The 44,704-nt window shown below is 34.5% G+C and carries 35 protein-coding genes and 1 other annotated feature; of the genes, 33 read left to right on the top strand and 2 right to left on the bottom strand.

Features of this window, described 5'->3' with window-relative positions; genetic code table 11:
* Positions 1-202 precede the first annotated feature (202 nt).
* The 17 genes from dnaE (at position 203) to J6L95_RS07375 (ending at position 24,074) form a co-directional block, all read left to right on the top strand.
* Positions 203-3,256: a DNA polymerase III subunit alpha gene (gene dnaE, locus J6L95_RS07460; RefSeq protein ID WP_287458641.1), complete on the top strand. Its 3,054-nt coding sequence runs from the start codon at positions 203-205 to the stop codon at positions 3,254-3,256.
* Complete coding sequence (gene polA / locus J6L95_RS07455; RefSeq protein ID WP_287458639.1) at positions 3,256-5,862, top strand: DNA polymerase I; 2,607 nt, start codon at positions 3,256-3,258, stop codon at positions 5,860-5,862. Before dnaE ends, polA begins: the two co-directional genes overlap by 1 nt.
* Positions 5,863-5,870: 8 nt before the next feature.
* Positions 5,871-6,683 carry a DNA-formamidopyrimidine glycosylase gene (gene mutM, locus J6L95_RS07450; RefSeq protein ID WP_287458637.1) on the top strand — a complete coding sequence of 271 codons (813 nt, stop codon included), beginning with the start codon at positions 5,871-5,873 and terminating at the stop codon, positions 6,681-6,683.
* A complete protein-coding gene (locus tag J6L95_RS07445; RefSeq protein ID WP_287458635.1) occupies positions 6,640-7,632 on the top strand; it encodes a Gfo/Idh/MocA family protein in 993 nt (330 codons plus the stop codon). The genes mutM and J6L95_RS07445 overlap by 44 nt, the downstream gene beginning before the upstream one ends.
* Entirely contained in the window at positions 7,625-8,206 is a 582-nt protein-coding gene (coaE, locus tag J6L95_RS07440) for a dephospho-CoA kinase (RefSeq protein WP_287458634.1), read from the top strand. Before J6L95_RS07445 ends, coaE begins: the two co-directional genes overlap by 8 nt.
* The gene (locus J6L95_RS07435; RefSeq protein WP_287458632.1) at positions 8,196-9,434 is read left to right on the top strand and encodes a DnaD domain protein; all 1,239 of its coding nucleotides are present in this window, start codon (positions 8,196-8,198) and stop codon (positions 9,432-9,434) included. Before coaE ends, J6L95_RS07435 begins: the two co-directional genes overlap by 11 nt.
* 3 nt (positions 9,435-9,437) lie before the next feature.
* Complete coding sequence (locus tag J6L95_RS07430) at positions 9,438-10,355, top strand: ATP-binding protein (RefSeq protein ID WP_287458630.1); 918 nt, start codon at positions 9,438-9,440, stop codon at positions 10,353-10,355.
* A 178-nt stretch (positions 10,356-10,533) separates the two neighbouring features.
* Entirely contained in the window at positions 10,534-11,493 is a 960-nt protein-coding gene (gene pfkA, locus J6L95_RS07425) for a 6-phosphofructokinase (protein ID WP_029070084.1), read from the top strand.
* A gap of 150 nt (positions 11,494-11,643) precedes the next feature.
* Positions 11,644-13,071 carry a pyruvate kinase gene (gene pyk / locus J6L95_RS07420; protein WP_287458629.1) on the top strand — a complete coding sequence of 476 codons (1,428 nt, stop codon included), beginning with the start codon at positions 11,644-11,646 and terminating at the stop codon, positions 13,069-13,071.
* A gap of 127 nt (positions 13,072-13,198) precedes the next feature.
* Entirely contained in the window at positions 13,199-13,741 is a 543-nt protein-coding gene (locus J6L95_RS07415) for a putative ABC transporter permease (RefSeq protein WP_051550647.1), read from the top strand.
* A gap of 52 nt (positions 13,742-13,793) precedes the next feature.
* Positions 13,794-13,990, top strand: a binding site (T-box leader).
* A 38-nt stretch (positions 13,991-14,028) separates the two neighbouring features.
* Positions 14,029-15,789 (top strand): threonine--tRNA ligase, encoded by a 1,761-nt coding sequence (gene thrS / locus J6L95_RS07405; RefSeq protein WP_029070082.1) that lies wholly within the window; start codon positions 14,029-14,031, stop codon positions 15,787-15,789.
* Positions 15,790-15,874: 85 nt separating this feature from the next.
* Positions 15,875-16,801 carry an alpha/beta fold hydrolase gene (locus J6L95_RS07400; protein ID WP_287458627.1) on the top strand — a complete coding sequence of 309 codons (927 nt, stop codon included), beginning with the start codon at positions 15,875-15,877 and terminating at the stop codon, positions 16,799-16,801.
* A gap of 55 nt (positions 16,802-16,856) precedes the next feature.
* Positions 16,857-17,981, top strand: a complete 1,125-nt coding sequence (gene proB / locus J6L95_RS07395; protein ID WP_287458626.1) for a glutamate 5-kinase — start codon at positions 16,857-16,859, stop codon at positions 17,979-17,981.
* Positions 17,982-18,063: 82 nt separating this feature from the next.
* Positions 18,064-18,510, top strand: coding sequence for a MarR family winged helix-turn-helix transcriptional regulator (locus J6L95_RS07390; protein ID WP_287458625.1), 447 nt, complete (start codon positions 18,064-18,066; stop codon positions 18,508-18,510).
* On the top strand, positions 18,511-20,796 hold the full coding sequence (locus J6L95_RS07385) for an ABC transporter ATP-binding protein (protein ID WP_287458624.1): 2,286 nt from the start codon (positions 18,511-18,513) through the stop codon (positions 20,794-20,796).
* Positions 20,789-22,600 carry an ABC transporter ATP-binding protein gene (locus J6L95_RS07380; RefSeq protein ID WP_287458623.1) on the top strand — a complete coding sequence of 604 codons (1,812 nt, stop codon included), beginning with the start codon at positions 20,789-20,791 and terminating at the stop codon, positions 22,598-22,600. The genes J6L95_RS07385 and J6L95_RS07380 overlap by 8 nt, the downstream gene beginning before the upstream one ends.
* Before the next feature lie 82 nt (positions 22,601-22,682).
* Positions 22,683-24,074: a PTS sugar transporter subunit IIB gene (locus J6L95_RS07375; protein ID WP_287458622.1), complete on the top strand. Its 1,392-nt coding sequence runs from the start codon at positions 22,683-22,685 to the stop codon at positions 24,072-24,074.
* Positions 24,075-24,082: 8 nt separating this feature from the next.
* Here J6L95_RS07375 and J6L95_RS07370 read toward each other — a convergent pair whose 3' ends face one another.
* Positions 24,083-25,051: a uroporphyrinogen decarboxylase/cobalamine-independent methonine synthase family protein gene (locus tag J6L95_RS07370; protein ID WP_287458621.1), complete on the bottom strand. Its 969-nt coding sequence runs from the start codon at positions 25,049-25,051 to the stop codon at positions 24,083-24,085.
* Positions 25,052-25,215: 164 nt separating this feature from the next.
* Here J6L95_RS07370 and J6L95_RS07365 point away from each other — a divergent pair, with 164 nt between their 5' ends.
* The 9 genes from J6L95_RS07365 to J6L95_RS07330 all read left to right on the top strand — a co-directional run bounded on the left by J6L95_RS07365 (position 25,216) and on the right by J6L95_RS07330 (position 32,414).
* Positions 25,216-26,430 carry an amidohydrolase family protein gene (locus J6L95_RS07365; protein ID WP_287458620.1) on the top strand — a complete coding sequence of 405 codons (1,215 nt, stop codon included), beginning with the start codon at positions 25,216-25,218 and terminating at the stop codon, positions 26,428-26,430.
* Positions 26,431-26,512: 82 nt separating this feature from the next.
* The gene (locus J6L95_RS07360) at positions 26,513-26,836 is read left to right on the top strand and encodes an ArsR/SmtB family transcription factor (RefSeq protein WP_029070073.1); all 324 of its coding nucleotides are present in this window, start codon (positions 26,513-26,515) and stop codon (positions 26,834-26,836) included.
* Positions 26,837-26,838: 2 nt separating this feature from the next.
* The gene (locus tag J6L95_RS07355) at positions 26,839-28,710 is read left to right on the top strand and encodes a heavy metal translocating P-type ATPase (RefSeq protein WP_502711013.1); all 1,872 of its coding nucleotides are present in this window, start codon (positions 26,839-26,841) and stop codon (positions 28,708-28,710) included.
* Positions 28,711-28,782: 72 nt separating this feature from the next.
* On the top strand, positions 28,783-29,658 hold the full coding sequence (locus J6L95_RS07350; RefSeq protein WP_287458619.1) for an Ig-like domain-containing protein: 876 nt from the start codon (positions 28,783-28,785) through the stop codon (positions 29,656-29,658).
* A gap of 153 nt (positions 29,659-29,811) precedes the next feature.
* Positions 29,812-30,018 carry a hypothetical protein gene (locus tag J6L95_RS07345; RefSeq protein ID WP_287458618.1) on the top strand — a complete coding sequence of 69 codons (207 nt, stop codon included), beginning with the start codon at positions 29,812-29,814 and terminating at the stop codon, positions 30,016-30,018.
* A gap of 541 nt (positions 30,019-30,559) precedes the next feature.
* Positions 30,560-30,835: an integrase core domain-containing protein gene (locus tag J6L95_RS10890; RefSeq protein WP_353806805.1), complete on the top strand. Its 276-nt coding sequence runs from the start codon at positions 30,560-30,562 to the stop codon at positions 30,833-30,835.
* Positions 30,836-31,055: 220 nt separating this feature from the next.
* A complete protein-coding gene (locus J6L95_RS07340; protein WP_287458617.1) occupies positions 31,056-31,868 on the top strand; it encodes a hypothetical protein in 813 nt (270 codons plus the stop codon).
* Between the two features lie 42 nt (positions 31,869-31,910).
* A complete protein-coding gene (locus J6L95_RS07335) occupies positions 31,911-32,078 on the top strand; it encodes a nucleotidyltransferase domain-containing protein (protein WP_287458616.1) in 168 nt (55 codons plus the stop codon).
* 9 nt (positions 32,079-32,087) lie between these two features.
* Positions 32,088-32,414 (top strand): hypothetical protein, encoded by a 327-nt coding sequence (locus J6L95_RS07330; protein ID WP_287458615.1) that lies wholly within the window; start codon positions 32,088-32,090, stop codon positions 32,412-32,414.
* 41 nt (positions 32,415-32,455) lie between these two features.
* Here J6L95_RS07330 and J6L95_RS07325 read toward each other — a convergent pair whose 3' ends face one another.
* On the bottom strand, positions 32,456-33,334 hold the full coding sequence (locus J6L95_RS07325) for a LysR family transcriptional regulator (protein ID WP_287458614.1): 879 nt from the start codon (positions 33,332-33,334) through the stop codon (positions 32,456-32,458).
* Positions 33,335-33,444: 110 nt separating this feature from the next.
* Here J6L95_RS07325 and J6L95_RS07320 point away from each other — a divergent pair, with 110 nt between their 5' ends.
* The 7 genes from J6L95_RS07320 (at position 33,445) to J6L95_RS07290 (ending at position 42,937) form a co-directional block, all read left to right on the top strand.
* Complete coding sequence (locus J6L95_RS07320; protein ID WP_287458613.1) at positions 33,445-34,713, top strand: adenylosuccinate synthase; 1,269 nt, start codon at positions 33,445-33,447, stop codon at positions 34,711-34,713.
* Positions 34,714-34,862: 149 nt separating this feature from the next.
* Entirely contained in the window at positions 34,863-36,407 is a 1,545-nt protein-coding gene (gene guaA, locus J6L95_RS07315; RefSeq protein WP_287458612.1) for a glutamine-hydrolyzing GMP synthase, read from the top strand.
* A 182-nt stretch (positions 36,408-36,589) separates the two neighbouring features.
* Entirely contained in the window at positions 36,590-37,309 is a 720-nt protein-coding gene (locus J6L95_RS07310) for a DUF554 domain-containing protein (protein ID WP_287458611.1), read from the top strand.
* 493 nt (positions 37,310-37,802) lie between these two features.
* Positions 37,803-38,819, top strand: a complete 1,017-nt coding sequence (locus tag J6L95_RS07305) for a helix-turn-helix transcriptional regulator (RefSeq protein WP_287458610.1) — start codon at positions 37,803-37,805, stop codon at positions 38,817-38,819.
* Positions 38,806-39,360, top strand: coding sequence for an FHA domain-containing protein (locus tag J6L95_RS07300; RefSeq protein WP_287458609.1), 555 nt, complete (start codon positions 38,806-38,808; stop codon positions 39,358-39,360). The genes J6L95_RS07305 and J6L95_RS07300 overlap by 14 nt, the downstream gene beginning before the upstream one ends.
* A gap of 15 nt (positions 39,361-39,375) precedes the next feature.
* Entirely contained in the window at positions 39,376-41,244 is a 1,869-nt protein-coding gene (locus J6L95_RS07295; RefSeq protein WP_287458608.1) for a protein kinase domain-containing protein, read from the top strand.
* Positions 41,216-42,937, top strand: coding sequence for a protein kinase domain-containing protein (locus J6L95_RS07290; RefSeq protein ID WP_287458607.1), 1,722 nt, complete (start codon positions 41,216-41,218; stop codon positions 42,935-42,937). The genes J6L95_RS07295 and J6L95_RS07290 overlap by 29 nt, the downstream gene beginning before the upstream one ends.
* Positions 42,938-44,704 lie beyond the last annotated feature (1,767 nt).

Here is a 44,704-nt window from a genome sequence, read left to right as displayed (position 1 = left end):
ATAAATAGGTTTTGACACGAGCCTTATGCTATCGCTAATGGATGCAATGGTATCTTTGGTAGTGAAAGTCTTATAGAAACTCATTAGTCTCATATGCTTTCGAGTATATTTGGAAGTGAATGTATATAAGAACCCAACGTGTTTTAGCCGTTGGAGTGTCAGTCTTTGATATAATAATTGCAATGTAAAGGTGGTGAAGATCATGTTTGGACATCTACAAATAAAAAGTGCCTACAGCTTTCAAAGAAGTACAATTCTAATAAAAGATCTTGTCAAGATGGCTAAAGAGAAACATATCGATGCTTTAGCTTTATGTGATAAAGATAATATGTATGGCGCCTATGAATTCTATGAAGAGTGTACAAAGGCCAATATCAAGCCTATATTTGGTCTAGAAGCAACTGTTCTTATCAATGGAGAACATTATCCTATGACACTACTTGCTATTGATGATCAGGGATACTTTGATCTTATTTCCTTAACAAGCAAGATCAATCTTTCTAAAGAAAGAGCCATTGTTTTAGATGATCTGATCCCCTATGTAGCCCATCTTCTTATTATTTCTGCCTCCGATGAAGGCATAGTAGAACGACTTGTCTTAAAAGATATGGAAAAGGAAGCTGAAAAATATTTAAGAAGATTTAAAGAGATGTTTAAGGATCATTATTACATCATGATTCAAAATCATCATATCGCCTTACAAAAAAATAGAAATGAACGTCTGATCGCTTTAGCGAAATATCTTAATATTAAGTTATTATGGGGAAATGACGTATGTTACTTAAGAAAGCAGGATGCCCTTGCGGTCGATCTTATGAGCGCTAGTCAGGAGGGACGCACACTTCCTGTGCAATATGAAGTGGTAAGTGATGAACGATATCTTAAAAGTGAAGAAGAAATCAAAGCATGCATTCCAGAATCATTGATGGAGGAAACAGCACGTGTTGTACAGATGTGCAAGGCAACTATTCCTCAAGGAATCAAGAATCTTCCTGCTTATCCTACACCTGCCAATGTGAGTGCTGAAACTTATTTAAGAGAGCTATGTAAAGTAGGACTGAAGAAAAGATTTAAAGGGCAGAGGGTAACGAAGCCTTATATTGAACGATTAAGCTATGAGCTTGATGTTATTCATTCTATGGGCTTTGATGATTACTTCCTCATTGTCTGGGATTACGTACAATTTTCAAAGAAACATCATATTCTTGTAGGTCCAGGGAGAGGTTCAGCAGCCGGAAGTCTTGTGGCTTATGTGCTAGGAATCACGAATGTAGATCCATTAGCCTACGATCTACTATTTGAACGATTCCTTAATCCAGAACGTGTTTCCATGCCAGATATCGATATCGATTTCCAGGATGATCGACGTGACGAAGTTGTACGTTATGTCATAGAAAAATATGGACAAAATCATGTCTGTCAGATTGTCACATTTTCAACCTATGGTCCACGTGTCGCAATCAAGGATATCGGGAAAGTCATGAATGTTCCGCTTCCTCGATTAGAGATGATTGCGAAGATGGTCCCAACAGGACCAAAGAACAAGAAGACGATTACGGAAGTCTATCAGACTTCTGCTTCTTTTCAAAGTCTTATCAATGAAAATAAAGCCCTGCGTAAACTTATTGGGGCAATGAGTGTTGTAGAACATCTGCCACGTAATATTTCCATGCATGCAGCAGGGGTTGTTCTTTCAAGAAGACCATTAAGTCAAAGTGTACCGCTTGTGATTGGTCCTTCAGATATGGTGATGTCACAGTATTCCAAGGATTACATTGAAAAAGCAGGACTATTAAAAATGGACTTTCTTGGCTTAAAGAACTTAACAATGATTGATTATATACTTAAAGATCTACATAAAGAAGGCTATGATCTTTCACTGCAGGATATTCCTCTCAATGATCAAAAGACATATGAAATGCTGTCGCGTGGGGATACGTTTGGTGTCTTCCAGCTAGAATCAGCGGGAATGCGCAATCTATTAAGACGCATGAAACCTAGAGAGCTAAACGATATCATTGCGGCTATAGCCTTGTATCGTCCAGGACCGATGGATAATATTCCTTTGTATCTTAAAAATAGAGCAAATCAAAAGGAGATTGTCTATTTAACTGAAGAATTGAAGAGTATTCTTTCATCAACATATGGCATTATTATCTATCAGGAACAGATTATGCAGATTGCGAGAATCATCGCTGGCTTTTCTTTAGGAAAGGCAGATATGCTTAGAAAGGCGATTTCTAAGAAGAATATTAAGGCTATGCAGATGATGAAAGAGGAATTTATTGAAGGGGCGATAAACAATCGTCATTCTAAAGAGAAAGCTGTGGAAATCTATAACTTAATTGAAAAGTTTGCGAACTATGGTTTCAATAAGTCCCACAGTGTAGCTTATGCGATCATTGCGTATCAATTAGCTTATCTCAAAGCAAATGCGCCACGTATTTTCTTTGCATCCATCTTATCTAATGTGGGGGCATCTTCTTCAACGAAATTGCATTGTATTCAGGAAGCAAAGAAGTATGGCGTAAAGATTCTTTCTCCTTCGATCAATAAGTCAACGGATCGTTTTACAGTAGAGAAAGAAGGCATTCGCTATTCTTTGACAGCCATTAAGAATGTTGGCTATGCTGGCTATCGCAGTATCAGTGAAGAAAGAGAAAAAGGTCCATTTATTGATCTTTATGATTTCTTATCAAGAATGGAAAAGACACGTATGAATAAGAGCATGATGGATGCGCTTATTGAAGCGGGGGCCTTTGATGAATTTGAAAAGAATCGCGCGTATATAAAAGGCAATCTGGATAAGATGGTAGAATATGTTCACTTGAAAAACACTATTGGTGTAGATGAAGAACCTATTCTCGATTATATTAAAGAAGATCGCTATCGAAAGCTTGAAGAAGAAAAAGAAGTATTAGGATTATACTTAACAACACATCCTTTGACTTATGTAAAAGAGAAGCTCTCTATTCCTATTGTTTCATTATGTGATGTAAGTCAATATGTAGGAAAGAGCATCAATGTCATTATGAGCATCAGCAGAGTCAAAAGTGTCGTCGATAAAAGAGGAAGAGAAATGGCTTTTATCGAAGGACAAGATGATACAAGTCAGCAGGATTGTGTTTGTTTTTCTCAATCATATGAACGCTATAAAGATTCACTTAAGCGTGGTAAGATAGTAGCTATGGAAGTAAGAGTACAAATGAGAGAGACACTCTCACTTGTGGTAAATAAAGTAAAGGAAATAAAATAATGAATGAACTAATATTGATTGATGGAAATTCCCTATTGTTTAAAGCATTTTATGCGACTGGATATATGGGAAATTATATGATTAACAAGGATGGCATTCCTCTTAATGGTGTCTTTGGATTTGCAAGAATGATGGATAAAATTCTTGAACAGAATGCAAAGTATGTCATCGTTGCTTTTGATTACGGAAAACATACCTTCAGAAATGATCTGATGGAAGAATACAAGGCACAAAGAAAAGCAACACCGGATGAATTGATCCCTCAGTTTGCGATTGTAAGAGAATACCTTGATGCACACAATGTATCATATTGTGAAAAAGAAGGCTTTGAAGGTGATGATATCATCGGTACATTGGCTAAATTTGGGGAAGAAAACAATCTTAAGGTCTCTATCTATACAGGAGATAAAGATGCTTTCCAGCTATGTAGCGATAAGACGACAATCTATCGTACAGTCAAAGGAGTAACAGAATTAGATATCTATACGCCTGAGGTCTTAAGAGAAAAATGGGATATCACTCCTGACCAGGTAAGAGATTTATTAGGATTAATGGGAGATACAGCTGATAATATTCCAGGAATCAAGGGTGTAGGAGAAAAGACAGCGTTAAAGCTTATTCATCAGTTTGGATCAATTGAAGATATCGTAGAACATGCGGAAGAAATCAAAGGAAAACTAGGAGAAAAAGTAAGAAATGGCAAAGATGATGCCTTGATTTCAAAGAAAGTGGCAACCATCTTAAAAGATGTCCCATTGGACATCGACCTTGACTTTGCCAAGTATGAAGGGTTTGCTTTTGATAAATTAAAAGAGTTCTATACAAAATACCAGATGAACTCTCTTCTTAAATCATTGACACTTTCTCAAAAGCCAAAAAGAAGCGCTTTAAAATATGAGATTGTTTCTAAGATGCCAGAAATCAAGAAAGATAGTGCACTTTATGTATCCATCTTTGATGAAAACTATCATAAATCCATCATTTTAGGATTTGGTCTTTACAATGATGAACAATCTTACTTCATCTCTTTTGAAGATGCCTTAAATGACAAGGCGTTCATTGATTATCTTCAAGATGAAAAAAAGAAAAAGTATGGCTTTGCGATCAAAGGATGCATGGCTGGAGCTAAATGGAATGGTATTGATATCAAAGGATTTGATTTCGATCTTTCCCTAGCAACATATGTGCTTTCTCCTTCTATCAAGGAAAACATGAAGAATGTCTGTGATTTCTATGAATACGATGACATCATGTATGATGAAGAAGTCTATGGTAAAGGGGCAAAACATCATATCCCAGAAGATGATCTGCTTGCGAAAGACTGTGTCTCAAAAGCAAGAGCAATCTATGAATTAAGAGAAGAAGCTATCAAGAAACTTAAAGAAGAAGAACAGTATCATCTTTATGAAGATATTGAAATGCCAGTTACACATATTCTTACTGATATGGAAATGACCGGTGCTAAAGTTGATGTAGATGTTCTTAAGAAGATGGATCATGATTTCGATGAAGATATCAGACATCTAGAAGAAGAAATCCATACATTGGCAGGAGAAAGCTTTAATGTCGCTTCACCAAAACAGTTAGGAACGATCTTATTTGAAAAGCTAGGATTAAAGAATGGCAAGAAGACAAAGACCGGCTATTCTACATCACAGGATATTCTTGAAAAGATTATCGATCAGCATCCTATCGTACCATTGGTATTAAGATACAGAATGCTGACAAAACTGTCTTCTACTTATCTAAAAGGTTTGCAGGATCAGATCTTCCCTGATGGCAAGATTCATACAATGTACAAGCAGACATTGACACAGACTGGACGACTTTCATCAGTGGATCCAAACTTACAGAATATTCCTGTTCGAACAGAAGAAGGAAAGATGATTAGAAAGGCTTTCGTTTCTGATCATGGCTATCTTATGTCACTTGACTATTCACAGATTGAACTTCGTATTCTTGCGCATTTAGCGCATGTAGAACGCTTGATTGAAGCCTTTAAGCAAGGAAAAGACATTCATGCGCATACAGCAGCCTTAGTCTTTGGGGTAGCTGATGAAGAAGTCACAAGCAATATGAGAAGACAGGCTAAAGCGGTCAACTTCGGTATTATCTATGGTATGACTGAATTCAGATTAGCTAAAGATATCGGTATGTCATTATCTGATGCAAGAGCATTTATTGCGAAGTATTATGAGACATATCCTGAAATCAAGGACTATATGGAAAATATCGTGAAGAACTGTGAACAGGATGGATATGTTTCTACTGTATTAAATAGAAAACGTTATATTCCAACTATTCATGATAAAAACTACATGGTAAGAGAACAGGCGAAACGTTTTGCGATGAATGCGCCAATTCAAGGATCTGGTGCTGATATCATGAAACTTGCGATGATCAAGGTAGATCAGGAAATCAAGAAGCATCATTTTAAATCTAAGATTATTCTTCAGGTACACGATGAATTGATCTTTGATGTCTATAAAGAAGAAGTTGAAGAATTTACAAAAGTAGTAAGAGAAGCAATGGAAACATGCTTTACACTTGATGTCCCATTAAAGGTAGATGGCAATTACGCTGATAACTGGTGTGATCTTAAGTAGGTGATAAAATGCCTGAAGGACCAGAAGTAGAAACAGTCAGACGTACATTGAAGCATTTTATCTTAGATGCAAAAATCACATCGGTGGATGTTTTCTATGATAAGATAATAGAAGATGATACAACACTCTTTAAAGGAGTCTTAAAAGATCAGCATATTAGAGACATCGATCGTTTTGGCAAATATCTGATTTTCATTCTGGATGATTACGCCTTTATATCCCATCTTAGAATGGAAGGAAAGTTTAATATAAAACCACAGGGATCTCCATTAGATAAACATGATCACGTCGTGTTTTATTTAAATGATGGCCGTGAATTAAGATACAATGATACAAGAAAATTTGGTCGTATGAAACTATGCGATAAATTACATTATCTTTCTTATCCGCCATTTAATAAGCTAGGAGTAGATCCTCATGATGCACATGTAGAAGATGTCTATGACAAGCTTCATAGAAGTGCATTGCCAATTAAGACGCTTTTACTAGATCAGCATATTTTTGTAGGAATAGGCAATATCTACGCGAATGAAATATGCTTTAGAATGGGCATGGATCCTCGTACAAGAGGAAAGCGTCTTTCTAAGAAAAGAGTGGCACAGCTTATCTCTATTGGTGATGAAGTATTAAGTGAAGCCATCAGACAAGGCGGCACGACAATTCATTCATTTGATGCCAATGGCATCCATGGCTTATTTCAAGTACAGCTAGATGTACATATGCAAAAAACATGTAAGAAATGTCATGGGGAAATAAAGAAAATAATGTTAGGAGGACGTGGCACATATTATTGTCCCGTCTGCCAGAAAAGGAGATATTGATATGTTACAGTGGGGTGTATTAGGTTTAGGACGCATTGCTCATAGATTTGTGGAAAGTCTTTCTCATTTTGAAGAAGCACAGTTTTATGCTGGAGCGAGTCATAGTGAAGAAAAAAGAAAGGATTTCATGAAATATAATCCTTGTAAGCTATATGATTCTTATGATGAACTCCTTCAAGATCCAGAAGTAGATGTGGTCTATATCGCATTGCCTCACGGCTCTCATTATCATTGGAGCATGAAAGCTCTTGAACACAATAAATGTGTTCTTTGTGAAAAGCCAGCGATGCTTAGTTCCAAGGAGATGGAAGAAGTAGCGAAGTATGCCAAGGATCATCATCTGTTCTTCATGGAAGCCATGAAGACAAGATTTATGCCTTTGACCCATATTCTACATAAAGAAATAGAAAAAGGTATCATTGGTGATATTGTACATATTTCTAATCACTTTAATTCAAAGGTGAACTATCATCCTGATCATTATCTCTTTGATCAAAGTCAAGGTGGGGCACTTTATGATACTGGAACATACTGTGTCGCAAGTATTTTAGATTATATTCACTCACCAATTTCTTCTATTTCATCAAAGGTGAGAAAAGAACATGGTGTTGATGTTCATGATGAAGTAGAAATCACATTTGAAAATGGGACAACGGCTTCTTTCTCTTGCAGTATTGATGCACCAGAAAGAAGAGATATGATCATCAAGGGGACAAGAGGGACTATTACCATGTCACCGTTCTATCGTCCAATGGAAGCTGTCATTGATACCGATGATGGGGAATCAATGACCTGCATTGCGAAAGCACCGGATGATTTTTATCCTGAAATCAAGGCCGTCCATCAAGCTATTGCCTATATTGAAATTGAATCTCCTTATATGACACATCAGGATTCTATTGATGTCATTAAGGTGATAGAAAGCATCAGGGATACATTTGATGACTAAAGTAATTGGATTGACTGGTGGGATTGCGACAGGGAAGAGCACTGTTTCTTCTTATCTTAAGAAGAAAGGCTATTTTATTGTCGATGCTGATATGATTGCTCATGATGCATTGATGAAAGGAAAGAAGCCTTATGAATTAGTATGTGCTCATTTTCCTTCGGTTGTAGAAGAAGGAGAAATCAACAGGAGAGCATTAGGAAAGATTGTTTTTCATGATCAAAAAGAAAAAGACATTTTAGAATCCTATGTTCTTCCGTATGTTAGAGAAGAGATAGAAAAGGAAATTGAAAAACATGAAGAAGTCATCTTGGATGTACCACTGCTTTTTGAAAAGCAGTATGATATCTTATGTGATTTCATTATTGTTGTGTCATGTTCCTATGAAATACAGCTTAAAAGACTCATGAAAAGAAATCATTTTTCTAAAGAAGAAGCGCATGCGCGCATCATGAGTCAGATGTCCTTGGCTGAAAAGGAAAAAAGGGCAGATTATATCATCCATAATGATGGGAATCTTGAAGAACTCTACAAGCAGGTGGATGATGTCATAAGGGAGGTTAAACATGCTTTTTAAGACAGATCTTTATATATGTGAAAGAACATATCCTATTGATGAACGTCAAAGAGATATTCTTTCCTATCTGTATTTGCCTCTCATTGGACAAAGAGCATACAGTGTTTATCATTTTTTATATGAAGAATCTAAAAGAATGACTCACTTTCATCATTACTGTGGGTTATCGCGTCTTACATCGTATTTGAATATTTCATTAGATCAATTAGAAAATGCCTGCAAGATGCTAGAAGGAATTGGATTGCTTCGTACTTTTAGACAATCGGAAGAAAAGACAATCTATCTTTATGTTGTTCAGCATCCATTGTCATTAAATAAGTTTCTTCACAATCAGGTGCTAGTGCAGGCATTAAGACATACGCTTGGTGAAGAACAATTGAATATTACTATTCATTATTTTAAATCATCACATGAAAACAGAAATGACTATGAAGATATCTCTTCACGTTTTACTGATGTCTACAGTGTAGATCTTTCTAATGCTAGAGCTTTAAGCTTTAAAGATGTAGATGAAGAAAGCTATGAAGAATTCCATGTTGAGTATGATTTATCATTATTCTATGAATCACTTAGAGATTATGGTATTCCCCATAAGAAGATTGCAGCTCATGAAGATCTTATTAAACAGTTGGCCATTATCTATAGTCTTGATGCATTGACATTAGCATCAGTAGTAAGAGAGTCTTATCACAATCAGGAAATTGATACACGTCTATTAAGAGAGAAGGCTAAGAATGTCTACAAGATGAATAGCTTCTCTACACTTAAGGAAATCTATCGTACACAGCCTGATCAGTTTAAGATGAATTCTCATTCTCATTCAGCTTTAGATCAGCATCTTCTTTACCTTGAAACAATCAGTCCTTATGAGTTATTGAAACGTAAGCAAGGTGGCGGTAAACCAGTTCTCCATGATCTTTCTATCGCTGAAACACTAATGGTAGAGCTAGGTCTTAATCCTGGGGTCGTGAATGTGTTAATTGAACTTGTCATGGGAATCAATAACAATAAGCTACCTCGTTCCTACTGCGAAACAATTGGTGCCTCATGGGCACGTCGTCGTATTCATACAGTAAAACAGGCTTATGAACAGGCAATGCGTATTAGAAAAGGGAAACAGGAAGAAGAGGAAGAAAAGAAAGAAGAAATCACAAATGAAGAAGTGATAAGTGATCCTTTAGATAATGATGATCTCGTTGCAATGCTGCAGAAAGTGAAAGGTATTTAATATATGATTCAAGTATCAAAGACATTAAAACTTCAGTCTGATATTCAAAAAAGAAAAGAAGAATCGCTTTATGAGCTATTGAAAGATCCTACGATCAAGGATTTTGCAAATAAGTATCATCTTTCAATGGAGAAGCTTGGTGACTATTGGGCAGAACTGATCGACTACAAGGAAGACCGTGATCAGTGTGAATCATGTACTTCTCTTGAGTCATGTCCTAAAGTCTCAAAGGGACTTTGCCGTGTTTTGACTTATGAAAATGGTGTATTTGATATGCCCCTTAAATATTGTAAATACGGCAAGATGAAAGAACAGGAATCCCATATTCTTTCTCATTTCCTTTACAATAATGTCTCCTCTTCTTTAGCCTTGACTGATTTATCTAATAATCAATATGCATTAAGAGCAACAGAGTTATCCAATAACAATAAAGCTGCATTGAAATCTATTCTTGCCTATGTGATGGCCCCAAGTGAAAAGGGACTCTATCTTTATGGAGAAAGTGGAACTGGCAAGACCGTGCTGATGGCAGGACTTATGAATAAACTGGCAAGAACAGGAAAGGATGTTGGCATCTGTCATTTTCCGACATTCCTTCTGGATATGAAGACACACTTTGGAAACTACAGCGATGATTCATTCTTGAGTCATATTCTAAATATTCCCTATCTTCTTCTCGATGGACTTGGAGAAGAGAATGTGACTTCATGGTCACGTGATGAAGTTCTGCTAACTATTCTTTCTTATCGTGATATTAATCATCTTCCAACATTTGTGACAAGCATGTATACCATCGATGAATTAAAAGATGTTTATTTATTAAGAAAAAATGATAAGACAGAAAAGATTCGTGCCCAAAAGATTGCCCTTAAGATCAAGTCTCTTTGTACACAGCTTTCTTTAGAATCTCACAAGAAATAATATGTTTTTTATAAGATGAAATAGGAGAAATGAAAAAACACTGATTTTTTCGTTTCTTTTCTTTTTTTGATAAAGTTCATTAAAATCATTATGAAACATTCAATATTAATTATTGTTTAGTGAGTAAGAAATGTGCTAAAATGTCCATAGAAAAAACTAATGAGAGGTGAAGAAAGAAATGGTAAAGAGTATTGGCGTTTTAACATCTGGCGGAGATGCTCCTGGAATGAACGCTGCTGTTAGAGCGGTTGCAAGAACTTGTTTAAATAAAGGTATCGATGTTTATGGTGTCATGTTAGGCTTCAAAGGTCTTCATGAAGGTCAGTTCTATAAGTTCAATAGACATTCAACTCGTAATATCATCAATGTTGGTGGTACTATGCTTAAATCTGCAAGATTCCCTGAATTCGCAGATCCAAAGATCAGAGAAGAAGCTATCGAACAGATGAAGAAAATCGGATTGGAAGCATTGGTAGTCATCGGTGGAGATGGAAGTTACCATGGTGCTTTAGAGTTAACAAAGATGGGTGTTAACTGTATCGGTATTCCTGGAACAATTGATAATGATATTCCAGATACTGATTACACAATCGGATTTGATACTGCATTAAACACTATCGTTGATGCATTAGATAAATTAAGAGATACTTCTGGATCTCATCAGAGATGTACTATTCTTGAAGTAATGGGTAGAACTTGTGGTGACTTAGCTGTAAACGCTGGTTTAGCTGCAGGTGCTGAAATTATCGTAACTAATCATACTGGATTTGATGAACAGAAAATTATTGAACAGTTAAGATTATCTAAAGCTTCAGATAAGAAACATGCGATCGTAGTTATCACTGAACATATTACTGATGTTCATGAATTAGCTAAACATGTAGAAGAAGCTACTGGATTCGAAACTCGTGCTAACGTCTTAGGACATATGCAGCGTGGTGGTAGACCATCTGCACGTGATAGAGTTTTAGCTTCACGTATGGGTATTAAGGCCGTTGAACTTCTTGAAGAAGGAAAAGGTGGTCTTTGCGTTGTTCAGCATGGTGAAGAAATTGAATCTGAACCAATTTTAACATTGTTTGAACATAAGAGACAGGTTCCTCAGGGAATGTATGATGACGTTTTAAAATTACGTTAATATGAACAGGAGGTAAAAAGATTGAATTGAAAACGTTCACATCTTTATTACCTCTTGTTTTTTTTGTTCTTGTTTGTTAAGATACATGTCGAGAGATGAAAAGTCTCGAGAAATACGTAAATTTTCACGAAGTAAAAGAGGAGATTAAAAATGGCAAGAGATAAAATGAAAAAGACTAAAATTGTTTGTACAATTGGTCCAGCTTCAGACAGTGAAGAAATGCTTAAAAAATTAATCAAAGCAGGTATGAACGTAATGCGTTGTAACTTCTCACACGGCGATTATGATGAACATACAGCTAAGATGAACAAGTTAAGAAACGTAAACAAAGAATTAGGAACTAATGTAGCAATCATGCTTGATACAAAAGGTCCTGAAATCAGAACAGGTGCTTTCGAAGGTGGATTTACTGAATTCAAAAAAGGTCAGGTTTCAGTAATCACTCCAGAAGAAATCGTAGGTACTGCTGATCGTTTCACAGTTTCTTACAAAGAATTATACAAAGATGTTAAACCTGGTGGATTTATCTTAGTAAACGATGGTCAGGTTGCATTATTAGTTGACCATGTAGAAGGTAACGAAATCTATACAGTTGCTGCTAACGATGGTAGAGTTAAGAACACTCGTGGTATCAACGTACCAGGTGCTATCTTAGCATTCGATTTCTTATCAGAAAAAGATAAATCAGATATCAAGTTCGGTTGTGAACAGAACGTTGATTACATCGCAGCTTCTTTCGTAAGAAGACCTCAGGATGTATTAGATATCAAGAAATTATTATGTGAATGTGGTAAACCAGATATCAAGATTTTCTCTAAGATTGAATCTGTAGAAGCAGTTGAAAACTTAGCTGAAATCGTAGAAGTATCTGATGGTATCATGGTTGCTCGTGGAGACTTAGGTGTTGAAGTTCCAGCTGAAGACGTTCCAGGTATCCAGAAGAAGTTAATCAAAATGTGTAATGCTGCTGGTAAACCAGTTATCACTGCAACTCAGATGTTAGAATCTATGCAGGAAAACCCAAGACCAACAAGAGCAGAAGTATCTGACGTTGCTAACGCAATCTATGATGGTACAGATGCAATCATGTTATCTGGTGAATCTGCACAGGGTAAATATCCTGAAGAAGCAGTTATGACTATGAACAAGATCGCTTTAAAAGCTGAATCTCAGTTAGATTATGGTCATTTATTAAGACGTGCAATCAGAACTTCTGATGACAATACTTCAGAAGCAATCTGTATGTCAGTAGCTCAGATCGCTACAAACTTCAACGTATCAGCTATCATCGCATTCACTGAAACAGGTGGAACTGCAAATCGTATGTCAAGATACAAACCAGAATGCCCAATCATTGCCGCTACTCCTTATGAAAAAACAGTTCGAAAATTAGCAATTTCTTGGGGCGTTAAACCTGTATTAGTAAATGAAATGAAATCTAAAGAAGGTTTAGTAAACTTAGCTAACGTTGTAGCAAAAGAAAACGGAATCGCTGCTGGTGAAAAAGTATTAGTAACTGGTGGTACTCCAGGTGTTGTCGGACAGACTAACTACTTAGAATTAATCACAGTAAAATAATAGACGCTGATTTCTTGAAAGGATACTCGAAAGGGTATCCTTTTCTTTTTAGTTTTATTATGAAAAAACCTCTATATTTTATAAGTATTGTATGGTATATTAAATAAAAGTGGGAAGAGGGGGTTTAATGAATACAGTACTTCAATCATTAAGAGAATTGTTTATTGATAAAACAATTAAAAATGTAAAATATAACTTATTCCTATTCACATTCGGCAGTATTGGCGGATGGGTTATTGAAACAATATTCCGTTCACTATACAGTGGCTATCTGGTTATACCTGGTTTTTTAAATGGTCCTTGGTGCCCAATTTATGGGCTAGGGATCACATTAGCCATTCATCTTTGTGAAGGAAAGAATGTTGCTGATTCATTTATCCGTCTATTTGCTGGCGCAACCATTCTTGAATGGGTGACTTCCGTATTCTTTGAAAGATTTACCCATCGCTTGTTATGGGATTATTCCATTATGCCATTAAGTACGGGAAGCCGTATTAATATTATATTTTCAATATTATGGGGTCTTATGGGATTATTTCTTCTATATGTCATAGAACCTCAGCTAAAGAAATTCTTTGAATGCTATCCAGCTTTCTTGACTATTTCAGAGTGTCTGGTCGTATTCTTCTTTATTGATTGTATTATCAAGTTTTTACTTGTTTTTGCTTAACATCTTCAATTTCATATTGACAAAATAAAAGAGTATTGTACAATGAAGCTTGTTAAAAGCAAAGATATAGGATATGTCCTTATGAAACGCTATTGTAGAGAGAAGACGGCTGGTGAAAGTCTTTATGGTCTTTATAGGGGTACTCCCTATGAGCTGCGCTCGAAAGAGATTGCCGTTTCTCGCGTTAAGAGTCTAGAGGTTATCGTAGGATAACGAATAAAGGTGGTACCACGAGTCTTCGTCCTTTGGGATGAAGGCTCTTTTTATTAGAAGAAGGAGAGAAAACAATGAGAGATTTCTTAAATGAAAAAGAACTTAACACATTGAATCATTCATGTGCTCACGTTTTAGCACAGGCAGTGAAACATTTATGGCCTCATGCTAAATTCTGGGTTGGGCCAGTTGTAGAAGAAGGATTCTACTATGATATCGATCTAGGAGATGATACTATCACCGATGAAGATCTTCCTAAGATTGAAAAAGAAATGAAAAAGATTGCTAAAGATGGAAAGAGAATTGTTCGTCATGAAATCTCTAAGGAAGAAGCCCTTGAAGAATTCAAGGATGATGAATATAAAGTAGATCTTATCAACAACTTTGAAGATGGTACAATCATCTCTACATATTCACAAGGAGACTTCACTGACTTATGTCGTGGTCCTCATGTAGATACCGTAAAACAGTGCCGTAACTTCAAATTAATCAAGCATTCAGGTGCTTATTGGAAAGGAGATAAGAACAACAAGGTTCTTCAGAGAATCTATGGTGTATGTTTCCCTACTAAAGAAGAACTTGAAGAACATCTTCAGTATCTTGAAGATGCAAAAGCAAGAGATCACAGAAAATTAGGTAGAGAATTAGGAATCTACATGATTCATGATCTAGTAGGTAGAGGATTACCTATGTGGATGCCAAATGGATTTACTGTAAGAAGATTATTATCTGATTACATCATGAATAAAGAATTAGCATTAGGTTATGAACATGTAATGACACCTTCACTTGGTAACGTTAAGCTTTATAAGACATCAGGACATTGGGATCATTATAAAGATGATATGTTCCCAGCAATGAAGATGGATGATGAAGCTTATGTCTTAAGACCAATGAACTGTCCACATCATATGGTAATGTACAAACAGTCATTACATTCATATAGAGATCTTCCAGTACGTATCGCTGAAATCGCTAATGATTTCCGTTTCGAAGCTTCTGGCGCATTGACTGGTCTTGAAAGAGCAAGAGCCTTTACACAGAACGATTCACATATCTTCTGTCGTCCAGATCAGATTGCACAGGAATTCAAGAGCGTTGCAGAATTGATCTTGGATGTCTACAAAGACTTTGGTTTTGAAGATTATGAATTCAGACTAAGCTTAAGAGATCCAGACGATACAGAAAAATATTTTGGTAATGATGAATTATGGGAAAAATCTGAATCTCAGTTAAGAGATGTTCTTAACGAAATGGGCGTTAAATACTATGAAGCAAAAGGTGAAGCCGCATTCTATGGTCCTAAGCTAGATGTACAGGTTAAATCTGCAATCGGTCATGATGTAACTTTATCTACAATTCAGTTGGATTATCAGTTACCAGAACGTTTCGAATTAACATATGTTGATGAAAACGGAGATAAGGTAAGACCGGTCGTTATCCATAGAGCTATTCTTGGATCATTGGATCGTTTCGTAGCCTTCTTACTTGAAGAAACAAAAGGTAACTTCCCATTATGGCTAGCACCTAAACAGGTTGTTGTTCTTCCTGTTAATAATAAATATCATGAAGAATATGCCAAAGAAGTTGTTGCTAAATTAAGAAAAGCAGGATTCCGAACTGAGTTAGATAACAGAGATGAAAAACTTGGATACAGAATCAGAGAAGCACAGATTCATAAGATTCCTTATGAATTAGTATTAGGTAATAGTGAAAGAGATGAAGGAACTGTAACTTATCGTTTACATGGTGAACAGAAACAGACAACAGTTTCATTTGATGAATTTGTTTCATTATTAAATACTGAAGTAGAAAAGAAGACAATCAGAAGATAATGAAAAGTCCTAGAGATATCTAGGATTTTTTCTTCTTTATGAAAATCATTATTTTAGATATAATAGTGATAAAGAGGGTGCAAATATGATAAAAAATGAATTTTATTTCCAATCAAGTGATCATCTTCATTTTATTCACGCAATAGAGTGGATTCCAAGTGAAGTCAAGGCTGTTCTTCAGATTGCTCATGGCATGATTGATCATATTGATCGTTATGATCGTTTAGCAACATATTTGTGTCAGCGTGGCATCTATGTGGTCGGCAATGATCATTTGGGTCATGGTCTTTCTGTCCTTGATGAAAGTGAATGGGGATCTTTTCCAAATACCAAAGGCTATGAATATGTGGTTGAGGATCTCCATAAATTAAGAACATCCATCAAGAAAAAATATCCCGATGTACCGTATTTCATGATGGGACATTCCATGGGATCATTTCTGATGCGACTCTATATTGCTCGTCATAAAGAAGGTCTTGCAGGATGTATATTAATGGGAACTGGACTGACTCCTTCTGCGCTTCTTTCTACTGGAAAGAGGTTATGTCAATCAATGGCATTAGTTAAGGGATGGCAGTATCGCAGTGCGCAGGTGGAAGCCTTAAGCTTTAAGAATTACAACAGTCATATTGCTTATCCTGCTACTAAGCATGATTGGCTATCCAATAATGAAGAGGAAGTCATGAAGTATGAGAATGATCCAATGACATCTTATACATTTACATTAAATGGATACTACAATCTCTTCTCGTTGATACAGCTTATTCAAAAGAAAAAGACAATTAAACAGATTCCTAAAACATTGCCAATATTGCTTATCAGCGGAGCCAATGATCCAGTTGGACAATATGGTAAAGGAGTTACAGCTTTATATATGATATATCGACAGGCGGGATTCAAGGATGTCAAGATGAAACTTTATCGACATGGAAGACATGAAATCTTTAATGATCTTGAACATGAAGAAAGCGATGAAGATATTTATATATGGTTATGTAAGCACATTTCATAATGTGCTTTTCTTATGAGCAAAAATTCATTATAATAATGCCAATGAGGGAGATCACATGAAAAGAAATATAAAGGATATCCATAGAATTATCATTAAAGTAGGATCAACTTCACTTTGTGATACAAATGGTAAAATCAATAAAGAAAAAATCTTAAAAATTATCAGTCAGATTGCTACATTAAAAAGACAGGGCTACACAGTAGTACTCGTTTCTTCTGGTGCAATCGCCGCAGGTATGGGAAAGCTTGGACTAGAAAGCAAGCCTACCACATTGCCACAAAAGCAGGCTTTAGCTGCCATTGGACAGGCTAAGCTTATGGAAATCTATGAAGAGTTCTTCAAAATCTTTGATATGAAGTGTTCACAGATTTTACTTAATCACGATGACTTTGATGACCGTAAGAGATTAAATAATTTAAACTATACAATCAATGCCTTGCTTGATTATGATGTAGTACCTATCATCAATGAAAATGATGCCTTGGCTGTAGAAGAAATCAAATTTGGAGACAATGATACTCTTGCATCATTGCTTGTCCCAGTCATTGAAGCAGAACTGCTTATTTTAGTAAGTGATATTGATGGTTTATATACAGCTAATCCAAAAATAGATAAAAATGCGACACTTATAAGCTATGTGCCAAAGATTACCAAGGAAGTCATGCGTTATGCTGGTGATACATCTTCTAATCTAGGAACAGGTGGTATGGCCACAAAACTTAAAGCAGCACGTATGGTCAATGATTATGGTAGTCATATGTGCATTGTCAATGGTGAAAAAGCCAACAGCATTCTTAATGCCTTAAAAGATGAAGGAACATGGTTCAATGGCAATGGTGGAAAAAATCTTAATGCCAGAGAACATTGGCTTGTTTATCGTTCTAATGCAAAAGGTTCAATCATTGTTGATGAAGGATGCAAGAAAGCTCTTGTAAGAAAACATGTCAGCCTCTTGCCATCAGGAATCATTGATGTAGAAGGACAGTTCCTTTTAGGACAGGTTGTCAATATTATCGATGAAAACAAAAAGACAATCGGAAAAGGTGTTGTCAATTATGCAAGCGATGAAATCCGCTTGATCAAAGGCTTCAACACATCTGAAATTGAGAATATACTTCATTATAAAGACTATGATGAAGTCATTCATGCCAACAATATGTATATCACATATGAAAAGTAGAAATGAATATTTCTACTTTTTTCTTGTGTTTTGTTAGTGGGCTAACTATAATAGTTAGTACGTTAACTAAAAGGAGGGCGCTATGGAAGATATCATTTTTGAAAATGAATATTTTAAAAGTGTGATGGGAAAGGTGTTCTTGATTAAGAAACTGTTTCATAAGCAATGCCAGGAAGCTACAAAGAATGTGCATGTTACAAAAGAACAGTGTTTCTTATTGCATATGATAGAAGAAGGAAAACTGACACAAAGTGAAATTGCGAAACAGATGCATATAAGCAATGCGACACTTTCAGTCAGAATCAAAAGACTTGAAGAAGCTGGATATATTAAGCGCAGTCTTTCTAGCAGTGATCATCGTAAATATACATTAGAGATCACTGAACAGGGATTAATGGAATTAGAAAAGGCCGCTTTAGCTATTGATGGATTAACAAGAAAGATGATCAATTCATTAACAGTTGAAGATTACGAACACTTTATTCGTATTGCGGATATAATCACTCAAAATCTACAGGAGGAAGAGTAGATGTGGAAATTACGTAAATACATGATGAAATACTGGTACCTATTTGTACTAGCGATACTCTTCATCTTTGGGCAGGTCGCTACAGAATTAGCGCTTCCTGATGCGATGAGCAACATTGTATCAAATGGGATTCAATCAGGTGGTTTTGTGAATGGGGTAGCGGAAGTATTAAGCAAAGAAAGCTATGATGCTTTGCTTGATGTCTCTTCGTCAAAAGATCAGAAGCTTATTAAGACATCTTATACTTTAACGAATAAGAAAGATCTTAGTGAAGATGTAAAGGATCGTTTTAAGAATATTAAAGAGGATGTCTATGTTTTAAAAGAAGATGTAGATCAGGATGAATTAAGCGATTCATTATCTAAGCGTATTATTGTTGTAAATATGCTTACACATGCCAATATGAATAGTGAACAGTTTAAGTCATTTAAAGAAATGGCTGAAAAACAGATCACTTATCTTACAGCTAATGGAGAAAAAGAACAGTCTTCTTTAATGAAGAAAGCACTAAAAGAAGGAAATGCTTTATTCTTTGTTAAGCAGATGCCTTCTTCAAAACAAAAAGAAATCTATTCAGCTATTGAGACACAAATTGAGAATATGGGAGAAACCAATCTCAATATTGCGGCAGGAAGTGCGGTTAAGAATGAATATAAGAAATTAGGTGGGGACACGGACCAAGTACAAAACAGCTATATTAAAAATGCTGGGGTGCGCATGCTGATGGTGGCATTGGCTGGAGCGGTGGCATCCATTGTCTCAGCACTTTTTGCGTCACTACTTGCCAGCAAGATCGCAAGAGATTTGCGTGTGGCTTTATTTAAGAAGGTAGAAAGCTTTTCTCAAGAAGAGATGAATCAGTTTTCTACAGCTTCACTTATCACAAGAAGTACAAATGATATTACGCAGATACAGTCAGTTATTACGATGTTTGTGCGTATGATCTGTTATGCTCCAGTTTTAGGTATTGGGGCACTTTTAAGAGCAATTGAAGGGTCTGCTTCTATGACTTGGGTAATTGCGATTGTCATTGTGATTATCTTTGTGATTCTCTTGGTTACATTTATGATTGCGATGCCTAAGTTCAAGATCATTCAATCCCTGATTGATCGTCTTAACTTACGTATGAGAGAGAATCTCAGCGGTGTTCTTGTGATCCGTGCTTTTGGCAATGAGAAAGAAGCAGAACGTCGTTTTGATGAATCAAATAAGGATTTAATGAAAATCAATCTTTTTGTTAATAGAATGATGTCATCATTGATGCCGATCATGATGTTTTTAATGAACGCTGTCTCAGTTGTCATTATCTACGTTGGTGCAAAACAGATTGACCTTGGTAATATTGCCATTGGTGATATGATGGCTTTCCTTCAGTATAGCATTATGGTCATTATGGGCTTCTTGATGATTGCAGTTATTGCGATCATTGTGCCAAGAGCTTCTATTTCAGCTTCACGTATTGCGGAAGTATTGCATACGGATTGTCAGATTAAAGAGGCAAGTGAAGTGAAAGACTTTAATAAAGAAGAAAAAGGTGTCATCTCATTCAATCATGTCTCATTCTCATACCCAGGTGCTGATGCACCCGTGTTAAATGATATTTCATTTGTGGCACATCCAGGCAAGACGACAGCTTTTATTGGATCAACGGGGTCAGGTAAATCGACATTAATTAATTTGATTCCTCGTTTCTATGATGTAACAAGTGGACAGGTAAAAGTGAATGGGGTGGATGTTCGAGATACATCATTGTATGAGTTAAGAGAAAGCATCGGAATGGTACCACAGAAGGGATTGTTATTCTCAGGAACAATTCGTTCCAATTTAACATTTGGTACAAATGAAGCGACTGATGATGAGCTAAAAGAATATCTTCGCATTGCTCAGGCAGATGAGTTTGTAAACAAATTTGAAGATGGATTAGATCATCCTATTTCACAGGGTGGACAGAATGTTTCTGGTGGACAGAAACAACGTTTATCCATCGCTCGTGCACTAGCTAAAGATCCGGATATTCTTATCTTTGATGATTCATTTAGTGCTCTTGATTTCAAGACAGATGCTGCATTAAGAAAAGAATTAAAGACACTTTGTGATAAGAAGCAGACGACTGTATTGATTGTTGGTCAACGTATTGCTTCAATCATGCATGCGGATCAGATCATCGTTCTTGATGAAGGACGCATTGTTGGAAAAGGTACGCATGAACAGCTGCTTTCAACTTGTCAAATTTATCAGGAAATCGCTCAATCACAGTTAACAAAGGAGGAACTGACTCATGCCTAGACCAGGAAAAATTCAAGGGCCTACAGATAAAGCCAATGATTTAAAAAAGGCAATGGGTTCACTGTTGAAATATGTTCGTCCTTATGCCTTACGTTTGATTATCGTTACTATCTTTGCGGTAGGGTCCACAATTTTCTCTATTGTAGGACCAAAGGTTCTTGCTAAAGCAACAGATAAGCTAGCACAAGGGGTAATGGCTAAAGTCAATAATACAGGAGGAATTGATTTTAAGTATATTCTTCATATTGCTATTATATTGATTGTTCTTTATTTTATTAGTGCTTTCTTTAGCTATATTCAAGGTTGGATTGTCTCAGGTGTTTCACAGGAGGTTGCGTATTCTTTACGTAAAGATCTTTCTGAAAAGATGAATAGACTTCCATTATCTTATTTTGATAAACATGCTAGTGGGGATATTCTTTCTCGTGTAACCAATGATATTGATACAATTGCGCAATCATTGAATCAGTCTTTATCACAGATGATTACCTCTTTTACTACAGTGGCAGGAATACTTATTATGATGCTTTCTATCTCATGGCAGATGACACTTATTGCCTTGTTGATACTTCCTTTATCATTAACATTAATAGCTTTACTGATGAAAAAATCCCAGAAGTACTTTTCTCAGCAGCAAACTGCTTTAGGGGATGTAGATGGACATATTGAAGAAGTATATGGTGGACATCTTGTCGTAAAGGCTTTTAATGGAGAAGAAGAGGCTATTGATAAATTCAATACGTACAATGCGTCATTGTATGAATCAGCGTGGAAATCACAGTTCTTTGGTTCACTTATGATGCCGATCTCTCAATTTGTAGGGAACTTAGGCTATGTGGCAGTGTGTATTGTAGGTGGTTATCTTGCTACGGGAAAGATTATTACCATCGGTGATATTCAGGCCTTTGTGACTTATGTAAGAAACTTCAATCAGCCTATCTCTCAGTTGGCTCAGGTTCTTAATCTTCTACAGTCTGCTGGTGCAGCGAGTGAACGTGTCTTTGAGTTCCTTGAAGAGAAAGAGCTTGATCTTGAAGAAGCTGAAGTTTCAAGTGAAGATGTAGCTAAGATGAATGGAGCAGTTACATTTGATCATGTGCAATTTGGATACAATGAAGATAAGATCATCATCAATGATTTCAATCTTCATGTACATGCAGGACAGAAAGTTGCTATCGTTGGTCCAACAGGAGCAGGCAAGTCTACTATTATTAAACTGTTGATGAGATTCTATGAACTCAATAAAGGTTCTATCTTAATAGATGGAGTAGATATTACCAAAATGAAAAGAAGCGATCTTCGTAGTCTATTTGGAATGGTCCTTCAGGATACATGGCTCTTTAATGGAACAATCAAGGACAATCTTAAGTATGGAGCCTTGGATGCAAGTGACGATGAAATAGAAGAAGCCTGCCAGAATGCTTATGCTCACCATTTTATTCAGACATTGCCTGAAGGAATGGATACTGTAATCAATGAAGAATCAAGCAATATTTCAGCAGGACAAAAACAATTGCTGACAATTGCTAGAGCTTTTATTAAAAATCCTAAGATTCTGATTCTTGATGAAGCAACCTCATCCGTTGATACGAGAACAGAATTACTTATTCAAAATGGTATGGATAAACTGATGGAAGGAAGAACATCGTTTATTATTGCACATCGTCTTTCTACAATTAGAGATGCCAATACGATCATTGTCATGAAAGATGGCGATATCGTAGAAATTGGTAATCATGATACACTATTAAAACAAAGAGGATTCTATAGTGAATTATACGAATCACAGTTTGAAAATGCCTAGCAGTGACTAATGTCACTGCTTTTTTGAAAAGGCTACCAAAACTATTAAAAAGTGGTAAAATAAGGATGAGGTGAAACGTTTTATGGACGATTTTTTAAGAGAAATCTATGTTAAAGTCTATAGATCTTGGATACTAGGTCAAAAGAGTGAACAGTATAATATAAAAGAAGTTGATGAAAAGACAATTGTTCTTGATGGTGTAGGAGCCATCGGTAAAGTAGTTTTTCAGGGGAATGTCATTGAGTTGTCTGTAACCAATAAGAAAAATGATCATATTGATTTTTATCTTCATTTTCAGATGCAGACCTTAGGACATGCCTCTTCTTTGTTTAATGAGCTTATTGATGCTATGGCTACAGCTGAAAATACAAAAATAGTTCAGGTTCTTTTATCTTGTACAAGTGGACTGACAACGGGCTTTTTTGCACAGGAATTAAATCAGGCAGCGACTACATTGTGTATGGATTATCATTTTGAAGCTGTCCCTTATAATGAATTGACAGCCGTAGGAAGAAACTGCGATATTATTCTTCTTGCACCCCAGATTGGATATCAGCAGCCTAAAGTACAGTCCATCTTCCATCAAATTCCCGTGGTCACTGTTCCTTCTCAGGTATTTGCAAAATACGATGTCAGAGGCGCACTGAAGCTTGTTGGTGATTCACTGCTTGCTCAGGAAGTAGTAGATTTCCCTAAAGCATTACAATTGTCTGTAGATTATGATGAGGATATTTTATCCATCGGTATTTTTAAGACGACAAGAAGTACAAGGATCCTCTATCGTGTCTACAAACATTCAAGTGTATTGGAACATGGACAAATTATTAAACAGAAACTCTGTATTGATGATCTAGATGATCTTATCGACCTTATGCTTGTTTCCTATCCACACTTAAAAAAGGTGGGCATTGCCACACCGGGAATAATAGATCAAGGACATTTGACTTTAGAAAAAGATCAATTGTTTAATGTTGATATTATTGCTCATTTTAAAGAAAAATATCCGTATATGAATATTCATTTAGATAAAGCTAGCGAAGCGATCGCAATGACTTTATATGAACTGCAGGACTATAAATCATTGTCATTTTTGTATCTGCCTAAATCTTCCTATGTAGCAGGTATGGGAAATATCAATGATGGAAAGATCATGAATGGTCATATGGATGTAGCAGGAGATCTTCATCAGCTGCCATTTATCTATGAGAAAGATCCTCGTGAACAGATTCTAAGTGAAGAAGGATGTTTGGATATTGTCACAAAGCATTTCCTTCTTTCTATTCTGACTTTCTCTCCAGAGGTATTAGCTTTCTATTGTTCAAATGTTGTGAATGTAGAAGATGTAGTGAAAAAACTTGAAGATTATGTACCAAGACACTATATTCCAAAAATAAAGAAACTCGATAATATTGAAGAATATCTTCTCTTTGGAGAAATGCTGAAATGTATTGCACAAGAAAAACAGAGCGCTTAGCTCTGTTTTTATGTATGCCATATTTTCTCACTGATATCTTTTAGTTTCTGTATCTTTTCCCATTGCTGAAACTCAGAAAGAGTCAGGCTTGATGTATCAAATTCTCCCCTTGTAGAAATAGAGAGATGTGACAATGGCACATACAGTGAAGCTTCAATTACACGATCGATGATTTCTTCTTCATTTTCCATAAATGGTGTATTGGCTACCAGCAGTCTTAAGATTACATCTTTATCGCTAGGTAAATGACTTAAGAACGTTAACGGGTAGGATGATTTATGATCACATTCTATATAATAGGAGTGAACATGTTCATGAGTAAACAGGTAAGCAGCTATTTTATTGTAGCTATCATAATCAAGCTGATTCTTTTGGATATGAGTAGAAAAAATCAAATCTTGAGGCTGATTATCAATAACCTCATTGTTGATATGAACAGTTTCTTCTAAATAGTCCAATGCTTCTTCTTCTAGAAGAAGATAACGGCATCCCGCATGATATATTTCTTTAATAAATGAACGATAAATAGAAATGACATCATTATTGAAATCATCAAGGGAGTCATAATATTTTAGTATGTTTTCTTTATTGTTAAAGATATGAATAAAAGTAGAAGGAGAAGGAATACTGATTCTAGCATGACTGTTCTCATCTTCAAATGAGTGAATGAATCTGAATTCTTCAAGAAGAGGATGTGATTTAAAGGTTAATGGTCCTTTAAGAAAAAGTCCTTCTTCATTATAGTTGACATGGAGAAAGGGAATAATAAAATCAAGTGTTACGTTTTCTCTTCGATAATGTCCATCATAAATAAAAGGGAACTCATATTCTTTCTGTTTGATAATCAGGTTTCTGATTGCATTGTCCTGTGTTTCTTTTAGCTTATTATAGGAAATAATGCCTTTCTTATAGGAAAGGTTAGCTTTCTTTACGCTTTCAGGCAGTAGAAAGTTACCTATGATATCATAGTGTTTCACTTAGATCCCTCCTTTTTTTATTGATTATTATAATAGTTGTAAATATTATTTCAATATGGTTATTATATGAATTTCTGGAGATATCTTATAGATATTAACTATAACAAACGAAGTTATGATATAATAGTAATGTTCTTGTGAATGAATAAGAAAGGAAAATAATTATGAAATATGCACTAATAAATGCAACTATTCTTGATGGAACAAGAGATATGCGGCCTCAGCGCAATATGATCATTCTTACTAATGATGAGCGCATTGAAGCCATTGTTCCGGATACTTATGATACAAAAGGTTATCTTGTTATTGATTTACATCATGCCTACGTTATGCCAGGATTGATTGATTTACATGCACATCTTTATGATAGTGGGACTTTAAAGAAAGGCAAAGCTTTCTCTTTTGCAAAAAAGGTTTTCCCATCTGATTCTTATCGTTTAAAAAGAACAGAGAACTATGCGCGTATGCATCTAGAAAGCGGTGTAACCACAATGCGTGTCATGGGAAATAGTGAATCATGTGAAGTACTAGTAAGAGATAAGATTCAATCACAGATGATGTTAGGTCCCCGTATGCTTTGTGCTAAGATGTTAGCTTTTCATCCACTTATTGATGAAAGAATTGATGTTGTACAAAACTACAGTGATATGATGAAAAAGCTAAGAAGCTATCGTCATAAAAAAATAGATTTTTTAACACTTCTTATTGATGATCTCGATAATGAAGAACTGATCCGCTCAACAATCGTAGAAGCCCATAATCACCATATGAGCGTTGCCGTACAGGTCCATAGTTCATATGCCTTAGCTATGGCCCTTAACAATGGTGCCGACTCTATTGAATATGGTGGAGCAATGAGCAAGAGCCATATCAATAGATTCCAGATGAATCCTACTTTTGAAGTGGCTATCTTTTCACCATTGATTGGTAAATACATGCAAGAAGACCTCAAGGATGAAGGCTATGAGCTCATTAAACAGATGGTCTCTTGTATTGAAACATGCAATGCACACCGTATTGAAGTAGGAATAGGAACAGGCTCTTCGCTTGAAGGCGTTACACACTATAATATGTGGAGAGAACTTGCCTATCACAAGCATTTCTTTGATTTGACAAATCAGGATGTATTGTACATGGCAACTTTAAACAATGCGAAACAATTAGGTCTAGAATATGTGATCGGCAGTATTGAAGCAGGAAAATATGCGGATCTTATCGTAATGGAAGAAAATCCATTGGAAGATCTTTCAGCTTTATCTTCACTTTCATTTGTGATGAAGAGCGGTCATCTTTTAAGACACCCTAAGATTGAAAAGAAAAAAGAGCTTGAAGAAGCACTTGATCAGATGATGGATACATTAAATGCACACAACCTCTAAAATTAGAGGTTGTTTTTCTTGCATTCATATTAATATATGATAAAATATTCATATGAATAAACATTCAAGTGAGGTATACACGATGAGTAAATATGAAAATTATGATTTAGCAGTTAATGAGATGAGTGAAGATGAACTTAGTGATTTAGCTGATTTATTTAAAATGTTTTCTGATTCTACAAGAATCAAGATCTTATATGATCTTCTTGAAGGGGAAAAGAACGTTGGAGAAATAACAAAAGATTTAGGTATGAATCAGTCTGCTATTTCTCATCAGCTTAAGTTATTAAAGACATCTAAGCTGATTAAGTCTAGACGTGAAGGAAAAGCAATGATTTATTCTTTGGCAGATGATCATGTAAAAACAATCATTGCGACAGGAAAAGAACATATTGAGGAGGATTAATTATGGAAATGTCAAGTAAGCTAAAAAAAGCATTACAGAAGATTATTATTGCTTTTGTGTTCTATGTTATCTTAATAATATTTGAACATTCCAATATTGTTCCAGCAATGTCTTCAAATAGATTGATTATGTTTGTACTCTATTTGATTCCATACATGATTGTTGGCTATAGCGTAGTAAGAAAAGCCGTGCTAGGAATTAAGCATCGACAGCTTTTTGATGAATCATTTTTGATGGCCCTTGCGACAGTAGGCGCCTTTGTGACTGGTGAGAATGCGGAAGCTGTCGCAGTTATGCTCTTTTATCAGGTTGGGGAATGGTTCCAGAGCTATGCGGTGGGACGTTCTAGAAAGTCAATTAGTGACTTAATGGATATTGCCCCTGAATATGCCAATCTGGTAAAAGAAGATGGTGAAGTGGAAGTTGTAGATCCATATGATGTAGAAGTAGGAAATACCTTGCTAATTAAGCCAGGTGAACGTATTCCTGTAGATGGCGTTGTTCTTTCAGGAACAAGCATGATCAATACATCAGCTTTAACAGGTGAATCTGTTCCTCGTTTTGTTAAAGAGGGGGATGAGGTTATTTCAGGATGTATTAATGGTGAAACAGCTTTACGTATTTCTGCAAGCAAGATGTATGAAGATTCTACTGTATCAAAGATACTTGAACTTGTAGAAAATGCGTCTTCTAAAAAATCAAAAACAGAAAACTTCATTACTCGTTTTGCAAGAGTCTATACACCTGTAGTAGTGATCAGTGCACTTATTCTTGCTTTAGTTCCTCCTTTGTTTGTAGGACATTTCTCAACATGGATCTATCGTGCCTGTACATTCTTAGTTATCTCTTGTCCATGTGCCCTTGTCATTTCCGTGCCTCTTGCTTTCTTTGGTGGTATTGGTGCTGCTAGTAGTGAAGGGGTTCTTGTTAAGGGATCCAACTATCTTGAACAGTTATCTAAAGTTGATGTGATTGTATCAGATAAGACAGGAACTTTAACACAAGGTAAGTTCAAGGTGAATGAAGTTATTGAAGTTAATGGGAAAAAAGATGAAATTCTTCATCTTGCAGCCTTGGCAGAAGGCTATTCAACGCATCCTATTGCGTTAAGTATCCTTGATGCACTAGGAGAAGATATTGATCATTCTCTTGTCAGTGATTCACGAAATGAAGCAGGACAGGGGATTATTGCTCGATTAGGTGATGATCTTCTTTATGTCGGCAATAAGACATTAATGGATAATCATCATATTGAAGCAGAAAGAATTGATTCTTATGAAACTCTCATCTATGTTGCAAAGAATACAGAATTATTAGGCATTATCAAGATTTCAGATGCTATTAAGCCAGAAGCAAGAGGGGCTATTCAATCACTTTATAAAAATGGTATTAAGACATTCATGATGCTTACTGGTGATAAAGAAGAAGTAGCGAAACATGTGGCGGATGAACTTCATATTTCAAAATACTACGCTGAACTTCTTCCAGGAGAAAAGGTGGAGAAAGTAGAAGAAATACTTTCAGGATCACATAATGCACTCGCATTTATTGGCGATGGCATCAATGATGCACCAGTTCTTTCTCGTGCTGATATTGGTATTGCGATGGGGTCGCTGGGAAGCGATGCGGCTATTGAAGCAGCTGATGTTGTTATCATGGACGATGATTTAAGTCGTCTTTCTAAAGTTATTCATATTGCCAAAAAGACACTTTCTATTTCTAAAGAAAACATTGCTTTCTCACTATTTATCAAGATTGGAACACTGATTCTAGGAGCTCTTGGTATTGCGAATATGTGGATGGCAGTATTTGCGGATGTAGGAGTCGCATTCTTGTGTATTATTAATTCATTAAGAATTTTAAAGAAGTCCTAAATAGGGACTTCTTTTCTCTTTCTCTTTTATTTCATTTCGTTTATAATAATATCTATATGGGGGTATTATTTTATGAAAACAATACTACGTTTTGCAGCAATTTGCCTAGTATCCCTTACCTTGATAGGATGTTCTGCACAAAAAAAGCAGACAAAGAAAGTGGAACAAGAGGTAGATTTCAATTTAGCATTCACCAATATAGAAATGAGAACGGGATGTAAATATACAATTGGAGCTACTGGTGCTGATGCAAGCAAGATTACTTGGTCAACAACTAAGGAAAAGGTTGCAACTGTAAACAGTCATGGACAAATTGAAGCTGTCGGTGAAGGCAGTGCTTCCATTGTTGCTAAAGTAGGAGATCAGGAAAAATATGTGTCTGTTGATGTAAGCTCAAACTTTAAGCGAGATGTTGTCATCTACACAGAAAACTCATCAAAGAGTGTTGCATCGGAGACAGGTGATAAATCATCTACAAACATTTCAGAATTCCAGATTACTATTTCTCCAAAAACATTTGTTTATGATGGAAAAGAAAAAAGACCGACAGTGATAATCAGAAATAATAAAAGACAGCGTCTGGTCTTAAATACAGATTATACAGTACAGTATAAAAACAATAAAAAGATTGGTATTGCCACAATTATTATTACTGGCAAGGGGGCTTATACTGGTTCAACTAGTTATGAGTTCAATATTACCAAAAAGAAAGTCGCCGGCAATAAGATCGGTGAAACAGATGATGGTGATGATTCTTGGAAATCAGAACGTGCTGAAGATCGCAAGAAGAGAGAAGAAGCCTACAAGAAAGCACAGCAGGCTAAGAAGTATGCAAATTATCAGGCTAAGAAGAAAGCTGAAGAAAAGAAAAAGGCTGATGAGAAAAAGAAAGCCGACAAAAAGAAAAAAGCTGAAGAAAAGAAGAAAGCACAAACAAATCAAAACTGATGGAGAAGGGTCTCCATCAGTTTTTTGTATGATAAAAGTATTGGTTTTATAGGAATTGATTGATTTAAAAAAATTGAAATAATAAGCGTTTTTTACTTTGTATATAGATATAATATGTGTATAATTTAAATATAATAAGGAAGGTGATATTTCATGAAAAGTAAAAATCATGTGATTTTATTTGGTGTATTAACAGTGTTATTAGTAGCATTTGTAGTATTTTGTCATATTTATGAAGGTATGTATTTTCGCAATATGGACAACAACTTGTTATGGTTCTATAAATATGTTGCTTCACCAGGGCGTTATGTTTGTGGGATTATCTTGCTTTTGCATCATGGATATCTACTCTTCGATTAAGGCAATGAATTTTAAGGCTGCAGCTGATAAGGCTGCAGTTTTTAATGATGCATAACCAATTGTATTTCTTTTTCCTGTTGGGATCGAAGAGGTCATCTGAAGGACGCTTGTAGAGCATCCATGGGGCGAACTTCTTGAGAAGGTAATAGCTTTTTACGTGACTGCTGAAATCCAGCAGTTCATCTGGTGGAGCTAGTAGATAAATAGAACAGATTAAACATCTGTATGAATTGGCAATTGATGATACAATATAACTAGGATAATAATAGAAAAAGAAGAGAGGAAATCTTTTTCTTATGACTCAAAAAACATGACCTATGATCTTGAATTCAAAAAAGGAGTTACCGAGTACTGGGAAAGCCATCAGGATGAGACTCTTGTCAGCATGGGCAAGAAGTTCGGTGTTCACGAAACAACCATCGGCGGATGGATAAAAAAACAAGGCCAACAACATCGTTGAAGTACGAGGATCAGGCAACTATTCCAGTGACGTGGCCAAGGAAAATGCCCGTCTGAAAAAGGAACTGACGGATGGAATGATGTGAAGCTATTCCCGAAGGCAAATCCTTGGGACAATGCATGCATCGAAAGCTGGTATGCGCTCATAAAGAGGGAATGCCTGAATGACCATGACATACAGGACCACTATCATGCAAAAAGTCTGGTATTTGAATACATAGAAGGATTCTATAATACATTTCGAATACATTCACACTGTGGATATCTTTCGCCCAGTCAGTATGAACAGGAATACACCAACAATAGATTGGCGTTTGCCAATTCAAGTGATGAAATGATGAGAGCTGTAAGTTACTGATACAGATGTTTAAGTTATTCTAAATCTTGACATAGTACCAGTGCTGGTTTCTTGTGATAAAGATAACCTTGCTTCAGCGGTAGTAATCAAGAACTGTGGTGGATTTCTGATAGAAGAATTCTATAGTCAGACTTATGGCGAAGTGCTACAGGTGTATTCAATAAGCCAATGAGCAACTTTGGCAGAATTAAATGATGAAATAAGGGGGATGTAATTATACATGTTGATTAAAATAGGTGATTTTGATTGTACTGAATGCTGGGATGGAGTCTTTTATAAAAAACTTGCAAATTATCCTGTCATTACAGAATGGGAAATCCAAACGGTATTGGATTTTGAAAATTATGAAAAACAAAATGGTAGGGAATGTTTTATTGAGGCTGATCATAACATTTTAAAAGCGATTGAAGAATATAAGAAAACATATGAATCTGGTAAACGTGTAAATGTTCCGGAAAAGATAACAGAGTGTGTAGCTTGCCCTAAGTATAAAGGATGTATGACAGATTATGTTTGTCATACGGCCCCTGTTGAAAATGCTATTAGTATTTTTAAATGTGGTTCGCTCCAAGCTCCTACTAAATGGAGAGGAGTATCCGCCTCAATGCTTAAAGCAGAAGATAGAAATGCTGCTAATGATCCAGAGGATTATTTTGATTATGTAATGTTTGCTTGGGGAAATTGTCAAGCTGGAGACAGATTAGTCATGGAGAGAAAAATGAAGCGTTTCCCTACCGAGGCGGATTTAAGTGTGAATTTCACTCCAGGAGTAAGGTTCTTTTTTAAGTATGATAATATTATTAGCCATCCTAATACGACATTTGAGGGTGTATTACCGCTGAAGATTAAGGAGGAAGTGATACTATCAGACTGGGTAGATACAATTATTATTCCATCCGCAAAAAGAGAGGTGTTTGAAGCAATCATTCCATATGAGTTGGAGAGTAGAACATTTTATTTAGAAAATGATTGTAAGGATATCTGGAGTTGGTCAGAAAAGGTATATGAGTTTGTAAAAAGCAGAGAATGTTGAAAAATTATATTGAAATATTATTCTAGATTAGGACGAAGAAAAATGGTTACAGTTATGAGTATTTTTGTAGATAAATCAAAAGAAATCTTAAAGGGTAATCTGGTAGGAGTATATCTGCATGGTTCTGCTGTTATGGAATGTTATAATCCGGCAAAGAGCAACATAGATTTGATCGTTGTAGTGAAGGATTCCATATCGGATATGGTTTAAAAAATCTATATGGATATGGTGGTTGAGTTAAACGCGAATGGACCGGCAACAGGAATTGAAATGAGCATTGTAAGACAAAGCGTCTGTAGGTCTTTTGTTTATCCTATGTCATTTGAACTGATTTTTTCCGTTGATTGGTATAGAAATGCTCCTGATGACTATGTTTCCAAAATGAAGGGTGAAGATAAGGATATTTTTGCTGATGTACCTGTACAGGATTCTATGAAAGAGTATGACGAAGGAGCAGATATAACACAAGGGAAAGTAAAACATCTGCAAATTAAGTATTTACAAAGGGTTGCAGATGATGACATAACAAATTGTAATGAGTTATAGAATCCTAGGGAATGGTTCATTCTCAATCTGAATTTGTAGCATTATAAGCCTTCTTCAATAAGTTCAATAAATTTCAATGCTGCTGCAGACAAGGCCATGTTTTTAAGTGACGCATAACCGATAGAACGAGCTGGCAAAGGGGGATTGATATCAAGTTCAAAGACTTTATTATTATCTAATTCTTCTTTAGAGAACTCCTTGATGACACATGATATTCCCAGTTTATATTGTGCAAACTTTAAGAGCAGTGTATGTGCCCCTAGTTCCATGGCAGGTTTTAATAAGATACCATGTTTAGAAAAGTAGTTATCAATAAAATGACGGGAATTAGAAAGTGTTTCTAATAAAATCAGATTCTTAGTTGCTATTTCTTCATAAGAGTAAGTATGGGTATCCTTTGTTCCTGAAACGAAGATATCATGTACAGTAAAACAGCTTTTTACATGAAGACGATCATCTATTAAGGGCATATTGACAAAAGCCAAGTCGATTGTCCCGCTTTTTAATAGCTTGATTGTTTCACCAGTTGTTCCATTGACTACTTTTATATGTACTTGAGGATAACGTTCTCTAAAAGACACAAGATAAGGAATCAGATAATGTTCACATAAAGAATCCCCAGCACCAATGATCAGTTCTCCTCCCGTTAATGTCTTATAGTTGGCAAGTTCATTTTCAGCATTAGTAATTAAAGATAATGCTTGAGAAATCTTATGATAAAGCATTTCACCTTCTTTTGTTAAGGTTACCCCTTTACGATGACGAATGAATAAAGAAGTATCCAATTCTTTCTCCAATAGGGTAATTGTCTGACTTACTGCTGACTGGGTAATGTATAGATTTCTAGCGGCCTGTGAAAAAGATAAGGTAAAAGCAGCTTCTCTAAATATTTTATATTGTTCTAGTTTAATGTTACTCATAAGCTCTCCTTATAATAAAATACTTATATATTAATTTTACTTATACTTGAAGATATCGTATAATGTTCTTGTAAAAAAGTCAATTGACGCATAAAGAGAGGATGAAAAACATGGCAGGAGTTGTCGTTGTAGGTAGTCAATGGGGAGATGAAGGTAAAGGTAAAATTACCGATTATCTTTCACAAAAAGCAGATATTGTAGTGAGATATTCAGGAGGAAATAATGCAGGTCATACTATTGTTTATGATGGAAAGAAATTTGCATTGAGACTTATTCCAAGTGGGATTTTTACAGGTGGAGATGTTGTTATGGGGAATGGTATGGTTATTAACCCTAAAGCATTCCTTGAAGAAGTGAAATATTTAAATGATGCAGGAATCAATACTGATCGTATTCATATTTCTGATCGTGCACATATTATCTTACCTTATCATATTGCAATTGATGCAATGGAAGAATCTTTAAGAGGAGATGCAGCTATTGGTACTACTGGTAGAGGAATTGGCCCTGCTTATGTAGATAAATATGATAGATGTGGAATCCGTATGGGAGATTTCATCAATGAAGAACGTTTTAATAAAAAAGTTCATTCAGTCGTAGCATTCAAGAAGAAGCTATATCCTGATTTAGATGTAGATGCTGATGCGTTATTTGAAGAATATAAAGAATATGCAAAAATCATGAAACCTTTAGTATGTGATACTGGAGCTTATCTTGATGATGCATTTAGAGACAATAAGAAAGTCTTATTTGAAGGAGCACAGGGAACTATGCTTGATATTGATTATGGTACTTATCCATATGTTACATCATCTAACCCTGGTGCTAATGGCGTATGTTCTGGTGCGTCAATTGGTCCTTTATACCTTGATGAAGTTGTAGGTATTGTTAAAGCTTATACAACTAGAGTTGGTGCTGGTGCATTCCCAACTGAAATTGAAGGTGAAATGGCTGATCATATTAGAGAAAAAGGTCATGAATACGGTACAGTTACTAAACGTCCAAGAAGAGTAGGATGGTTTGATAGTGTTGTAGTTAATCAGTCTCGTAGAATGGCATCATTAACTGGTATTTCATTAATGTTATTGGATGTATTGACAGGATTGCCAACATTAAAATTATGTACTGCTTACAAGCTTGATGGAGAAGAAATTCATTCATTGCCTGCATGTGTTGAAGATCTTGAAAGATGTGAACCTGTCTTTGAAGAAATGCCAGGATGGGATGAAGATATTACAGGAGTAACTTCATTTGAAGAATTACCAGTAAATTGTCAGAATTATATTAGACGTATTGAAGAATTAGTACATTGTCCAATTACTATGTTCTCAGTAGGTCCAGATAGAAAACAGACAATTGTTCTTAAAGAAGTTTTCTAGTAGAAAAGTAAGTGTTTTGAACACTTGCTTTTTTATAAAAAATATTTATTCTCATTTTTCATTGAATTGCTTATATGAATAGTGTAATATTTGAATAATCTTTAGGAGAAATAATAATTTCTTCTGGAAATATTGTGATAGGAGGCCTTATGAAAAACGAATTAATGATTGTCATTGACTTTGGTGGACAATATAATCAGTTGGTCGCTAGACGTGTCAGAGAATGTCAGGTCTATTGTGAGATCTATTCTTACAAGATTGATATAGAGAAAATCAAAGCCATGAATCCTAAGGGAATCATCCTAACGGGTGGACCAGATAGCTGTTATGAAGAAGGAGCAGCTACCTATTCTAAAGAGCTGTTTAAGTTAGGAATTCCTGTACTCGGACTTTGTTACGGGGCACAGCTTATGCAGCATCTTTTAGGTGGAAAAGTTGAAAGAGCTGACTTTAGAGAATATGGCAAGACACAGGTTGAATTTGATACAAATTCTGCATTATTTGAAGGATGTAAGCCATCTTCTACTGTATGGATGAGTCATTTTGATTACATCTCACAGTTAGGAGAAGAATTTGTTTCAGTTGCTCATTCTGACAACTGTCCTGTGGCAGCATTTGAATCAAAAGAAAATCCATTATATGGTATTCAGTTCCATCCTGAAGTTCTACATACTGAAGAAGGAACAAAGATGATCAGAAACTTTGTCATGAATGTCTGTAAGTGTCAAGGTGACTGGATCATGAGTAACTTTGTAGAAGCACAGATCAAAGCTATCAGAGAAAAAGTAGGGAACGGTAAAGTTCTTTGTGCATTATCTGGTGGTGTAGATTCATCAGTTGCGGCAGTATTGCTTTCAAAAGCAGTAGGTAAGCAGTTGACATGTGTCTTTGTGGATCATGGTTTACTTAGAAAAAATGAAGGAGATGAAGTCGAAGCAGTCTTTGGAGAACAGGGTGCTTATGACTTGAACTTTATTAGAGTCAATGCTCAGGAACGTTATTATTCTAAATTAAAGGGTGTAACAGAACCTGAACAGAAGAGAAAGATTATTGGTGAAGAATTCATCAGAGTTTTTGAAGAAGAAGCTAAAAAGATTGGTGCTGTTGATTTCTTAGTACAGGGTACAATCTATCCTGATGTCGTAGAATCAGGATTAGGTGGAGAATCTGCAGTGATCAAATCACATCACAACGTTGGTGGATTACCTGATCATGTAGATTTCAAGGAAATCATTGAACCATTAAGAGATTTATTTAAAGATGAAGTACGTAAAGTCGGTCTTCAGCTTGGTATCCCTGAATACCTAGTATTCAGACAGCCATTCCCAGGACCTGGACTTGGTATCAGAATCATTGGTGAAGTTACTGCTGATAAAGTTAAGATTGTACAGGATGCTGATGCAATCTATAGAGAAGAAATCGCAAAAGCTGGACTTGATCGTTCAATCGGACAGTATTTCGCAGCTCTTACTAATATGCAGTCAGTAGGTGTCATGGGTGATGAAAGAACTTATGACTACGCTGTCGCTTTACGTGCCGTTAATACAATTGATTTCATGACAGCTGAAGCTGCTAATATTCCATTTGAAGTATTAAATAAAGTTATGTCAAGAATCATCAATGAAGTGCGTGGTGTTAATAGAGTAATGTATGATATTACATCTAAACCACCAGGAACTATTGAATTTGAATAAAAGAATAAGACCTAAGTCGTGTGTTATTACACGATTTCAGGTCTTTTTTGTTACACAAATAATAAGCATTTTTTATATTGACATTAATTGTAATGGTATATAGAATTGATAAAAACATTTTAAAACGAATATGTGTATTACAATTCATTTATTAGGAAAGAACTGAAGGTGATCACTTTATTATGATTGGATTAGGTACATTGATAAACACAGCAGGAATTGTATTAGGTGGTTTATCAGGATATTTCTTTGGAAGTCTATTAAATCCAAGACATCAAAAATCGATAATGGGCACTTGTGGAATTAGCGTAATGTTTATTGGAATTGCTGGGGCAATGGAGGGAATGCTGACTATCAATAATGGCGTAATAAACAGCGGACAATCTATGCTTGTGACAATATGTCTTGCACTTGGTACACTGATTGGTGAGTTAATAAACATAGAAGGACAGTTTGAACATTTTGGAGAATGGTTAAAAATAAAGACAGGAAATGCTAAAGACAAGGACTTCGTCAATGCATTTGTTACAGCATCACTGACAGTATGTATTGGTGCTATGGCTATCGTTGGTGCCATTCAAGATGGAATTCTAGGAAACTGGTCGATTCTTGCAACAAAAGCGATTCTGGACTTTATTATTATCATGGTGATGACTTGTTCACTAGGAAAGGGATGTGGTTTTTCCGCAATTCCAGTTTTTTTATTTGAAGGCTTGATCACTATTTTTGCAACATTCCTTAAACCCATCATGACAGATTTAGCTATGAATTATCTTTCTTTGATTGGTTCAATATTAATTTTTTGTGTTGGACTAAATCTGGTTTTTGGTAAGAAAGTAAGAGTCGCAAACATGCTTCCAGCTGTAGTGCTTGCTGTTGTGGCAGCTTTTATTCATATTTGATATATTGCAGTTTGGTCTTAATTCTATAAAAGTCGACTCAAAAATACTGAAACAAAAAACTACAAGCTTATCATTGCTTGTAGTTTTTTGTTTATATTATATCAATTTTGAATTGAAATTTACTTTTTAAAAGTTCTATTATTGAGTTCTATCACATTGTTTGTAATGTGAAACGTATGTAAACTTAGTCTGAAAACACTGTACTTTATTTATTTTATAATGCAATTATCAGCAAATGCTGAATTTAAAAATAATGTAAAGGAGGATATCAGATGACTTGATAAAGTTAATTTTGAATATCGCATCGAAGCAACAAGGTTTTCAGTAATTGCTAATAAAATGTATTAGAAGAAAAGTAAAATATTTTTTTATATGTTATAATCTTTATTGGAAATAATAATAGTATGAGCATTTTTTTCGATTAATGTAAAAAATAATACTTAGTATATAATTGGAAATTTTGTTTGGTTTTTATGCGGAAGGAGAAAAAAAGTTGGATCAGATAAAATATACAAATTTAAAAACAGTGGTTATTAAGGATAAGATATCAAAGTGTGAGGATATTGAAGAATTAAAAGAACAAGTGTTTCCTATGATTAAAACACTGCAGGAACAGTGGGCCAAAAAAATCAATGAAATTATTGAAGAGAGTGGATTAACAAAATCTAAATTTGCTCAGTTGAGTGGTGTTAGTCGTATGTCCGTAAATAAATGGTGTAAAGGAGCTATACCTAAGAATCGAGAAACATTTCTTAGAATAGGTATGGTTGCGGGATATGATAGAGAGAAACTTAACCAATTATTACAAAGATATGGTCGTTATCCTGAACTTTATGTAAAAAGTTTAGAAGACTGTGTTTGTATATTTGTCTTAGAACAAAAATATGGAGAAAAAACATTAGAAAAATACAATTATATTTTAGATAAGATAAAAGATAATATTTTTCATGATGATAATTCTTTAGATGTATGTACTGTAATTTTTGATGAAAAACTTTCTGATATAAAAGATGAAGATGAGCTAGAAAAATTTATTATTGAAAATTCTGAAATTTTTTTGACAGCATATCATAAGTTTTATTCATATGTAATGATGTATATAAAGGCTAATCACCTTAATTTAGGCGCGAGTGTTAATGAATTTGCAGATGGGCAAATGTGGTCTTCATCTTTAAGACAATGTGTTTCCGCAATTAGACAAAAAAAATGGTACCCTACAAGAAACAAGATTATTTCGCTGGGCTTACATCTAAGTATGGATTTAGAACAAATAGATGAAATGCTTCAATTGGCACATATGGAACCACTTTGTGCAAAAAATATTTTTGAAAGCATTGTGATGTTTATTGTTGAGAATGCAAGTTTGAATAACATGCTTGATTCAGACATGGAAGAATTTGATCCGGATGAACTATGTAGATATGCTAGAGAAGTATTCGAAGAATTTGATTTACCTGAGGTAGAATCTTTTATCAGTGAATTGCCGGAGATGGAAAATGATGAGTGGTAAAAAAAGTAATATATTAATATTGATTGAAAATGGACAATTGAGATCCTATTCTTTGGATGATAAAAATGTTTGGGAAATAGGAAGGCCATCAAAAGGAAATTATCCAGATATTAAGTTACATTCATATACAGTGAGTAGAAAACATGGGAAATTTCAAAATATGGATGGAGTATGGTTTTATATTGATTATTATGGTAAAAATGGTACTTTCTACAATCACAAACATATTGATAAAGGATTAAGAGGAAGAATCAAACCAGTGATGTTAAATGATGGTGATGTTTTTGTATTTGGTGGTGGAAATAAAGAAGTAATAAATGGAAAGACTGTATGGGGGTTGTACACACAAAAGAGTATTGATGGATGTTGGAAAATCGTGGATTCTAAAGCAATAAATCGGATGTGTTTTATAACACAAAATAATAAGATAGAATTACTGAATCCTGTAAAGGGAACAGTTATTAACCAGGAAAATGGAATTGCTATTTATATGAATGAATTAACATATATGATTGGAGACATGAATATAGAGATAAATTAACTAAGGGTGAAAAAAATGTTGAGTTTAGATCGATCAAGTGTAGAAAGATATTTGCTTCAATTAGAAGATAGCGGATTTTTTAGTCCCCTAACTTTATGTAAGTCTGTCGACAATAATAAACAGTTAAATTTGATTGGCGTGGGGGGTACCTCATATGTTTATGAATTGTGTGATACACAAATAAAAAATAGGTATTACGCCTTAAAGATTATGGGAAATACTGGGGAACAAATTGACATTGAAGATGTTGTCGTTTCTTCTCAAAGTCAGTATTTCTTAAACGAGCAATCAGAGAATATTGTACGTATTATTGCATTGTGGATTGTAAAAATACTTGTTGATGAAGATAATAACATATTATCAGTTGTAAATATGGATGATCCTACATTTAATGATGTGGAAGGATTATCTATTCAAATGGTATTGATGGAGAGACTCGACAATATATTAGAGAAGGATAAATTTGGAAGTGTCTCAATTGTAGGTGATAGGTTGAAGGATGAGAAATCCATTATTGATTTTGCAGTACAAATTGGAGAAACCATTTCAATTATTCATAATAACGGTTTTCTGCATAGAGATATAAAGTTAGAAAATATCTTTTGGGATTCAGATACTGAAAAATATAAGCTTGGTGATTTTGGTACAGTTAGACATGTTGATAACGGTAACGCAGAAACAATTCTTTTTACAAATGGGTATGGTGCACCAGAGATAGAGAAAAGGTTGCAAGATTTTTATAATAAAACAGCAGACATTTATTCTTTTGGTATAACTCTTTATTTGCTTTTTAATGATTTAAAATTTCCTGGATCTGATTCATATAGAGCAAGCTTTATCCAATATGAGGAAAATTTTATTGTTCCAGCTCCAGCACATGCTTCTGAAAAAATGACGAGAATTATTAGAAAAATGTGTAGTTTTTATCCAGAGGATAGATATCAGTCAATGGAAGAGGTTCTCAGTGATATAAAGCAATTGAGTGACTTTAGTTTTCAAGAAAAGAATAATGAGGAATACGATGATATTGAAACAGAGATATATTGTGATGATGAGGTGTTAGATGAATCTGTTCATAAATTTGAAGGACCATTAAATAATGAAAAAGAATTTGTAAAAAGTTTTGACAAAGAGATGTATTTAACACGTAAAGATATTTTTGAATTAAAAAAAAGTGCACAAGAAGATTATTATTATTCGACATTTTGGAGGTTCATGTTAATTATTATAATGTCATTTTATGTATTTAAAGCTTTTTATGGAGGTAATGGTCATATTGATGAAAGGTTACTGATGATAATTCCTGTTCTTTTTTTTATTGAGAGTATATTTCAAACTATAAAAGAATTGCATATTGAATTTGGTGTTTTTGTAATAGGCTTAATGATTTTATTACTATTCTCAAATGGAATAAACTCTCTATATATTGTAGGCATAGTCATTTGTGTACTCGGCCTTCCTATAGTTTCTGCAGGATGCGCAATTGGAGCTATTCTATGGCTCATGCAATGTAATGGTCTTAAATTTTTTATTATTCCTTTTTTGAATAACTTTAGTCTTGGTTGGTTCGCCGTTATTGGCTTTGTTGGAATAATTGAAGATTATTTATATCTCAGAGTGGATTATACTGGAAATGAATCTGATGGAGAAAAAGTGATTTCTTTAATAGAAGATTTCAGTATTATTCTTTTATTTGTTGGAATTGTTATTTTAATAATTAATTTTATAAGTAAAAAAGATATTTTGATTTTGGACCAAAAAATCCCGTTCGTGAGAATTGGATTGGGAATATATTTAGTGCATTTTTTTAATATGTATCGATATGATCTTTTGGATCTTGACATAGAAGAGGAAAATGATAGTGATGAACCTGTGGACAAATGAGGAAATAGAAAAAATATTAATTACACTAGATAAAATGGAATTACCGTTTAAAAAGTATTCTATTTTACAAAAAAACGGAACTATTAAAACTTTGGGAAAAGGTAGCTCAGCTAATGTATATGAAGCTTTTACTAGGCGTAAACATAAGCCGGGTTATGCCATAAAAGTAATTGGCTTTTTTAACCAAAATGTAGATTCAGATTTTTTTAATAAAACTATTGAATTGCAAGAGAATATTAATCGTTATAATGATTATTTTGTAAAAATATATAATCATACAGAAATTTGGGTAGTATTTGACTCAAATGAAAATATCCTTTCTGTGGTTAAAGACAAACCAGAAGATAATTCTGGGTCAATTTTGAAATTGCAGTTTATTGTAATGGAAAAGCTTCCTGCCGTAATTAACACGATTGATCATGGGAAAATAAAAATCACACCAAATGATCTTTATTATGGAGATGAAAATGAAATTCTGAAAATTGCATATGACATTGGAATTGCACTTCAAAAAGTACATGAAAATAATATTTTACATAGAGATATTAAGCTGGAAAACATTTTCTATTCCGAAAAGAAAAAAGTATATAAGTTAGGTGATTTTGGTATAGCAAAAAAAACGCAGGATGGTTTTGCGCGTACGGTTGCCTTTACGAAAGGATACGCTGCACCTGAGGTTTGCGGAATGTTAGATAGTGATGTTTACGATTATACAGCCGATATTTACTCTTTTGGAATGATGTTATATGTGTTAGCTAACCATTTTAAATTCCCTGATTCAAATGCATATTATGCTAATATGGATGCTCAATACAGCAATGGTTATGTTCTACCAAAGCCTGAAAATGATTGTATTTCTGATGAATTTTACAATATTATTGTTAAGGCATGCATGTATGCTCCTAATTTGCGATATCAATCGATAGAAGAAATGTTGGTTGATATAGGATGTCTTATATTCAACAAAAGTATAACGTATAAAAAAGAGCATAAAATTATAACCTTAATGATTGCTATAATTTTTGTTTTTTTAGGCGCGATTTCAGGGAAGTTGTTAATTGTACATGAGATGATTATAAAGTTTTCCTTGATAGAATACATATTTATCATTATGTGCATTACGAAAGGGGTTCAAAAAATATTAAATAAAGATACAGCTATAACAAACGCTATTATGCTATTTATAGGATTATATTACTTGTTTACTAATTCTTTTTCTTGGTACGTCCTGTTCGTAATCATAGTAATGTTAGTTTCTTCAGGATTAGCTTCAGGGGTGTTTGGAATGCTTGCGTTAGTTTTGAATATTATTTCTTTGTATCAATTAAATACAGGTGTGAGATTGTATCATTATTATTCATATGATTGGATTTCAATTGCTTTTTTTTCACTTGCTGTAGTATTTTTTTATGATTATTATTTTTTATCAATAACAGAAAGAAGAACTTCTCAAATGGTATTAAAGAAAAGTCGATTCTTTTGGGGAATTGTTTATTTATGCTATATTTCTTTAATAATATCACCACGACCATTTTTTTATTATTGGCCTATGATTCAAATAAAAGCTCTTAACAAATTTCGTTTTATGATGTGGGGTATTGATTTCAAAAAGGTTGGGGTGTTCGGAATAGTATTTGTTACTTTTTGGATTATTAGAGAAAGAGTAGTTGCTAGGGTTAATAATCAAAGGTAAAAAAATAGTGTGAAAAGATTACTGATTAGTGGTTTAAATTGGTTGCACCGAAAATATGATGTTAAGTAGTTTTCTTTAATATGTTTTTTAAAGTGTTTCATAATAAGGTGTAGTTATAATAATTAGTGGAAATCGAATAAAATAAACTATGATATGAATTTGGTGGCAATGAAATTAAGATAACATTTACTGAAAGTGTGATGTTGGACACATTGGTGAGAAAATACAAAAATGTATTGTTCATTTATTCTTTTGTTTTGAGAAGCATATACAAAATTATAGAAGCAAGAAAGAGTTATAATTATTTGCTGTATGTTTCCATATAATTATTCCAGAAAAGAGACTTAAGATTAATATTAAGTGGAAATGTTCGGATATTTTAAAGTGTACATAGTTTTAGATCTATTACTGTAACGTTTTATGAACTAAACGAGAGTTTGTTACTAGTCGTCGTAAAATGTCTTCTAAATAAAACGGAAAAGAAAAAATAGATATTAATTGGTAAGGACCGATATCAGTGTGCTGATATTGGTCCTTTTTCACTAGCTTTATGTAAATATGGAATAATGCTGTTCAATGACTAAATTGAAGTTGTTATGTTACTGAAATATTTAATAATTAGGCTTACACCATTTTATGGTTGATGTCTATTTCTCATTATTTATATGAATTTATTATTATATTACAGCAAATCCAATATTCGCACGAAACAGACCTAGCTTATAAATTAAACTTTTTTCTTAGAATAGAATTAAGTAATGTAGCTGTCGCGATACGCAAATCCATTTATAGAAAGAAATTTTTTATGAGTTAGTGTATTTTAAGATATCATTTCATGAACATAAATGTGAAAATATTGTGTATCTATGCGATGTAATATTCAGAAGTCACCTAATATTGAATTAATCTCATTAGATCAACTAGGACATTAGTGTTAGTGTTGTCAAGTAGTGATAACACTTATGGATTTTGTCAAGAAATTTCATTTATTAGAACGATCTGTAATTCTCAAATTGACCGATTTTGTATATTTCCTTGTACGCTTTATCTATTCATCTGTTATAAAATACTCACAAATTATAATAATGCTTTTTAGATTGCTTAATATCTGATGTTTTCTGTATGTTTACAATCTTTTTGTTTGATTATTGGAAAGTCATCATTATTTAAATAGTAATTTACATTCAAAACCCGTTTATTAATTAGCGGGTTTTGAATGTTTTTTTATTATTGCGCTTCACAAATATATCTTCTTAGGGATTGCCGGTTATTTATATACACTCTTTCAAATAGATTACATAGGCATCTCTCATAACGTAGTGATTTATCAAGCGAAACGTTCATATAAGAAAATCTTTATCGTTTGAAATAACACAAGTTGTTCTTAATTTAGATTGTTTTCAACGCATTATTTAAAGAAAAAAATAATCAAGAAAAAAGTGTAAACTTGACCTGAAATCAACTATTTATTGGTAGTGTACAATTTGATTACACTTGAAAGAGATGAAAGAGGGAGGTGTAAAATTTATATAAAATCATTGATAGAATAACATATTTTGTTTTATTGGATTATTGAATAATTGGTATTAATAAATAAATGCTGATTTGAAAGCTTGACAGTGTAAAAAAACATAGTGTAAAATTTTTTGTGTAAATTCGTTTTGTCGAATTTTATCTGACGTTATTCAATAGACAAAAAAGGTATATTCCTTGTAGAATGATTTCTGCAAACAAAACAACCACAAAGGAGTATACCCATGAATCATT

Origin of the sequence: Kandleria sp., from assembly GCF_017934775.1 — a bacterium.
In the GTDB taxonomy this organism is placed as follows: domain Bacteria; phylum Bacillota_I; class Bacilli_A; order Erysipelotrichales; family Coprobacillaceae; genus Kandleria; species Kandleria vitulina.
This window is presented reverse-complemented; position numbering and strand designations above follow the sequence as displayed.

Bases quoted from the DNA above. Each gene is read 5' to 3' on its own strand.
- dnaE (WP_287458641.1), top strand. From the start codon at position 203: ATGTTTGGACATCTACAAATAAAAAGTGCCTACAGCTTTCAAAGAAGT.
- polA (WP_287458639.1), top strand. From the start codon at position 3,256: ATGAATGAACTAATATTGATTGATGGAAATTCCCTATTGTTTAAAGCA.
- mutM (WP_287458637.1), top strand. From the start codon at position 5,871: ATGCCTGAAGGACCAGAAGTAGAAACAGTCAGACGTACATTGAAGCAT.
- coaE (WP_287458634.1), top strand. From the start codon at position 7,625: ATGACTAAAGTAATTGGATTGACTGGTGGGATTGCGACAGGGAAGAGC.
- J6L95_RS07435 (WP_287458632.1), top strand. From the start codon at position 8,196: ATGCTTTTTAAGACAGATCTTTATATATGTGAAAGAACATATCCTATT.
- J6L95_RS07430 (WP_287458630.1), top strand. From the start codon at position 9,438: ATGATTCAAGTATCAAAGACATTAAAACTTCAGTCTGATATTCAAAAA.
- pfkA (WP_029070084.1), top strand. From the start codon at position 10,534: ATGGTAAAGAGTATTGGCGTTTTAACATCTGGCGGAGATGCTCCTGGA.
- pyk (WP_287458629.1), top strand. From the start codon at position 11,644: ATGGCAAGAGATAAAATGAAAAAGACTAAAATTGTTTGTACAATTGGT.
- J6L95_RS07415 (WP_051550647.1), top strand. From the start codon at position 13,199: ATGAATACAGTACTTCAATCATTAAGAGAATTGTTTATTGATAAAACA.
- thrS (WP_029070082.1), top strand. From the start codon at position 14,029: ATGAGAGATTTCTTAAATGAAAAAGAACTTAACACATTGAATCATTCA.
- J6L95_RS07400 (WP_287458627.1), top strand. From the start codon at position 15,875: ATGATAAAAAATGAATTTTATTTCCAATCAAGTGATCATCTTCATTTT.
- proB (WP_287458626.1), top strand. From the start codon at position 16,857: ATGAAAAGAAATATAAAGGATATCCATAGAATTATCATTAAAGTAGGA.
- J6L95_RS07390 (WP_287458625.1), top strand. From the start codon at position 18,064: ATGGAAGATATCATTTTTGAAAATGAATATTTTAAAAGTGTGATGGGA.
- J6L95_RS07385 (WP_287458624.1), top strand. From the start codon at position 18,511: ATGTGGAAATTACGTAAATACATGATGAAATACTGGTACCTATTTGTA.
- J6L95_RS07380 (WP_287458623.1), top strand. From the start codon at position 20,789: ATGCCTAGACCAGGAAAAATTCAAGGGCCTACAGATAAAGCCAATGAT.
- J6L95_RS07375 (WP_287458622.1), top strand. From the start codon at position 22,683: ATGGACGATTTTTTAAGAGAAATCTATGTTAAAGTCTATAGATCTTGG.
- J6L95_RS07365 (WP_287458620.1), top strand. From the start codon at position 25,216: ATGAAATATGCACTAATAAATGCAACTATTCTTGATGGAACAAGAGAT.
- J6L95_RS07360 (WP_029070073.1), top strand. From the start codon at position 26,513: ATGAGTAAATATGAAAATTATGATTTAGCAGTTAATGAGATGAGTGAA.
- J6L95_RS07355 (WP_502711013.1), top strand. From the start codon at position 26,839: ATGGAAATGTCAAGTAAGCTAAAAAAAGCATTACAGAAGATTATTATT.
- J6L95_RS07350 (WP_287458619.1), top strand. From the start codon at position 28,783: ATGAAAACAATACTACGTTTTGCAGCAATTTGCCTAGTATCCCTTACC.
- J6L95_RS07345 (WP_287458618.1), top strand. From the start codon at position 29,812: ATGAAAAGTAAAAATCATGTGATTTTATTTGGTGTATTAACAGTGTTA.
- J6L95_RS07340 (WP_287458617.1), top strand. From the start codon at position 31,056: ATGTTGATTAAAATAGGTGATTTTGATTGTACTGAATGCTGGGATGGA.
- J6L95_RS07335 (WP_287458616.1), top strand. From the start codon at position 31,911: ATGGTTACAGTTATGAGTATTTTTGTAGATAAATCAAAAGAAATCTTA.
- J6L95_RS07330 (WP_287458615.1), top strand. From the start codon at position 32,088: ATGGATATGGTGGTTGAGTTAAACGCGAATGGACCGGCAACAGGAATT.
- J6L95_RS07325 (WP_287458614.1), bottom strand. From the start codon at position 33,334: ATGAGTAACATTAAACTAGAACAATATAAAATATTTAGAGAAGCTGCT.
- J6L95_RS07320 (WP_287458613.1), top strand. From the start codon at position 33,445: ATGGCAGGAGTTGTCGTTGTAGGTAGTCAATGGGGAGATGAAGGTAAA.
- guaA (WP_287458612.1), top strand. From the start codon at position 34,863: ATGAAAAACGAATTAATGATTGTCATTGACTTTGGTGGACAATATAAT.
- J6L95_RS07310 (WP_287458611.1), top strand. From the start codon at position 36,590: ATGATTGGATTAGGTACATTGATAAACACAGCAGGAATTGTATTAGGT.
- J6L95_RS07300 (WP_287458609.1), top strand. From the start codon at position 38,806: ATGATGAGTGGTAAAAAAAGTAATATATTAATATTGATTGAAAATGGA.
- J6L95_RS07295 (WP_287458608.1), top strand. From the start codon at position 39,376: ATGTTGAGTTTAGATCGATCAAGTGTAGAAAGATATTTGCTTCAATTA.
- J6L95_RS07290 (WP_287458607.1), top strand. From the start codon at position 41,216: ATGATAGTGATGAACCTGTGGACAAATGAGGAAATAGAAAAAATATTA.